At 65.3% G+C, this 55811-nt stretch carries 59 protein-coding genes and 3 pseudogenes (2 of these 62 cut by a window edge); 30 read left to right on the top strand and 32 right to left on the bottom strand.

Going from position 1 to position 55811, the window contains the following annotated elements; genetic code table 11:
* From K426_RS27290 to K426_RS27250, 10 genes and pseudogenes are all read right to left on the bottom strand, one after another.
* On the bottom strand, window positions 1–845 hold the start of the coding sequence (locus K426_RS27290; protein WP_014072616.1) for a VirB4 family type IV secretion/conjugal transfer ATPase. Its footprint begins 1567 nt before the window's first position; the window shows 845 of its 2412 coding nt (coding positions 1–845); the start codon lies at window positions 843–845; its stop codon lies beyond the left edge, outside the window.
* Entirely contained in the window at window positions 838–1188 is a 351-nt protein-coding gene (locus K426_RS27285; protein ID WP_007683398.1) for a type IV secretion system protein VirB3, read from the bottom strand. Before K426_RS27285 ends, K426_RS27290 begins: the two co-directional genes overlap by 8 nt.
* On the bottom strand, window positions 1185–1523 hold the full coding sequence (locus K426_RS27280) for a TrbC/VirB2 family protein (protein WP_007683396.1): 339 nt from the start codon (window positions 1521–1523) through the stop codon (window positions 1185–1187). Before K426_RS27280 ends, K426_RS27285 begins: the two co-directional genes overlap by 4 nt.
* Entirely contained in the window at window positions 1520–2185 is a 666-nt protein-coding gene (locus tag K426_RS27275) for a lytic transglycosylase domain-containing protein (protein WP_007683393.1), read from the bottom strand. Before K426_RS27275 ends, K426_RS27280 begins: the two co-directional genes overlap by 4 nt.
* The gene (locus K426_RS27270; RefSeq protein ID WP_009823965.1) at window positions 2182–2520 is read right to left on the bottom strand and encodes a hypothetical protein; all 339 of its coding nucleotides are present in this window, start codon (window positions 2518–2520) and stop codon (window positions 2182–2184) included. The genes K426_RS27275 and K426_RS27270 overlap by 4 nt, the downstream gene beginning before the upstream one ends.
* Before the next feature lie 63 nt (window positions 2521–2583).
* The gene (locus tag K426_RS27265; RefSeq protein ID WP_007683389.1) at window positions 2584–3516 is read right to left on the bottom strand and encodes a phytanoyl-CoA dioxygenase family protein; all 933 of its coding nucleotides are present in this window, start codon (window positions 3514–3516) and stop codon (window positions 2584–2586) included.
* An 11-nt stretch (window positions 3517–3527) separates the two neighbouring features.
* The gene (locus K426_RS27260; protein WP_007683387.1) at window positions 3528–4139 is read right to left on the bottom strand and encodes an acyl-homoserine-lactone synthase; all 612 of its coding nucleotides are present in this window, start codon (window positions 4137–4139) and stop codon (window positions 3528–3530) included.
* A gap of 74 nt (window positions 4140–4213) precedes the next feature.
* Entirely contained in the window at window positions 4214–4891 is a 678-nt protein-coding gene (locus K426_RS27255; RefSeq protein ID WP_229742691.1) for a LuxR family transcriptional regulator, read from the bottom strand.
* Between the two features lie 82 nt (window positions 4892–4973).
* Window positions 4974–5189 (bottom strand): annotated as a pseudogene (locus tag K426_RS30785) (LuxR C-terminal-related transcriptional regulator); the annotation flags it as partial.
* 55 nt (window positions 5190–5244) lie between these two features.
* Complete coding sequence (locus tag K426_RS27250) at window positions 5245–6009, bottom strand: IS6-like element IS6100 family transposase (RefSeq protein WP_001389365.1); 765 nt, start codon at window positions 6007–6009, stop codon at window positions 5245–5247.
* Window positions 6010–6037: 28 nt separating this feature from the next.
* Between K426_RS27250 and K426_RS27245 the strand changes: the two genes are divergently transcribed.
* Both K426_RS27245 and K426_RS27240 read left to right on the top strand, forming a co-directional pair.
* Window positions 6038–6592, top strand: a complete 555-nt coding sequence (locus K426_RS27245; RefSeq protein WP_082749217.1) for a recombinase family protein — start codon at window positions 6038–6040, stop codon at window positions 6590–6592.
* On the top strand, window positions 6589–7119 hold the full coding sequence (locus K426_RS27240; RefSeq protein ID WP_007686150.1) for a GNAT family N-acetyltransferase: 531 nt from the start codon (window positions 6589–6591) through the stop codon (window positions 7117–7119). The genes K426_RS27245 and K426_RS27240 overlap by 4 nt, the downstream gene beginning before the upstream one ends.
* 66 nt (window positions 7120–7185) lie before the next feature.
* On the opposite strand, the gene K426_RS27235 is transcribed toward K426_RS27240, so the two are convergent.
* From K426_RS27235 to K426_RS27205, 7 genes are all read right to left on the bottom strand, one after another.
* Complete coding sequence (locus K426_RS27235) at window positions 7186–8481, bottom strand: hypothetical protein (RefSeq protein ID WP_013039108.1); 1296 nt, start codon at window positions 8479–8481, stop codon at window positions 7186–7188.
* Window positions 8482–8729: 248 nt separating this feature from the next.
* Window positions 8730–9119, bottom strand: coding sequence for a copper-binding protein (locus K426_RS27230; RefSeq protein ID WP_007683329.1), 390 nt, complete (start codon window positions 9117–9119; stop codon window positions 8730–8732).
* Window positions 9120–9130: 11 nt separating this feature from the next.
* The gene (locus K426_RS27225; RefSeq protein WP_007406408.1) at window positions 9131–12274 is read right to left on the bottom strand and encodes an efflux RND transporter permease subunit; all 3144 of its coding nucleotides are present in this window, start codon (window positions 12272–12274) and stop codon (window positions 9131–9133) included.
* Window positions 12271–13761 carry an efflux RND transporter periplasmic adaptor subunit gene (locus K426_RS27220; protein ID WP_007406384.1) on the bottom strand — a complete coding sequence of 497 codons (1491 nt, stop codon included), beginning with the start codon at window positions 13759–13761 and terminating at the stop codon, window positions 12271–12273. The genes K426_RS27225 and K426_RS27220 overlap by 4 nt, the downstream gene beginning before the upstream one ends.
* Window positions 13758–15020: a TolC family protein gene (locus K426_RS27215; protein WP_013039107.1), complete on the bottom strand. Its 1263-nt coding sequence runs from the start codon at window positions 15018–15020 to the stop codon at window positions 13758–13760. Before K426_RS27215 ends, K426_RS27220 begins: the two co-directional genes overlap by 4 nt.
* Window positions 15021–15083: 63 nt before the next feature.
* A complete protein-coding gene (locus K426_RS27210) occupies window positions 15084–15341 on the bottom strand; it encodes a hypothetical protein (RefSeq protein ID WP_007683334.1) in 258 nt (85 codons plus the stop codon).
* Between the two features lie 77 nt (window positions 15342–15418).
* Complete coding sequence (locus K426_RS27205; protein ID WP_007406428.1) at window positions 15419–15781, bottom strand: hypothetical protein; 363 nt, start codon at window positions 15779–15781, stop codon at window positions 15419–15421.
* A 243-nt stretch (window positions 15782–16024) separates the two neighbouring features.
* On the opposite strand from K426_RS27205, the gene K426_RS27200 reads away from it, so the two are divergent.
* From K426_RS27200 to K426_RS27105, 20 genes and pseudogenes are all read left to right on the top strand, one after another.
* Window positions 16025–16381: a hypothetical protein gene (locus K426_RS27200; RefSeq protein ID WP_004212653.1), complete on the top strand. Its 357-nt coding sequence runs from the start codon at window positions 16025–16027 to the stop codon at window positions 16379–16381.
* A gap of 140 nt (window positions 16382–16521) precedes the next feature.
* Window positions 16522–17001, top strand: coding sequence for a heavy metal-responsive transcriptional regulator (locus K426_RS27195; protein ID WP_007406417.1), 480 nt, complete (start codon window positions 16522–16524; stop codon window positions 16999–17001).
* Window positions 16998–17219: a hypothetical protein gene (locus K426_RS27190; RefSeq protein ID WP_007406426.1), complete on the top strand. Its 222-nt coding sequence runs from the start codon at window positions 16998–17000 to the stop codon at window positions 17217–17219. The genes K426_RS27195 and K426_RS27190 overlap by 4 nt, the downstream gene beginning before the upstream one ends.
* 59 nt (window positions 17220–17278) lie before the next feature.
* Window positions 17279–17599, top strand: coding sequence for a hypothetical protein (locus K426_RS27185; protein ID WP_007406382.1), 321 nt, complete (start codon window positions 17279–17281; stop codon window positions 17597–17599).
* 23 nt (window positions 17600–17622) lie between these two features.
* Window positions 17623–19533 (top strand): 2Fe-2S iron-sulfur cluster-binding protein, encoded by a 1911-nt coding sequence (locus K426_RS27180; RefSeq protein ID WP_013039106.1) that lies wholly within the window; start codon window positions 17623–17625, stop codon window positions 19531–19533.
* On the top strand, window positions 19533–20261 hold the full coding sequence (locus K426_RS27175; protein WP_007406424.1) for a hypothetical protein: 729 nt from the start codon (window positions 19533–19535) through the stop codon (window positions 20259–20261). Before K426_RS27180 ends, K426_RS27175 begins: the two co-directional genes overlap by 1 nt.
* Window positions 20258–20980 carry a hypothetical protein gene (locus tag K426_RS27170; protein WP_007406380.1) on the top strand — a complete coding sequence of 241 codons (723 nt, stop codon included), beginning with the start codon at window positions 20258–20260 and terminating at the stop codon, window positions 20978–20980. The genes K426_RS27175 and K426_RS27170 overlap by 4 nt, the downstream gene beginning before the upstream one ends.
* Complete coding sequence (locus K426_RS27165) at window positions 20967–21410, top strand: DUF1622 domain-containing protein (protein ID WP_007683337.1); 444 nt, start codon at window positions 20967–20969, stop codon at window positions 21408–21410. Before K426_RS27170 ends, K426_RS27165 begins: the two co-directional genes overlap by 14 nt.
* A 14-nt stretch (window positions 21411–21424) precedes the next feature.
* Window positions 21425–21865 carry a four-helix bundle copper-binding protein gene (locus K426_RS27160; protein WP_007683338.1) on the top strand — a complete coding sequence of 147 codons (441 nt, stop codon included), beginning with the start codon at window positions 21425–21427 and terminating at the stop codon, window positions 21863–21865.
* Window positions 21866–21996: 131 nt separating this feature from the next.
* Window positions 21997–22287: a hypothetical protein gene (locus K426_RS27155; RefSeq protein WP_013039105.1), complete on the top strand. Its 291-nt coding sequence runs from the start codon at window positions 21997–21999 to the stop codon at window positions 22285–22287.
* A gap of 333 nt (window positions 22288–22620) precedes the next feature.
* A complete protein-coding gene (locus K426_RS32725; RefSeq protein WP_013849877.1) occupies window positions 22621–23022 on the top strand; it encodes a hypothetical protein in 402 nt (133 codons plus the stop codon).
* A gap of 442 nt (window positions 23023–23464) precedes the next feature.
* The gene (locus K426_RS27145) at window positions 23465–24985 is read left to right on the top strand and encodes an aldehyde dehydrogenase family protein (protein ID WP_007683341.1); all 1521 of its coding nucleotides are present in this window, start codon (window positions 23465–23467) and stop codon (window positions 24983–24985) included.
* 26 nt (window positions 24986–25011) lie between these two features.
* Window positions 25012–26037 carry an alcohol dehydrogenase AdhP gene (gene adhP / locus K426_RS27140; protein ID WP_007683342.1) on the top strand — a complete coding sequence of 342 codons (1026 nt, stop codon included), beginning with the start codon at window positions 25012–25014 and terminating at the stop codon, window positions 26035–26037.
* A 25-nt stretch (window positions 26038–26062) separates the two neighbouring features.
* Complete coding sequence (locus tag K426_RS27135; protein ID WP_007683343.1) at window positions 26063–27769, top strand: copper resistance system multicopper oxidase; 1707 nt, start codon at window positions 26063–26065, stop codon at window positions 27767–27769.
* Window positions 27766–28752: a copper resistance protein B gene (locus K426_RS27130; RefSeq protein ID WP_009823975.1), complete on the top strand. Its 987-nt coding sequence runs from the start codon at window positions 27766–27768 to the stop codon at window positions 28750–28752. Before K426_RS27135 ends, K426_RS27130 begins: the two co-directional genes overlap by 4 nt.
* The gene (locus K426_RS27125) at window positions 28746–29987 is read left to right on the top strand and encodes an MFS transporter (RefSeq protein WP_007683345.1); all 1242 of its coding nucleotides are present in this window, start codon (window positions 28746–28748) and stop codon (window positions 29985–29987) included. Before K426_RS27130 ends, K426_RS27125 begins: the two co-directional genes overlap by 7 nt.
* A gap of 79 nt (window positions 29988–30066) precedes the next feature.
* On the top strand, window positions 30067–30504 hold the full coding sequence (locus tag K426_RS27120; protein WP_007683347.1) for a DUF411 domain-containing protein: 438 nt from the start codon (window positions 30067–30069) through the stop codon (window positions 30502–30504).
* Window positions 30505–30888: 384 nt separating this feature from the next.
* Window positions 30889–31152 (top strand): type II toxin-antitoxin system RelB/DinJ family antitoxin, encoded by a 264-nt coding sequence (locus K426_RS27115; RefSeq protein ID WP_004212689.1) that lies wholly within the window; start codon window positions 30889–30891, stop codon window positions 31150–31152.
* Window positions 31139–31420, top strand: coding sequence for a type II toxin-antitoxin system YafQ family toxin (locus K426_RS27110; RefSeq protein WP_004212690.1), 282 nt, complete (start codon window positions 31139–31141; stop codon window positions 31418–31420). The genes K426_RS27115 and K426_RS27110 overlap by 14 nt, the downstream gene beginning before the upstream one ends.
* A gap of 401 nt (window positions 31421–31821) precedes the next feature.
* Window positions 31822–32136 (top strand): annotated as a pseudogene (locus K426_RS27105) (CorA family divalent cation transporter); the annotation flags it as partial.
* A 62-nt stretch (window positions 32137–32198) separates the two neighbouring features.
* On the opposite strand, the gene K426_RS27100 reads toward K426_RS27105, so the two are convergent.
* From K426_RS27100 to K426_RS27060, 9 genes are all read right to left on the bottom strand, one after another.
* Window positions 32199–32606: a response regulator gene (locus K426_RS27100; protein WP_007683354.1), complete on the bottom strand. Its 408-nt coding sequence runs from the start codon at window positions 32604–32606 to the stop codon at window positions 32199–32201.
* 81 nt (window positions 32607–32687) lie between these two features.
* Window positions 32688–33311 (bottom strand): response regulator transcription factor, encoded by a 624-nt coding sequence (locus tag K426_RS27095; protein ID WP_007683357.1) that lies wholly within the window; start codon window positions 33309–33311, stop codon window positions 32688–32690.
* On the bottom strand, window positions 33301–34836 hold the full coding sequence (locus K426_RS27090) for a two-component system sensor histidine kinase NtrB (protein WP_007683359.1): 1536 nt from the start codon (window positions 34834–34836) through the stop codon (window positions 33301–33303). The genes K426_RS27095 and K426_RS27090 overlap by 11 nt, the downstream gene beginning before the upstream one ends.
* A gap of 58 nt (window positions 34837–34894) precedes the next feature.
* Window positions 34895–35368, bottom strand: coding sequence for a DUF305 domain-containing protein (locus K426_RS27085; RefSeq protein WP_007683361.1), 474 nt, complete (start codon window positions 35366–35368; stop codon window positions 34895–34897).
* Window positions 35369–35458: 90 nt separating this feature from the next.
* Window positions 35459–36607: a copper resistance protein B gene (locus tag K426_RS27080; RefSeq protein WP_007683363.1), complete on the bottom strand. Its 1149-nt coding sequence runs from the start codon at window positions 36605–36607 to the stop codon at window positions 35459–35461.
* The gene (locus tag K426_RS27075; protein ID WP_007683365.1) at window positions 36607–38532 is read right to left on the bottom strand and encodes a copper resistance system multicopper oxidase; all 1926 of its coding nucleotides are present in this window, start codon (window positions 38530–38532) and stop codon (window positions 36607–36609) included. Before K426_RS27075 ends, K426_RS27080 begins: the two co-directional genes overlap by 1 nt.
* A gap of 66 nt (window positions 38533–38598) precedes the next feature.
* Window positions 38599–39165, bottom strand: coding sequence for an RNA polymerase sigma factor (locus K426_RS27070; protein ID WP_007683367.1), 567 nt, complete (start codon window positions 39163–39165; stop codon window positions 38599–38601).
* The gene (locus K426_RS27065; protein WP_007683368.1) at window positions 39162–39602 is read right to left on the bottom strand and encodes a periplasmic heavy metal sensor; all 441 of its coding nucleotides are present in this window, start codon (window positions 39600–39602) and stop codon (window positions 39162–39164) included. The genes K426_RS27070 and K426_RS27065 overlap by 4 nt, the downstream gene beginning before the upstream one ends.
* Entirely contained in the window at window positions 39602–39874 is a 273-nt protein-coding gene (locus K426_RS27060) for a hypothetical protein (RefSeq protein WP_007683370.1), read from the bottom strand. Before K426_RS27060 ends, K426_RS27065 begins: the two co-directional genes overlap by 1 nt.
* Window positions 39875–40007: 133 nt before the next feature.
* On the opposite strand from K426_RS27060, the gene copC reads away from it, so the two are divergent.
* From copC to cueR, 4 genes are all read left to right on the top strand, one after another.
* The gene (gene copC / locus K426_RS27055) at window positions 40008–40385 is read left to right on the top strand and encodes a copper homeostasis periplasmic binding protein CopC (protein ID WP_007683372.1); all 378 of its coding nucleotides are present in this window, start codon (window positions 40008–40010) and stop codon (window positions 40383–40385) included.
* Window positions 40386–40389: 4 nt separating this feature from the next.
* Window positions 40390–41334: a copper homeostasis membrane protein CopD gene (gene copD, locus K426_RS27050; RefSeq protein ID WP_007683373.1), complete on the top strand. Its 945-nt coding sequence runs from the start codon at window positions 40390–40392 to the stop codon at window positions 41332–41334.
* A 394-nt stretch (window positions 41335–41728) separates the two neighbouring features.
* The gene (locus K426_RS27045) at window positions 41729–44086 is read left to right on the top strand and encodes a heavy metal translocating P-type ATPase (RefSeq protein ID WP_007683374.1); all 2358 of its coding nucleotides are present in this window, start codon (window positions 41729–41731) and stop codon (window positions 44084–44086) included.
* A complete protein-coding gene (cueR, locus tag K426_RS27040) occupies window positions 44083–44481 on the top strand; it encodes a Cu(I)-responsive transcriptional regulator (protein ID WP_004212744.1) in 399 nt (132 codons plus the stop codon). Before K426_RS27045 ends, cueR begins: the two co-directional genes overlap by 4 nt.
* Window positions 44482–44507: 26 nt before the next feature.
* Here cueR and K426_RS27035 read toward each other — a convergent pair whose 3' ends face one another.
* The 6 genes from K426_RS27035 to K426_RS27015 all read right to left on the bottom strand — a co-directional run bounded on the left by K426_RS27035 (window position 44508) and on the right by K426_RS27015 (window position 52644).
* Complete coding sequence (locus K426_RS27035) at window positions 44508–45143, bottom strand: response regulator transcription factor (RefSeq protein ID WP_007683376.1); 636 nt, start codon at window positions 45141–45143, stop codon at window positions 44508–44510.
* A gap of 263 nt (window positions 45144–45406) precedes the next feature.
* Window positions 45407–45583 carry a hypothetical protein gene (locus tag K426_RS30760; protein ID WP_313443268.1) on the bottom strand — a complete coding sequence of 59 codons (177 nt, stop codon included), beginning with the start codon at window positions 45581–45583 and terminating at the stop codon, window positions 45407–45409.
* A gap of 122 nt (window positions 45584–45705) precedes the next feature.
* A complete protein-coding gene (locus tag K426_RS27030) occupies window positions 45706–46614 on the bottom strand; it encodes a ribose-phosphate pyrophosphokinase (RefSeq protein ID WP_007683377.1) in 909 nt (302 codons plus the stop codon).
* Window positions 46611–48149 (bottom strand): thymidine phosphorylase family protein, encoded by a 1539-nt coding sequence (locus K426_RS27025; protein ID WP_007683378.1) that lies wholly within the window; start codon window positions 48147–48149, stop codon window positions 46611–46613. The genes K426_RS27030 and K426_RS27025 overlap by 4 nt, the downstream gene beginning before the upstream one ends.
* Window positions 48146–49594, bottom strand: a complete 1449-nt coding sequence (locus K426_RS27020) for an MBL fold/beta-CASP domain-containing RNA metallo-hydrolase (RefSeq protein WP_013849921.1) — start codon at window positions 49592–49594, stop codon at window positions 48146–48148. The genes K426_RS27025 and K426_RS27020 overlap by 4 nt, the downstream gene beginning before the upstream one ends.
* A 98-nt stretch (window positions 49595–49692) precedes the next feature.
* Complete coding sequence (locus K426_RS27015; protein WP_021226799.1) at window positions 49693–52644, bottom strand: Tn3 family transposase; 2952 nt, start codon at window positions 52642–52644, stop codon at window positions 49693–49695.
* A 128-nt stretch (window positions 52645–52772) separates the two neighbouring features.
* Between K426_RS27015 and K426_RS27010 the strand changes: the two genes are divergently transcribed.
* The 4 genes and pseudogenes from K426_RS27010 to K426_RS26995 all read left to right on the top strand — a co-directional run.
* Window positions 52773–53378: a recombinase family protein gene (locus tag K426_RS27010; protein WP_021226800.1), complete on the top strand. Its 606-nt coding sequence runs from the start codon at window positions 52773–52775 to the stop codon at window positions 53376–53378.
* Window positions 53375–54736 (top strand): hypothetical protein, encoded by a 1362-nt coding sequence (locus K426_RS27005; protein WP_021226801.1) that lies wholly within the window; start codon window positions 53375–53377, stop codon window positions 54734–54736. The genes K426_RS27010 and K426_RS27005 overlap by 4 nt, the downstream gene beginning before the upstream one ends.
* A gap of 247 nt (window positions 54737–54983) precedes the next feature.
* A complete protein-coding gene (locus tag K426_RS27000) occupies window positions 54984–55247 on the top strand; it encodes a DUF2933 domain-containing protein (RefSeq protein ID WP_007683380.1) in 264 nt (87 codons plus the stop codon).
* Window positions 55244–55811, top strand: a pseudogene (locus K426_RS26995) (methyltransferase family protein); its annotated part runs 104 nt beyond the window's last position; the annotation flags it as partial. The gene K426_RS27000 and the pseudogene K426_RS26995, both read left to right, overlap by 4 nt.

Genomic DNA, 55811 nt, shown 5'->3' with positions numbered 1-55811 from the left:
TGCGAGACGACGAACGCGAAATCCTGGCCGAGCAGAGCGTTCATCTGACCGGGACGGGTGAGCGCGGGATATTCCCGGATGCCGAAAATGCCCAACCAGCGGCTCGCATCATGGGCGCGGATCTCGACCGTCTCGCGTCCGAAGATCACCCGCTCGCCGTAGAGGGCTGATCCAAGATGGCCTCGGACCAGCGGGACCTTGGCCTTTGCGCCCATCATGACTTGCTCGAGCACTTCGAGCGGCCTGGAGAATAGGAGGCCATTCTGCTCATAAAGAGCGAGCCGCGCGGGGCTGCACCGCCGAAGCAGCTTTTCGATATCGCGCGCCTTCTCCTCGAAGCGGGCCAACTCGTCGGGGTCGACTTCCTCATCGGCCGCCCTGGCCTTGGCGATGCGCTTGAGGAGAAGCCCGGTCCGATCGGCCGAGCCGACCGCCGGCCGCATGATCAGCGTCAGATAATGCTCGTTGACGAACATGCGCTTGGCAGTCACCCGCGCGCGATATTTTTCGTCCAGATCGGCCGCGAAGTCCGAGCGGAATTGGCCTTCGGGATAGTCATCGACCGGGCGGCGAACGATGTGCGTCCAGAGCGCGAGCCGATCGTCGGCAATGTTGCGCCAGGTGCCGTTGAGCTTCTCGTGCCAGTCATTGAGGTGGATCGGATCCGCGGTCTCGAACGCAAGCCCTTCAAGGCGGAACATCATCATGAGGTCGCCGCTATCGAGCGCGATCACCTCCGATGTCACGTGGCGCACGTAGGGCAGATAGCGACCCGGCTCGGCCTCTTGCCGCAATATGCGCCACGGCGTCTTGCGCGGCGGAAGCTGGGCAGCCGCGCTAGCCACGCGCAAAGCCCTTGCGTTTCAGCCCGGCAACCGGGAGCGGCGAATAGGAACTGCCGCCCCACCAGGCGCGGTTCCGGCTGCGCGCCTTGGTCATGGTCCACAGCCACAGCAGCCGGAAGGCATTGGCATCGTGCCGCACGATGAGCCGCGCCACGGCAAGACAGGCGCCTCCGATGGCGCCGGCATAGAGCGGGTTGCCGCTGACGATCAAAGTGAGACAGGCGGCAAGCGCGATCGGCAACGAGGCTTCGAGCGGCACGCCGAGCCACATCGTCGGCCGCGTGACCGCCAGGAACAGCGTCTCCTCGCGCAGCCGCTCGTCCAGGGCGGCGCTCTCCTTCACGCACCACCTGTGATGGTGTCGACGATCCACTGCGCACTGAAGACGATGAAGATGCCAACGATGACCGTCACCAGAAGGCCGAGGCTGGCGCGCCCGGTGAAAAACATGAACCCAACGATCACGACCGCGATCACCGCGATGGTCTTGGCGAAGGTCCCGGTGAGCCAGGTCTTGATGTTCTCCGCCATGGACGTGATGCCGTCGGCACCTTGCGCGTGTGCAGGATCGCTCAGCAGCATCGAGACAAGCAGCGCCAATGCCATCACGCCGATGACGCGCAGCAGAAGTCGCGCCCATTGGGGCCGTCCGCCCGGGTGGGCGGTGATTGCTGTCATGGATGCTGTCCTTTCTGAGATGCGGCCCCGTCGCCGAACACCATGAGCGAGGCCTGGCTCGCCCTCGCCGCTGTATTCCACCCAGCTGCGGCCGGTGGCGAAACAGGGGTGTCGGGTGGCGGAGCGAAGGTGGGCAGAGATTGAGGAATCGCTGGTGCGGCAGCCACCGGCGCCGTGCCACGGATCAGCGGAATGACGGCCGACGCGCTGGCATAGACCCTGGCGACATAGCCATTGCGAAAGCCGCGCTGCCGGTCGCCGGTATTGTACATCGACAGGGCGGTCGCGATCGCATGATCCCGGCTCGGGGCAAGGCGCGCGACCGCCTGGTAGTTGGTCGCGAGGACACGCGCGGCGGCGGCCAGATTGGAGCAGGGTTCGAACGCATTTTCGACCGAAAGCCCCAGCCAGCCGAGATTGGCGCTGTTAATCTGTCCCAGGCCGAGATCGATGTTGTAGCCTCGACCAATCAGGCTGCGCGCCGCAGCGATTGCCTGCGCCTTGGTCGCGGGCTTTGGCGCGCGCACGCCGGGACTATTGACCCCGATTGCGAGACTGTTGAACCGGCTCTCCGTGTGGACGATCGAAATGAGCGTCTCAGGCGCCACCGTCGGTGCGCAAGCTCCTGCAAGCGAAAGAAGGGTGGCGACATCGAGGATCATCGGCGGCCGCCGTCCAAACGCTCGATGCCGGCCAGCGAGAAGGTCTGGCTGCGGCCGTCGTTGAACGTGATGACCACCCGGCGGCGAGTTGTGGAATCGCGATCATAGACCTTCGTGCGGGCGACGCCGCCGCTACAGCCGGGAAAGGCGCCGCCGGTGGCCAAGCGTTGCCATAGCTTGGTCATCGGCGACACGCATTGCGCGTATTGGGTCGCGCCACCGGGATTGGAAAGACACAGGAGAACCTGGCAGCCCAGGTCATTCGCCGCTGCCGGTGCGCTTGGAAGGGCTGTGGCGAGGGCGAGCATCGCCATGCCGAATATTGCACGTTGCATCGGGTCTTCCCCCGCGAGAGACAGCTCCCGCGTCGGGAAATGCCGTCAGCTATCCGTTGGATTTCACCTCTCTTTTGTTCCGACCGCGCTCGATTTCGGCAATCCCCCTAGCCGGGGGGGGAGTTGATCGGTTTGCTGCCGCAGGAATTCGGACAGAGCGCCTTCCTGGTCGGGCCGGAGAGCATCGATTGCGGCGAGATGGTCTGGCGGATCGCCGCCGAGCAGGATGGACGGGCACTGCCCGTCATAATTGCCGAGATTGGGGCGGTGCTGCTGGTAGCCGACCAGCGCGGCAAGCTCGGGATAGAATGCGCTGGCCACCTCGGGCGGATAGGTCAGCCACTGGTTCTCATAGGGCTTCAGCCAGCCGAGGCAGTAGCTGACGATGATGCCTCGGCGCACCGCGTTTGAACGATTCGCGCCGGCGCCATGGAGGGTCGATCCCAGGAATATGATCGCCGATCCCGGATCCGCTTCGATGGCGACCGGCTCCGCGCCGTCGTCGCCCTGCCCGCCATTGTGGCTCCCCGGCCAGACCAGCGTCGCCCCATTTTCGGCCTTGAACGGCGAAATCGGCCACATGACGTTGACGAGATATTCGAGCTCGCCGGTCGGACCGCGCCACATGTCCTGATCCCGGTGCGGAAATTGCGCTGGCGCCCCCGGGTGCAGCTCGAGCGCTTGCGTGAGGTTGAGCTGGACCGTGTCGCACCAGGGCTCGAGGATAGCGTGGACGAGGCGCATGACGGCAGGGTTTTGGACAAGACTTTCAACCGTCGGCGCGCGCTTCAGCAGGCCACCGAAGCGTTTTGTCCGAGGGCCGTAGAATCCGCCCTGGCAGAAAGGCGTGGCGGCAAAACGCGGATGGAGGGATCGATTGATCTCCTCGATGCGTGACCGAGACTCGACATCCCGCAGGATGCAGAAGCCGTGCTGCCGCAGATTTTCGTCGGCTTTGGTCGCGGCGGAGACGCCGCGCCGTGCGATCGTGGCCATGATCGCCCTCCTCATGCTGCGGCGGGAAGATCGGCAAGGCCGACAGGGCGGAAAATGCCGCTCGCGCGCAGCTGCTCGCGCGTTCGGTCGTCCACATCGATTTGCAAGGCGACGAGACTTCGCCCTTGCTCGGACGTGGGAAGACCCAATGGTCGGCAAGTCCAGCCGAAACCCAGGATCTGCTGGAACCACGGCCACTCGGCGACCCCGGTGAAGCTGTGGATCTGGTTGGCGAGGGCATATTCGACGAGCGCGGTGACCAGCTGATTGCGCAGCTCGAGACGCTCCCGGGCGCGCAATTTTCGCGCAAGGCAAAAGCGGGTGATTTCCAGGATAGCACTGCCGCGCGGCGGCGCTTCCTCGCAAAGATCCGGGAAGATCGTGCCGAGAATATGCTCGTGCGTGGTCGGCAGAAGCCGTGCGGAGGCCCGGTGTTCCCCGTCGTCCCCGGTAACAACGATGTAGACGGCGCGATCATTGTCGAACTGATCGATCTCGTAGCGACCGGCGATGACCGGAACGTCCCAGCGAAGAAGATCGACGAAGACCCGCTTGCGCTCCTCGAACATGGAGCGAAACAGGCGGTGTTCCATGGCTTGCGAAAAGCCGGTCCCGATGTGCATGACAGCCTCCTTTTGGTGAGGCCTGTCAGTCGATCAGAGGCGGCTTTTTTGCGTTATCCCCAGTTCTGGGGAGATCATCGGCCGAACACATCGGCAAAGCTGATTTGCCCTTCGAACAAGGCGCGAATGGCGAGGAGGGTGCGCTTGGTGACGCCATAGCGGTCGCGCGCATCCTTCACATGCTGGATCACCGTTTCCTGGCCGATGCCGAGGATCTGGCTGATCTCCCAATCGGTCTTGCCCCGCGCGACCAGCGCCACGCATTCGGCCTGCCTTTCGGTCAGGCTCGGGCATTCGGATTGCGGCGCGTGGATCCGGGAAATCTTGCGTGCCGCTTCGAACGCGAAGCTGCCGACGAGCTGCACGAACGGCAGCTGCCGATGGTCGAGCATCTCGCCCGCCGCCATCGCGAAGGAACAGGATCCATTGAGCTCGCCAGGAATATGGGCCGGAACGGTGAAGCCGTCGCCCAGCCCGGCCTCGTAGGCTTCTGCCAGGATCGAGCGATCGGCGGCCGTCAGAGAGATGATCGACTGAACCGCCGACCAGGCAAAGCCCACATTGGTGCGATGGCTGGCGCGGTGGATCGGGTCGCTCGCATAGAGGCGTCTCGCCTGGAAGCGCTCCACCCAGTCTTGCGGATAGTCGACGATGTGGACCGAGCGAACCGCAGGCTTCAGGTCGACATGATGGACCAGGGCATAGTGCCGAAAGCCCATGGCCTTCGTGATTTCGGCCATCAGGTCAGACAAGGCCGTAGCGTCCTTGATCGCGCCAGCGACAGCGCAGAAATCCTGAACTTGCCCAAGCCCGATCATCATATGGCCGGCGAGATCAGAGCAGCGCTTCCATGTTGAGATGACCATCGCGAACCGCGCGCAGCACCAGCTGCGTGCGTCGTCGCACGCCATAACGCCTGCGGGCCGATTCAACATATTCGTGCACGGTATCGCGGCTGAGGCCGAGGATCTGGCCGATCTCCCAGTCGCTTTTGCCTTGCGCGACGAGCGCGATGCATTCGACCTGGCGAGGACTGAGAGGGACGCAGGCCGGCTCTGTTGCAAAGATTGGCGGCAGTCAGAGGTAGGCTGTCGCTCTGCGCCGATCAGGCGGCTGCTGCGAAATGGTGGTTGAGCATGCCCATGGCCTCCGTCAGCGCCGAGGGCCCAATGCCAAAAGCTCTCTCCACAAGGCGCACCTCGCCCCTGATGCCGGGCTGCAGGCACCAGGGGCGAGCCTGTCCTTTGCGCAGGGCTCGCATGACTTCGAATCCCTTGATCGTGGCATAGGCCGTGGGGATCGATTTGAAACCGCGCACCGGCTTGATCAGTATCTTGAGCTTTCCGTGATCGGCCTCGATCACGTTATTGAGATACTTCACCTGCCGGTGGGCCGTCTCCCGGTCCAGCTTTCCTTCGCGCTTCAATTCGGTGATCGCTGCACCATAGCTCGGCGCTTTGTCGGTATTGAGCGTGGCAGGCTTTTCCCAGTGCTTCAGGCCTCGCAGGGCCTTGCCCAGGAACCGCTTCGCTGCCTTGGCGCTGCGGGTCGGCGACAGGTAGAAATCGATCGTGTCGCCCCGCTTGTCGACTGCCCGGTACAGGTAGGTCCACTTGCCCCGCACCTTGACGTAGGTTTCATCCAGGCGCCAGCTCGGATCAAAGCCACGCCGCCAGAACCAGCGCAGCCGCTTCTCCATCTCCGGGGCGTAGCACTGGACCCAGCGATAGATCGTCGTATGGTCGACCGAAATGCCGCGTTCCGCCAGCATTTCCTCAAGGTCGCGATAGCTGATCGGATAGCGACAATACCAGCGCACCGCCCACAGGATCACATCACCCTGGAAATGGCGCCACTTGAAATCCGTCATCGTTCCGTCCGTCCAATCTCCGCCAAGCATGCTCAAGCTTCACGATTTTTGCAACAGAGCCATCTATGATGATCGTGCATCCGGTAGCCGTGATGATCGCCCCGGTCTTGCCGCCTGCCTGAAATCGTTGCGCGACGGCGATGTCCTCATCGTTTGGAAGCTCGACCGGCTCGGCCGAACGCTCACCCACCTGGTCAGCACGGTGCAGAATCTGTCGGATCGCGGTATCGGTCTGCGGGTGCTCACCGGCAAGGGCGCGCAGATCGACACCACGACGCCATCGGGCCGGATGGTGTTCGGCATTTTTGCCACACTGGCGGAGTTTGAGCGGGATATGATCCGCGAGCGCACCATGGCTGGCCTGGCCGCTGCCCGCGCGCGGGGACGCAAGGGTGGCCGCAAGTTCGCCCTCTCCAAGGCCCAGGTGCGGCTCGCTCAGGCTGCTATGGCCCAACGCGACACGTCCGTTTCCGACCTCTGCAAGGAACTCGGGATCGAGCGCGTCACTCTCTACCGCTATGTCGGTCCCAACGGGGAACTCCGGGATTACGGTCAGCGCGTGCTTGCTGCCAAAACGCGATGATGATGACGGGAGCCCCGATCAAACTTACCCAAGCGGACGCCGCAGACGTTGCAGACCTGTACAACCGTTGCAGCGACTATTTCCTGTTGCAGGACGGGGCCGCGCCCACGCTGGACGATGCTCGCGAGCTTTTCTCCGATGTGCCGCCCGAAAAGAGCGCCCACAATCAAGCTGTCCTGGGATGGAAGGGGCCTGGCGGCCTATATGCAATCGCGGCCATCCTCCGCGATTATCCGCGTGATGGCACATGGTATCTCGGCTTCATGATCGTAGATGCCGCACAGCGTGGTCGTGGCGTCGGACGCTCAATTTACTCGACGGTCGAAAGCTGGGCCGCTGCGAGAGGTGCCACAGAGATTCGGTTGGCCGTGCTGGAAGCGAATGAAGCGGCAGAGCGATTTTGGCGTTCTCTCGGCTTCATTGAGTATCGGCGCGTTGGGCCAGACACCTTCAAAATGCGTAGCCATCGCCGGATAGAACTGAGCCGTCGCCTTTCTGGCGCGACCGTAGAAGGCAGCAACAAGTAAGATCTCGCGCCGGCTATCTGGGCGAGCTTGGCGTAGGATTCCGCCCCCTCCCGCAAACGCCCCCTTTCAGGGAAGGGGGCTTGAGATCGCCTTGATGGCCTTCAATCCCGTTCCAAAACGAGCGATCGCGTCCCTGTTTCTCTCCAGCTCGCCATAGGGCAGATAGGCGAAGTCGAGATCGGCAATACGGCTGAAAGCCGGGCGACGGAGTTGCGCGCGAACGTCCTGCTCGCGCGCATTCGGTGCGACCAGGAATAGCCCGGCGGCAGCGTGCAGATCGCTCCCCGACAGCGCCAGATCGAGCATGCGCACGATCCCCGAGTAGATCGAGGTCGAATGTTCAACCTCGAACGCGGCGGCGACGCCGTCGCCACCCTTCGCCAGCCACAACACGTCGATGAGGCGGATCGAGTCCGCTCCGGGAGAGGTCGCAATGGCGTCTGGAAGGCGCTCGAGGCATCCCTGTCCAAGCGGGCAGCCAGCGTGAAGTCGACCGCGGTCATTGGCGGCGATCCACACATCGTAACCGAGGGCATGGCCGAGGTCGCGCAGCCAGGCCTGGATTTCGGCGTGCGTGCGATCGGTTTCGCCCTGCGCGGCGGCTGTCTTGTCGAGCCGGCTTGCCTCCGCTCTGGCATGTTCCAATCTGCCGAGCCAGTCGTCGGCCGCCGTTGCGTCATCCTCCAGCGGTGGCGCGGGATAGCGGCCCGAGCCAATGTCGAACAACAGTCCGCCGATCGCGCCGAGATCGTTGGAGAGCAACTCGCGGTAACGGTCGTTGAGGTCGAGGATGCCGGCGCGCATGGCGAGAAAATGATCCCATGACCCGAGCTTCACCTTGGCGCCGGTGACGGCATTGTAGCCCTTGACGATCGCGGTATTGAAGGGCGGCACCAGCGTCGGGTGAAGGAAATAGAGCAGGTTGGCCGCCGCCGGCCCCAGCCCCTTGATCTTGAGCGCGTCTATGCTGCGGATGTGGCTGATGATCTCCTCGGCGGTATCGCAGCACGAGCAATTGTCGAGCAGGCGACCGAACGCCCGCTGGTTGTCCGGGCTTTCGTAGATGTCTGGAATGCGCAGCTTGGGCTTCCACAGCCAGGCATGGTCGGCGCCCTTGAAGATCTGCCGCTGTTCGGCGATCGAGTGGACAACCGTTTCCAGTGACGAGCCGCGATAGGCGACGCCGAACCGCCCACTTTCGATTTCTGCGACCACCTGCTGCAGCCCGCGACGGATGGAGCGGAAGTTTTTCAGCCGTTCGTCCCACAGAAACCAGGAGCGATAGGTGGCGCCGGGATCGTCTCGCCAACGACGGACAAGCTCGCTCACGAGATCATGATGTGTCGCGGGTAACAAGGTCATACTGGCTGGGTCATCTAAACTGGGCTCCTTGCCGTTCAGGCTATCGCGAGCAAGGGCGGCTTGCACGTTCAATGTGCGATCCGCGAAGCGTGCTCAAATTGTCGGTGATCGCGCAGGGAAACGCCGCTGGCATTGGGCGTTGCCGGTCGCAACCGTCGACCGGGCGCACAGCCAGGCAGACGGCCGGCACGGGCGTCGCCGCCCGGGAGCGGCGCCGCAACCAGCTTTTTCCGGTCGAACTTAGCGGATCACTGCTTTGCGATCGCGGTGACCTCGCCATCGCTGCCCTTGAGCGAGAGGTCGAAATCGACCTTGTCGCCGACCTTGACCGCATCGGTGATCGACGGCGCGGCCTTGAACGCCATCGTCATCGCGGGCCACTTGGCCTCCGGGATCGGACCATGATCGAGCGTGATCGTGCCTGCCGCCTTGTCGATCGCGGTGACGGTGCCATGGCCCTTGGCCTTGATCGCGGCGTTCGCGTCAGGCGCCATCGACATGTTGCCCATGTCGCCGCTCATGGTCGCGGCGGGCGCCGCCTCGTTGGTCTCAGTCGCAACGGGGGCCTCCGCCTTCTTGCCGCACGCGGCAGTCAGGGCGGCGAGGCCGAGGGCAATGGTCAGTCGTGCATGGTTCATCGTCTTCTCCTTCATGATGAAACGGGTTGAGGGATGGGATCGGTCTTGGGCCGGCGCAACAGCAGGTAGGCGGCGGGCAGGACGAACATTGAGAGCAAGGGCGCGGTCAGCATGCCGCCGATCATCGGCGCGGCAATCCGGCTCATGACCTCCGAACCCGCGCCTGATCCCAGCAGGATCGGCAGCAGGCCGGCCAGGATCACCGCCACCGTCATCGCCTTGGGACGGACGCGCAGCAGCGCGCCTTCGCGCACGGCGGCCTCGACCTCGGCAGCGTCCGGATGTGCGCCGCGCTCGGCCAGCGCGTTCTTGAGATAGATCAGCATCACCACCCCGAACTCGGCGGAGACGCCGGCGAGCGCGATGAACCCGACCCCGGTGGCGATCGACTGGTTGAACCCCAGCAGATAAAGCGTCCAGATGCCGCCGGTCAGCGCAAACGGCAGCGTCCCCATGATCAGCGCCGCCTCGTCGAAGCGGCCGAAGATGAGGTAGAGCAGCACGAAGATGATCAGCAGCGTCGCGGGCACGACCAGCTTCAAGCGGTCGACCGCGCGCTCGAGATATTCGAACTGGCCAGAGTAAGCGATGCTGACCCCAGGCGAGAGCCTGACCTGTTTCGCCACCGCACGCTGCAGATCGCCGACCACCGAGGCAAGATCGCGCCCGCGCACATCGACGTAGACCCAGGTCGAAGGCCGGGCATTCTCGGTCTTGAGCATCGGCGGTCCCTCGGCGATCGAGACGTTTGCCACGGTGCCCAAGGTGATCTGCTGGCCCGCGGGCGTCAGGATCGGTAGCGCCCGCAGCCTTTCGAGGCTGTCGCGCAATTCGCGCGGATAGCGCACGCTGATCGGATAGCGGGCGAGGCCCTCGACCGTCTCGCCGATCGTCTCGCCGCCGATCGCGCCGGAGACGATGGCCTGGACGTCGGCGATGTTGAGCCCGAACCGCGCGGCGGCGGCGCGGTCTATGTCGACATCGACATAGCGTCCGCCGGTCAGCCGCTCGGCGAGCGCCGAGCTGACGCCGGGCACGCTCCTGGCCACGGTCTCGACATCATGCGCGATGCGGTCGAGCTCGGCGAGGTCACTGCCCGACACCTTGACCCCGATCGGGCTCTTGATGCCCGTCGCGAGCATGTCGATGCGGTTGCGGATCGGCGGCACCCAGATATTGGCGAGACCCGGAAGCTTCACCCGGCGATCGAGCTCGTCGACAAGGCGTTCGGGCGTCATGCCCGACCGCCACTGGTCGCGGGGCTTGAATTGGATCGTCGTCTCGAACATTTCGAGCGGCGCGGGATCGGTCGCGGTCTCGGCGCGGCCGGCCTTGCCGAACACGCTTTCGACTTCGGGCACGGTCTTGATCAGGCGGTCGGTCTGCTGGAGCAGCTCACTCGCCTTGGCGGCCGAGAGGCCCGGCAGCGCCGAGGGCATGTAGAGCAGGTCGCCCTCGTCGAGATTGGGCATGAACTCGCCGCCGAGCCGGCTGAGCGGCCAGGCCGTGGTGGCGAACACCAGAGCCGCGATCAGCAGCACTGCCTTGGGCCGCTTCATCGTCCAGTCGATCGCGGGCCGGTAGATATTGGTGAGCCAGCGATTGACCGGATTGGCCTGCTCGGCCGGAATGCGGCCCCGGATCAGCCAGCCCATCAGGATCGGCACCAGGGTCACCGACAGGATCGCGGCCGCGCCCATCGCATAGGTCTTGGTGAAGGCGAGCGGCGCGAACAGCCGGCCTTCCTGCGCCTCCAGGGTGAAGACCGGAATGAACGACAGCGTGATGATCAGCAGGCTGAAGAACAGCGCCGGCCCGACCTCGGCCGCCGCCTCGGTGACGACGATCCAGCGCATCTCGCCATCGAGATGTCTGTCCGGGTGATCCTGCTCCCAGCGTTCGATCCTCTTGTGGGCGTTCTCGATCATGACGACCGCCGCATCCACCATCGCGCCGATGGCGATGGCGATGCCGCCCAGCGACATGATGTTGGCGTTCACCCCCTGGAACCGCATTACGACGAACGCGGCCAGCACACCGAGCGGCAAGGTCAGGATCGCGACCAGCGCCGAGCGGACGTGCCAGAGGAACAGGGCGCAGACCAATGCGACGACGATGAACTCCTCGACCAGCTTGCGGGTGAGGTTCTCGACCGCGCGATCGATCAGCTGCGAGCGGTCATAGACCGTGACCACCTCGACGCCCGGCGGCAGGCTTTTCCTGAGATCGGCGAGCTTGTCCTTGACCGCCGCGATGGTCTCACGGGCGTTCTTGCCTGACCGAAGAATAACGACGCCGCCGGCGACCTCGCCTTCGCCGTTCAGTTCGGCGATGCCGCGCCGCATCTCGGGGCCGACCTGGATCGTGGCGACATCGCCGAGCCGGACGGGCACGCCGCCCGCCGCAGTCTTGAGCGGGATTGCCCGGAAATCGTCGAGCGTTTTCAGATAGCCCGAGGCGCGGACCATATATTCGGCCTCGGCCATTTCCAGCACCGAGCCGCCGGCTTCCTGATTGGCTTGGCTGATCGCCTGCACTGCCTGGGCGTGGGTTACGCCGTAGGCCGCGAGCTTCACCGGATCGAGCAGCACCTGGTACTGCTTGACCATGCCGCCGATGCTGGCGACTTCGGCCACGCCGGTCACGGTCTTCAGCTCGTAGCGCAGGAACCAGTCCTGCAACCCGCGAAGCTGCGAGAGATCGTGCCGGCCGGTGCGGTCGACCAGCGCATATTCATAGACCCAGCCGACCCCGGTCGCGTCCGGCCCGAGCGCGCTGCGGGCGCTGGCCGGCAACCGACCCTGGACCTGGTTGAGATATTCGAGCACGCGGCTGCGCGCCCAGTAGAGATCGGTGCCGTCCTCGAAGATCACATAGACGAAGCTGTCGCCGAAGAAGCTATAGCCGCGCACCGTCTTGGCGCCGGGCACCGACAGCATGGTGGTGGTGAGCGGATAGGTGATCTGGTTCTCGACGATCTGCGGCGCCTGACCCGGATAGGAAGTGCGGATCACGACCTGCACGTCGGAAAGATCGGGCAGCGCGTCGATCGGGGTCGAGCGCACCGCCCACAGGCCCGCGCCGACCAGCGCGAGCATGCCGAGCACGACGAAGAAGCGGTTCCTCACCGACCAGCGGATGAGATGGGCGATCACTGGCCCGCCACCTTCGCCATATGCCGCAGCGTCGGTCCCGCCGGGGGCCGGTCGAACCCGAACCGGACCCGGTCACCCGCCTTGAAGCCGCGCGCGATGCCCGGATTGGCGAGCGCGAAGGTCATCGTCATCGCCGGCCAGTCGAGCGCGGGAACGGGCTCGTGGCTGAGCGTCACCGAATTGGCCGTGATCCGCTCGATCTTGCCCGTCGTCTCGTACAGCGTGGCTTTCGACGCCGGCGCGGCGATGGTCGCCGATGCCGCACCGCCGCCGATCGGCCGCGCCTCGATTCCCGACAGGCTCGCCTCGGAATCGATCAGGAACTGCCCCGAGACGACGACGTTCTCGCCGGGCGACAGGCCGGCAAGGATCTCGGTCTCGCCGCCTGCCTCGCGGCCGATGCGGACCTCGGCGGGATGATAGCGCCCGTCGCCTGCGGCCAGCATGACGAGCGTGCGCCTGCCCGTGCGGATCACCGCTTCGCTCGGCACCAGCAGCGCCGGCTTGGCATCGCCGCCAAGCGCGACGCTGGCGAACATGCCCGGCCGCAACCGGCCGTCCCGGTTGGGCAGCTCGATCCGCACGGTGAGCGTGCGGCTGTCGGCCTGCGTGGTCGGCAGGATCGCGATCACCCGGCCGGCGAAGCGCTCGCCGGGGAAGCCCGCCAGCGTGGTGCTGGCATTCTGGCCGACCCGGACATCGCCCGCGCGCGCTTCGGGCACCGCGGCATTGAGCCAGACGGTGCCGAGCCCGCTTACCTGGGCGAGCGTCTGGCCCATGGCGAGCGTCACGCCGGCACGGGCGTCGAGCGTCTGGATCGTGCCCGAGATCGGCGTCGTGATCGTCACCACGCCGTTCGGGCGTCCGCTCCGCTCGACGCTGGCGATGAGGCCGTCGGACATGCCCATCAGCCGCAGTCGCTGGCGCGCGGCCGCGGTGAGGTCGGGCTTGCCGAGCCGCCTGACGCTCAGATATTCGGTCTGCGCGCCGCCCCATTCGGGCAGGAGCAGGTCCGCGATCGGCGCGCCGGCGCGGACCACGTCCCCGGGCGCTCGCGCATAGACGCGGCTCACGAACCCGCCCGAACGCGCCTGGATGACGGCGACGTCGCGCTGGTTGAAGTCGATCGTGCCGGTGACCTCGAGGGCCGAGGCAAGGCTGCCCATCTTCGCCGCGACGACCCGCAATCCCAGGCTCTGCCGCGCGGCGGGATCGACGGCGACCGTGGGGGCCGCGCCGGCGCTTCCTCCGTCCGCGTATCGCGGCACGAGCTGCATATCCATGAAGGGCGACTTGCCGGGCTTGTCGAACTTCTGGTTGGGGAACATCGGATCGTACCAGTAAAGGACTTTGCCTGCCCCGGCGGGCGTGGTCGCCTCCGATTGCGGTGCCTGGCGATGGCCAGCCCAATAGCCTGTGCCGCCGGCCAGCAGCGCGACAGCCAGGATCGATGCGCCCCAGCGCAGCGCGGATTTATCGAGCGTCATGGCCGCTCCTCCCCATAGGTGATAGTGATGCGGACCGCGTCGCGCGCGACGTCGGCTTCGCGGTTGAGCGCCTCGACCTCGGCCTCCGCGAGCCCGAGCGTCGTGAGCAGCGCGGCGCCAAGGTCGAGCTTGCCGGCGCCATAGCTGTCGCGGTCGAGCTCGGCGCGGTGCCTGGCGAGTGGCACCAGCGTCTCGCGGGCATTGCGCAACCGGGAGAGATGCATGGCATGGTCTGCGAGATCGGCGTCGAGCTGCGCCACCAGCTCGCGGCGGATCGCCTCGCGGTCGAACCGACCCCCTTGCGCAAGGCTCTCGCTTGCAGCGATCCTGGGGTTCTGGCGCTTGCCGGCGAACAGCGGCAGGTCGATCGACACGCCGACCGAGGCCATGTCGCCGTACATGGGATCGCGCCGGCCATAGGTGACGCCGACCTTCCAGTCGGGGCGCTTGTCGGCGCGCGCGAGACGCACGTCCGCTTCGGCGACTGCGATCCGCGCGTCCTGCGCGCGCAGGGCGGGAAGCGCATCGATCCCGGCCCGCAGCCGGATCGGATCGACATCGAGCATCGGCGGGTCGCCCGTCGCCTGCGGGTCGGGGTCGCCGGTATAGCGCGCGAGCCGGGCCCGCGCCTGCGCCACCACCGCAGCCATCTCGGCGCGGCGATCGGCGATGGCGGCGCGGAGCTGGTCGGGCTCGAGCGCCTGGCTCGGGCGCGCGCTGCCCGACGCCAGGCGTGCGGTCACGGTCTTCTGCAGGTCGTCGAGGCTGGCATCGAGCAGGTCGAGCTGCCGGAGCCGGCGTTCTCCATAATAGAGATCGACCCAGGCGAGGGCGGTCTCGAGCCGCACGTTGCGGCCTTCGACCAGCTCGCCCGCCTCGGCGATACCGATATCGGCCGCGGCGCGCGCGGCGCGTGCATGGCGCTTGGCGAGATTGGGGAAGGTCTGGCTGAACCCGATCGTCGCCATAGTGAAATCGTCGCGCGTGAAGCTGCCGGCATTGGGGCCGCTCACCGGGAAGTTCTGCAGGCCCAGGTCGAGCGTCGGATCGGGCAGGCGATCGGCCGCGACCGCCGAAGAGCGGGCGCCGGCTGTCGCCGCCGCGCGCGCCTTGAGGCTTGGCGCGTTGGCGGCAGCGAGCCTCACTGCCTGCTCGTAGGTGAGCGGGCCGGCCGACACCGGCACGGCCCAGGCGCTCGCAAGCGTCGCACCGATAGAGAGCAACAGGCGTCGCACAGCGCGCCTCGGCATCATGATCATGGATATCATCCCCTCATGACAGAGGCGGCGCGCCAAGATGTGACGCGCCGCTCCGGAGCGGGTTTAGCCCTTGTCCGACCTGACTGCGCCGCGCATGCAGTCGGCGGCGCTTGCCTGCATCATCGCGCAATCGCAGCTGGCCATGTCCCGGCTGTCGGGCACCCATATGCGGACACGCGCAGGGCCAGTCGCCCGCGGACCATATTGCGGCGCCGACCGCCATTCCCAATGGCCTTGCGGCGTGCGGCTCGCGTCGGTTGCAAGCGCAGGCGCGGCGAGACTGAGGGCCGCCACAAGGGCGGCCGGAAGCAGTTTGATCATCACGAAAACCTTTGACTGAAAAGAAGGAAACCGGGCGCGCACGCATCGATCGATGCGCGCAGCCCGTGCTCGTTCAATCAGGCAAGGCTGGTGGGAGGATCCGGCTCGGGCGCAACCGCCTTGCCGGTCAATATCGTGTCGGTCGTCCAGAAGCTGGGCGCGTCGTAGAGACGCGCAGGCGCAACGCCGCCTGCCAGGTCCGCTGCGACCAGCGGGATCACGCACCCCATCGCGGCGATGCAATCGAGCGTCAGGCCCTTGCAGGGCTTTTCGCTGGGCGCAGGCTGCTGCTTGGCCATCATCGCCATGCAGTCCGCATCCATGCCCTTGGCCAGCGGCGCGCCTGCCGCCTGCGGCACGCTGTGCGCGGCCGCCATCTGGGCTCCGAAGAGACCGGACAGCGCTCCGATGACGAGCAGGAGGGCGAGCAGGCGTTTCACGGGCCTCGATATCTAGCGGGTTTCGCGGGCGCAGCCAACCAAAGTCTCGCGCCGCGCGGATTTTGAAGTGCTGACGGCTGATTCCGTCAACTCCGCGTCAATAAAGATCCGGCCCGGGGAAGAAGATCGGCTGCGGCCTCTACGTATATCGAGGCTGGACCCGGGACCGTAGTCCCAAGCCTGAAGAGACGCTCTTCCCCTCGGCAAAGTCCGGGCGGTGGCTTACCATCCAAGGAGGTGAATATGGTCAGAAAAACTCTCATGGTCGCGCTTGCCGGCATTTCGATGCTTGCTGCCGTCCCCGCTATGGCCCAGGGCATCGGGCACAGCCTGTTCATGCGCGGCTCGATCGTCGACACGGGCAGCAACGGCACGGTCGTCTGCATCGGCAAGGCCGATGGCGCCGAGGTCGGCCAGAAGCTCGAGGTCTATCGCGTCGTGACCCATCCGGGTCCGTCCAAGGGCGTGGCGCCGACCTATCACCGCCAGCTCGTCGGCCATGTGACGATCGACCATATCTTTGACGATCACTTCGCGCACGTGTCCGTCGCCGACGGCACGCCTGCCAGGCACGACATCGTCGAGCTTCGCAAGAACTGACAAGCCGGTGGCCCGGCGGCACGGGCTGCCCTGCGACGCGTCGGGGCAGCGGGCCGCCGGCGACGAGGAGACCGTTCGGGGTCAAAGCGAAACCGCTTGACCCTGGACCATGGTCCAACCGGCATGATCGAGCGGATGACATGGGCAATTTCAAGATCGGCGAACTGGCCGCGGCCGCAGGCGTGGGGCGGGATACGATCCGCTATTATGAGCGGATGGGCCTGCTGCGCGAGCCCGCGCGCACGGCAGCGGGCTACAGGCTCTACGACGCGACCGACCTCGAGCGCGTCAATTTCATCCGCTCGGCGCAGGAGCTTGGTTTCACACTCGAACAGGCCCGGCAGCTGCTGGCACTCAGGGCGTCGGACACCGCGCATGCCCAGGCCGTGCTCGATATCACGCTTGCCAAGATCGCGGACGCCGAAGCCCGGCTCGAGCGCCTGTCGGATATCCGCGACATGCTGCGGATGCTCGCCGACGAATGCCCGGGCGAAGTGCCGGTCTCCGATTGCCCGATCCTCGCCTTCCTGACGGCGCGGCGGAAAGACCAGCAGCATAACAAGAAACATCAGGCAGCGCAGGACGAACGATCACCACGAGCGAAAGGGGTTTTGTCATGAAGAAAATGCGTTTGATCGCCGTCCTCACGCCGGCGCTGCTTCTAGGCGCCTGTGTGACCACGCGGCCGACCTCGGCGCAGGTCGAGAGTTGCCGGGCGATGGAGGGCAATATGGGTCTCCAGACGCCGCATGATCATGGCGAGATGAAGGGGCAGGGGCGCAACCCGATGAACCTCTCGCACGACCGGTGTCTCCGGATTCTGCGCAGCGCGCAATGAGCCGGTCCGGACGCCAGGGATGGCGCCCGGACACAGTTTTCAAGCCAAGGAGCAAAGCCATGATCGACCATGCGAAGAAAGCCCTTCCACTTGTCGGCGGAAGCCTGTTGCTGGCGCTCGCGCTTTCGGGCTGCGACCGCCAGGCCGACCAGACGGTGCCGCCCGCGGCGAACAGCGTCGCCGCCACCCCGGTCCTGACCGACAGCGGCAACGCTGCAGACGCGGCGCCGATGGACGCGATGAGCAACCAGGCCGAGATGGAGCGGCATCACCGTCAGGCGATGGACCATGACGCGATGCGCGCCGGGGCCGGCAACCAGACCGCGCCGGCACCCGATCCCGCGCCGGGCAATGCGGCGATGCCGATGAAGGATATGTAGGCTCGCACACTAAGGGGATGAGGATGTCCAGGCGGATCAGCCTTCGACGCTTGAGCCTCGGCTGCGCAATCGCTCTCAGCCTGTCCGCGAGCGCGGGCGCGCAGGAGGGCGAGGATCATGCCGCGCATCATGGCGCAGGCATGCCGGCCGGCGGGGGCATGTCCGCACCGGCAGAGCCGGGGTCGTCGGACATGGCGAAGATGATGAACCCCATGATGGATCGCATGATCAATGGGGAAGGGGAGAATGAGCACGGCCACGAATCGCGCCGGACCGGCTTCATCTCGCAGCTGCTCGCCTTTCCCGCGCTTGACGAAGCGGCAAGGCAGCGGGTCGCTGCGCAGGCCGGCGAACGGGTAAGCACGGGTCTGGCGATGATCAACGCCGCCTCGGCCGACGGCGCGCGTGCGACCACGGTCTCGGCCCGGCTCGATGCGGCGCGGCGCCTGCGCGAGGGAACCGACCTGTTCCGCTCCGGCACCGCCGCGCAGGGCGCGATCGGGGGCTTGCAGCCGCCCCGGGAGGTCGGGCTTGCCTGGCTGCGCGATCAGCTCGACATCGACCAGGCCGCGCCCGGCCATGCCGATCACTGGTTCGGCATCTCGCCCTCGCACCTCCTTCTCATGCTGTTCCTGGGGCTGGTGAGCGCCACGCTTATCGCGCTGCAGATCTTCCGCCTGCGGCGGATCGGGGCGATCGCCGGCGGTGTCGCCACCGCCAAGGTTCCAGCAAAGCCGGAGCCGAAGGCTGCCCCTCCCGCTACCAGGGTTGCGCCCGCGCCTGCACCCGTTGCCGACAGCGCCGGGCTCGCGCCGAGCAATGCGGCCGCACCCGCTGGGGCGTCGCTGCGCAAGCCCAAAAGCTGGGCGGGGCAGCTGCGCGTGGTCCAGATCGTGCGAGAGACGCCGAGCGTGCTGACCTTCCGGCTCGCGGACCCGACCGCCGACCGGCTGCCGTTCGACTTCCTGCCGGGCCAGTTCCTGCAGGTCGAGGTAGAGCCCGAAGCGGGCAAGACCGCGCGCCGTTCCTACACGATCGCCTCTTCGCCGACCCAGCGGGCCTATGTCGAACTGACGGTCAAGCGCGAGGAGCAGGGCGTGGTCTCGCGATACCTGCACGACAAGGTCGTCGCCGACGATCTGCTGAAGGTCAGCGGACCGTTCGGCGCCTTCACCTTCACGGGAACGGATGCCCAGAGCATCGTGCTGATCGCGGGCGGGGTCGGCATCACCCCGATGATGTCGGTGCTGCGCTATCTCACCGACACCGCGTGGAAGGGTGATATCTTCTTCTTCTACGGCGCACGGTCGACCGAGGAATTCGTGTTCCGCGACGAGCTCGAGCGGCTCGAACGCCGTTTTCCCAACCTCCATGTCGTCGCCGCGATGCAGCGCGCGCCCGGCACCGTCTGGATGGGCCCCGAAGGGCCGATCACGCGCGAGATGATCCTGGCCGCGGTGCCGGAGATCGCGAGCCGGCGCATCCATATGTGCGGCCCGCCGGCGATGATGGGCGCGATGCGCGGCGTGCTGGCGGAACTCGGCGTCCCCGACGCGCAGCTGCACACCGAGGCGTTCGGTCCGGCCTCGCTGCCGGCCGACCACGAGGATCTCGAGGTCAAGCCCGCGCCCCCGCCAGCGGATAAGCCGGCCCCGAGCGCCGAGGTGGCGCCGAGCACGGTGACCTTCTCCGTGTCGGGGGTGTCGGCGGCCTTGCCCGCGGACGAGACCGTGCTGGAGGCGGCCGAGGGCGCGGGCGTCGAGATCCCCTATGCATGCCGTGCGGGCACATGCGGCGCCTGCGTGGTCAAGCTGCTGCAGGGCGAAGTGACGATGGAGGTCGAATCCGGCCTTGCGCCCGCCGACAAGGCGCAAGGCTATGTGCTCGCGTGCCAGGCGAAGGGGACGGGCACGCCGCTCGTGGTCGAAGCCTGATGCGCGAACGCAGCGACATTGCCGTGGGCCTGCTGGTCGCGTTCCTGCTGCTGTTCCCGTTCGGCTATCTCGTGCATGTGTCGCCCCGCTTTCCGGGTAGCCTGGCCGGCGGGATCATCGGGATCGCAGCGCTCGTGCTGATGCTGCTGACGCTTCCTTATGTCGCGGCCAAGCACATCGCCTGGGTCGACAAGGCGCTCTCCCGGGTCGTCAGCAAGCCAACCCTGCTCGCCATCCACATCTATGCCGGCGTGCTGGCGCCGATCCTGGGTCTGGTCCACGCCGCGCACAAGCTCGAAAGCCCGGTCGGCCTGCTTCTGACCGTCCTCCTGCTGATGACGGTCATCACCGGCTTCATCGGCCGCTACCTGCTTGCCCAGCTTGGTCGGGCGCTGCGCGGACGCAGGTCAGAACTGGCCTCGCTTCGCGCCGCCTTCCTCGAGGAGCCGGCGGCGCCGACGCAGGCCGATACCGCAGCCCCGCCGCTGTCGGGCTGGAAGCGCTATCTGTTCGTCGCCGGGGATGCGTCCGCGGGCCAGCGCCCCCAGGACAAGGCGGGGATCGCCGCAGCGCTGGCCGATACCGAATTCGCGATCCGTGCCGAAGAGGCAACCAACACCCTGTTCGCGCGGTGGCGGTTCCTGCACATCCTGCTGGGCTGTCTCATCTTCGCGCTGCTCGCGCTCCACGTCGGCGCGGCGATCTATTACGGGCTGCGCTGGCTATGAGCTGGCAGCGTCTTTCCTACGCCGTCTTCATCGCAGCCCTGCTGGTGATGGTCGCCGCGGTCGCGATCCGGATGCGATCGGACGCGCCGAGGGATGCCGGCCTGGTGGCGCAGCTCGTCTCGCCCGGCCCGCTCTCGAGCGCGCACCAGTCCTTTGCCGGCCAATGCACGGCCTGCCACACGCCGGGCAAGGGCGTCGAAACCCGGACCTGTCTCACCTGCCATGCGGGCACCGATTTCGGGACGAAGCAGTCGACGCAGTTCCACGCGAAAGCGACGCAGTGCACCTCCTGCCACGTCGAACATGAGGGAGAGCGCGGCATCATCCGCATGGATCACGCCGCGTTGCTCGACATGGCGAAGTGGCGGCAGCCTTTGGCGGGCATGTCGACAAACACTCGAAGCCTGACCCCCGAGACCGCGCTCAATTGCGCGAGCTGCCATGCGTTCCGCGATCCGCACCAGGGCCTGTTCGGCACCGACTGCGCGAGCTGCCACAAGACCGACAGCTGGAAGATCGCCAATTACCGCCATCCATCGGTCAATTCGACGCAGTGCGCCGAGTGCCATAAGGCGCCGCCCAGTCACTTCATGGAGCATTTCAGCATGGTCTCGCAGCGCGCAGCCGGATCGAAGGCGCGCGTCGACCAATGCTATGCCTGTCACGCCACCGACAGCTTCAACAATATCCGCAAGCGAGGCTGGTATGATCACCATTGAGGCCGACTGGCTGAGCGCCTTCTTCCGGCTCGCCGTGATCGGCCTGGAACTGGCGGGCACGCTGACCATCCTGGTCGGCGCGGGGCTCGCAACCTTTCTGTTTGCGCGGCGGGCGAGGGCGGGCGACCGAACCGAGGCCTATAGCACGTTCCGCTCGGCGCTCGGCCGCAGCATCCTGCTCGGCCTGGAATTTCTGGTCGCCGGCGACATCGTCAAGTCGCTGGTGATCAACCCGACGCTCGACGATCTCATCGTGCTGGCCGGGCTTGTGCTGGTGCGGACCTTCCTGAGCATCTCGCTCGGGGTCGAGATCAACGGTCACTGGCCCTGGGAGGAAACCCGGATGGCGCGGGAGAAGGCGCGTGCGGCGTCGGATGGGTCGCCGGCGACGGCTGAGGCCGCCGGATGCGGCACACCGCGCAAGGGATAGCCGATGGAGGGTGCATGATGATCGAGAGACGCGAATTGCTGATGGCGGGCGCCGGCCTTGCCGCCGCCGGAACGCTGGCTGCGCCGGCGGCGGGGCAGCAGCATCGAATGGAAGGGATGGCGATGTCGATGACGGACTGCATCGACGATTGCCTGGCTTCACACCGCATGTGCCTCGAAACCGCCGCCTGGCTGACGAAGCAAAGCAGCGCGCTGGCGAGCGCGTCGTTGATCGCCATGCTGAACGACTGTGCGGAACTGTGCCAGGCGACAGCCAACTCGATGCTGCGGGAATCGGCTCTGCACCGCATCCTGTGCCGCGCCTGCGCCGATGCTTGCGAGCGCTGCGCCGAGGAATGCGGGCGTCATAGCGAGGACCAGCGGATCGCGCGTTGCTCGGCCACCTGCAAGAAATGCGCGGCGAGCTGCCGAATGATGGCGGACATGACCGGCTGACCACCCGCTTCGCATATTACGTATACTGCCGGGTCAGGACCGATACCATCTCAAGGGCAAGCTCCCGGAGGAGCGAGAAACGACCGGATCTGAAGCCGGTCGAACGGAAACCAGACTTGAAGGAATCGATAGTGCGCAAGAAAACGGTAGTTATCACTTCGCTCGCAGCCCTCGGCCTCCTTGCCCTCGGTGCCGGGCCTGTTCTCGCCGATGGCATGCCGTCGGACATGCCGGATCTCGAGGAGACGCTCAAGGCCAAGCCTGCGCCGGCTCAGTCCGGCACGGCCCATATGGAGGGCATGCGGCACGGCAAGGACCAGATGCACGGTGAGATGATGCGAGGCCACCGGATGGCCATGCGGGAATCGGGGAGCCAGGAGGGGGCTTCTGACATGTCGCATCGGTCGGGCGGGGGGTGCTGAACCAAAAGCCCATCAGAGGTCGGTTGATCAAAGCCTCACCATACAAGGCGTTGGTATCGTTTGACCGGGCCGCAACGTTGGTCCGCCGTTTCCCCGGCGGGCCAATTGCGTTTCAGAATAAAGGTCTGCACGAGCTTTAATGCGATGCAGTCATGAATCCGCTGGACCCTTGGACCATGGTTTCGCCCGCAAGATCGCGGGCCTGCCAGTCCTGATCCAGTGCGGATTCGTAACTTACGTATTCAGACCAAAGGGCCAAGCCCGCATGAGGGGTCGGTATGGTCGCGGTCGCAAACGGCGATCGGGCAAGGACTCATCATGCGGAGAACCACAATGCGAAAGACGAAACTTCTAGTCGGCGCGATCGGCTGCCTGGCGACCCTGAACTTCGCTGGCGCGGGTCTGGCGCAATCGGCACCCGCCGCGCCCCAGCACGCCCCTGCGCAGCCGAAGCCATCCACCGCCCATGCCCATCAGCAGGGGATGGATCATGGAGGGCAGCAGATGCACGACCAAATGATGCAGGATCACCAAGCCGGCATGCAGAAGCCGCAAGGCCAGCAGGGCGCTGCGGGCATGGCCGGAATGTCTGGTGGCTCGTCGCAGGGGAGCGGTTCGAGCAAGGCTGGCAAGCCCAAGAGCGGTTGCTGCAAGATGCCGATGAAAAAGGCAAAGCCGGCCGCCAAGAAGAAACCGGCCACGCCTATGGCCGACAAGCCGATGAGCGACATGTGAGGTTTCCAGCCCCGAGAACAGACCCCTGGGGCTGAGGGCCCGCCGCTGCCCCCGCGGCGGGCCTGTTCTTCAAGAGGTGTTCCAAGTTTCTAGGATTTCATAACGAGAAGCAGGCGTCCACCGCGAGAGAGAGGAGCCCGCGATGCGTAAAGCTCCAGGAGTTGGCACCGAGCTGCGGGTCCGCGCTTACGATTAAGAGGTCCGACCAAGCATGGCCGGATCAACTTCAGTGACCTCTGCGCCGCGATTGAATGGCGAGAGCCATTGCCTGCTTAGGCGACGAGATAATCTATGAGCTGATGAGAAAATCATCGGCTTCTTTTGCGTGTCCAGCCTGGCGCTTCGTAAAAACTCTGCCTGATTTTTGTCTGCGGAACTTACTTATAGGCCGTCTCATCAGAAGGCCTACTTCATCAGGCATCGGTAAAGATGGAGACAGGCGATGTTCGAGAAGGCGATCGGGACCATCAATGCTGCGGCGTCCTTCCGACACCGCTATGATAATTTCATCGGTGGTCGATGGAGCGCTCCAGCGAGCGGCGAGTATTTCGCGGACACGAGCCCGATCAATGGCGCCCAGATCGCCGAGTTTGCGCTGTCGACGCCGGAAGATGTCGAGCGCGCGCTCGATGCGGCGCACGCCGCCAAGGATCAATGGGCAAGGATCTCGCCCGCCGACCGCGCCAGGATTCTCAATCGCGTCGCCGACCGGCTCGAGGATAATATGGAGTTGCTGGCGCTTGCCGAGACGATCGACAACGGCAAGCCGATCCGCGAGACGCGCGCTGCCGACGTTCCGCTCGCGATCGACCATTTCCGCTATTTCGCCGGCTGCATCCGGGCCGAGGAAGGCGGGATCTCGACGATCGATGCCGACACCATCGCCTATCATTTTCGCGAGCCGCTTGGCGTCGTCGGCCAGATCATCCCGTGGAACTTCCCGCTGCTGATGGCGGCGTGGAAGATCGCCCCGGCGCTGGCGGCGGGCAACTGCACCGTCATCAAGCCCGCATCCCAGACGCCGCTCACCTTGCTGATGTTCGCCGAGCTCACCGCCGACATCCTGCCGCCCGGCGTGCTCAATGTCGTCACCGGCCCGGGACGGACCGTCGGCCAGGCGATCGCCGCCAATCCGCGCATCGCCAAGGTCTCGTTCACCGGCGAGACCGTCACCGGCAAGCAGATCATGCATGCGGCCGCCGACCATCTGATCCCCCAGACGATGGAGCTTGGCGGCAAGTCGCCCAACATCTTCATGGCGGACGTGCTCGACGAGGACGATGCCTTCTTCGACAAGGCGCTCGAAGGCTTCACGCTGTTCGCGTTCAACAAGGGCGAGGTCTGCACCTGCCCGTCGCGCGCGCTGATCCATGAGTCGATCTTCGATCGCTTCATCGAGCGCGCCGTGGCGCGCGTCGCCGCGATCCGCCAGGGCGATCCGCTCGACCCCTCGGTCCAGGTCGGCGCGCAGGCGTCGGAGGACCAGCTCCACAAGATCCTGGGCTATATCGATATCGGCAAGGCCGAGGGCGCGCAGTGTCTGGTCGGTGGCGCCAAGGCGCTGCCGGGCGGTGCGCTCGACCAGGGCTATTTCGTACAGCCGACCGTGTTCGTGGGTCAGAACCACATGCGCATCTTCCAGGAGGAGATCTTCGGTCCCGTCCTGGCGGTCACCACCTTCAAGACGGTCGAGGAGGCGATCGCACTTGCCAACGACACCGCCTACGGTCTTGGCGCGGGCGTCTGGACCCGGAGCGGCAACACCGCCTACCGTCTGGGCCGCGCGATCGAGGCCGGGCGGGTCTGGACCAACTGCTATCACCAGTACCCCGCCCATGCCGCCTTCGGCGGATACAAGGCGTCGGGCTTCGGGCGTGAAAATCACCGGATGATGCTCGACCATTATCAGCAGACCAAGAACCTGCTCGTCTCCTATGACGAGCACGCGCTCGGCCTGTTCTGACCCCTCGCTCAAAAGGAGAAACGGACATGGCGAAAACCATGAAGGCGGCGGTCGTCCGCGAATTCGGCAAGCCCCTGGTCATCGAGGACGCGCCGATCCCGACGGTCGGCCCCGGGCAGATCCTGGTCAAGATTGCGGCAACCGGCGTGTGCCATACCGACCTGCACGCGGCAGAAGGGGACTGGCCGGTCAAACCCAACCCGCCCTTCATTCCTGGCCATGAAGGCGTCGGGCATGTCGCCGCCGTCGGTGCGGGCGTCACCCATGTGAAGGAAGGCGACCGGGTCGGCGTGCCCTGGCTCTACACCGCCTGCGGGCATTGCGTGCATTGCCTGGGTGGCTGGGAGACGCTTTGCCACGAACAGCAGAACACCGGCTATTCGGTCAATGGCAGCTTTGCCGAATATGTCCTCGCCGATCCCAACTATGTTGGTCACCTTCCCGACAATGTCGACTTCCTCGACATTGCGCCGATCCTCTGCGCGGGCGTCACCGTCTACAAGGGATTGAAGGCCACCGAGGCCCGACCCGGCGAGTGGGTGGTCGTCTCAGGGATCGGCGGGCTCGGCCACATGGCGGTGCAATATGCCCGTGCCATGGGTCTCAATGTGGCCGCGGTCGACATCGACGATAGCAAGCTCGACCTCGCTACACGCCTTGGCGCCACACTGACGGTCAACGCGCACAGCGAGGACCCTTCGGCAGCGCTCAAGAAGGCGATAGGCGGCGCGCACGGAGCGCTCGTCACCGCCGTTTCGCCCAAGGCGTTCCAGCAGGCGCTCGGCATGGTCCGGCGCGGCGGCACGGTCGCGCTCAATGGTCTGCCGCCGGGCGACTTCCCGCTGTCGATCTTCGACACCGTGCTGAACGGCATTACCGTGCGAGGCTCGATCGTCGGCACGCGGCTCGATCTGCTCGAGGCACTGGCGTTCGCCGGCGACGGCAAGGTCAAGGCCACGGTCCATGCAGACAAGCTGGAGAACATCAACGACGTCTTCTCCCGCATGCACCATGGCGACATCGAGGGCCGGATCGTCCTCGACCTCGCCTGAACCCGACTTCGCGAAAGTACAGTTCATGTCTCCCTTACATATCCGGCCGATCGCACGGCGCCGTTTCGTCCAGGGGCTGGCGATCGGCGGCGCGGTTGCCGGCTTCGCCCCGGCGCTTCTCGCGCGATCCGCCCCAGTCTCGCCCGCCGAGCTTAGCGGGACCGAGTTCGACCTCGAGATCGCCGAGCTGCCAGTCAACTTCACCGGCAAACGCCGTATCGCGACCGCCGTGAACGGCAGCGTGCCCGCGCCGGTCCTGCGCCTGCGCGAAGGCGACACGGTCACGCTCCGTGTGCGCAACGGCCTCAAGGAGATGTCGAGCATCCATTGGCACGGCATCATCGTGCCGGCGGAGATGGACGGCGTGCCCGGCATCAGCTTTGCCGGCATCGCGCCGGGCGAGACCTTCACCTATCGCTTCGAGGTCCGCCAGAGCGGAACCTACTGGTATCACGCTCACACGCTCGCCGAGCAGACGGGACTCTATGGAGCGATCATCGTGGAGCCGAAACAGGCGCCGGCGGCGCGGGCGCCCGATCGCGACTATTGCATCGTGCTCAGCGACTGGTCGGACGAGCCGCCGCTGCAGATCTTCCTCAATCTCAAGAAGCAGAGCAGCTACTATAATTTTGCGCAGCCGACAGCCGGCGACTTCCTCAAGGATGTCGGCGCCATGGGCCTTGGGAAGGCGCTCGAGCGGCGGCGGATGTGGAACAGCTCGCGGATGAACCCGACCGACTACAGCGATGTCTCTGCCGCGACCTACACCTATCTGATGAACGGCGCGCCGCCCGCCGGCAACTGGACCGGTATCGCCGCGCCCGGCGAACGCGTGCGCCTGCGCTTCGTCGGCGCGGGGACGGCGACGTTCTTCGACGTGCGGATCCCGGGGGTCGAGCTGACGGTCGTATCGGCCGACGGGCAGCCGGTCGAGCCGGTCACGGTCGAGGAATTCCGGATCGGCCCGGGCGAGACCTATGACGTCGAGTTCACCATGCCCGAGGGCGGCGCCCGCACCATCTTCGCGCAGGCGATCGATCGGAGCGGCTATGCCCGCGGCACGATCGCACCGGCTCCGGGCATGGCGGCAGCCGTGCCGCCGCTCGATGCCCGGACCTGGCTCGAGCCGGTCGACATGATGGGCGCGATGGCGACGATGGGCGCAATGGGAGGCGACGCGCATGCCGGGCACGGCATGACCGAGATGCCGGCCAGGGCACAGCACGCCCGCACCGAATATGGCGCCAATACCGACATGCGCGTCGACTATCCCCGCACCAATCTGGACGATCCCGGCGCCGGGCTGCGCGGGCGCGGCTGGCGCGTGCTGACGCTGGCCGATCTGCGCACGCCGGGCGGCGATCCCGACCCGCGCGAGCCCGAGCGCGACATCGAGCTGCATCTGACGGGCAATATGGAACGGTTCATCTGGTCGCTCGACGGCATCAAGCTCAACGATTCCCGGCCGCTGCATTTCAAGCCGAACGAGCGGCTGCGCGTCACCTTCGTCAACGACACGATGATGGCGCATCCGATGCATCTGCACGGCATGTGGAGCGATGTCGAAGGCCCGGACGGCGCCTTCCAGGTCCGCAAGCATACGGTCGTGGTCCAGCCCGCCCAGCGGGTGAGCTTCCGCGTCACCGCCGACGCCATGGGCCGATGGGCCTTCCACTGCCATCTGCTCTATCACATGGCGGCCGGCATGTTCCGGGAGGTGGTGGTCGCATGATCCGGATTATCCCCTCGCGCGGCATTGCTCTTGGCGTTGCCCTCTTCCTGGCGCCGGCGATCACGGCTCCCGCCCTCGCGCAGGATGCCTTGCCCCCGTCGCCCGCCGCCACCCCTGCCCAAACGGCCACTCCCGATCCAAACTCACCTTCCGCGCAAGGCTCTCAGGAGCATGCGGGCATGGACATGCCGGGCATGGATATGACCGACACGAAGGCGTCCGGTAACGGCGCCACGATGGACATGGGCTCGATGCAGGGTGGCAAGGCCCCGCCGGACGCGCGCAACTCGGACGATTATGCCGACGGCTATCGCAACTCGACGCTGCCGGGCTATGAGATGGCCGACAAGCTCTCGATCCCCAAGATACTTGTGGATGAGCTCGAGTTCACCAGCGGCAACGAGGGTCAGGGCGTGGGCTGGACCGTGCTCGTCACCAAGGGTCAGGACAATGACAAGCTCTGGCTGCGCAGCCAGGGGCTCAAGAACTCCCGCGACCAACGTCTCGATCCGGAGAGCAGCGTCGAGGCGCTGTGGTGGCACAGCAAGAACCCGTTCTGGGGCACGCTGCTCGGGGTCAGGCAGGATCTCGGCAAGGGTGCGACCACCTGGCTCGCCGCCGGCGTCGAGGGACTGGCGCCCTATTGGTTCGACGTCCAGCTCACCGGCTATGTAGGAACCGATGGGCGTCTCGCGGCGCGCGCCAAGGCCTCCTATGAGGTCCTGTTCACCAATCGGTTGATCCTTACGCCGCAGGTGGAAACCAATATCTATTCGAAGCGGTCGAGCGATCGGCAGCTCGGCAGCGGCTTCAGCAATGTCGAGCTGAGCGGACGGTTGCGCTACGAGGTGTCGCGCAAGTTCGCGCCCTATATCGGCTTCGTCTGGGAGCGCGCATTTGACGGCACGGCCGATTTCCGTCGCCTGCGCAGGGAAGGGCCTTCCGAACACAGGCTGGTGATCGGCTTGCGCGCCTGGTGGTGATCCGCGGATGGCCACTCGAGGGATCGACCGCGAACGCGCCGCGTGACAAGGCTGGATCGCAAGCCAACGGTCGCTGGCCGGCCTCCTTTTTCGTCTTGTTGCTCGCGGCGGCTGCGGCGTCGGCGGGACAGACGGCCATTCTCGCCTTCCTTCCGGCACTGGTCGACCCGGCTCGTGGCGCGCTATCGTCAAGCGCTCATGATTTTCACGTCGCGAGCCTGACTGCGGTCCATCCCCTGGCAGCCTTGCTGGCGGCGCCGCTCTGGGGCTGGATCGCGGACCGGGTCGACTATCGGGCGATGTTGCGCGCAGCGCTGGTCATCCTCGCGCTGGTGACCGCGCCGATCGGCCTCGTCGGGTTGCCTGAGCTTTATGCATTGCGTCTGGTGGCGGGGATGGCGTCGGCCGCCATCATACCGTTGGGCTTGCTCTGCGCGAGCTTTGCCGCAAGCGGGCGCGCGGACCAGGCGCGCCGCTTCACCTGGCTGACCGCCTTCGTGTTTCTGGGCGATCTCGCCGGTCCGCTGGTGGCGGAGGTCTCGGCCGCGATCCTGCCCCGCGCTCCCCTCATGATCCTCGCTCTCGGCATCGGTGCCGTCGGGGCGGCGCTTTGCGCCGTGCGTCTGCCGCGCTGGTGTGCACCTTGCATCGATGGCGGAGACCTGCCCGCGCCTACGCTCGGCGCGACGTTGATCCTGCTTTTTATCACGATCGTCGCGGGCGGCGGGCTGGCGGCGATGCATGTCAATCTCCTGGTGACGCGGAGCGCCATTTCGCTGAGCCGCGAAGAGATCGCCTGGATGCTCAGTCTCTGCGGATTGGGCATGCTGGCGGCACAGATCTTCCATGCAAAGCTGGATTGGCTGGTCACTGTGCCGAGGCGGCTTGCCGGATTGACGCTGGGCCTGCTGGCTGTGGCACTTTTCATGTTTCCTGTCGCCGCGAGTATGGCCGAGCTCAGTGGGATCATCGTTGCTGCCGGCTGGAGCTCGGCAACCCTTCGATTGGTCACCAGCTTCTGGATCAGCGGCGGCGGGGCCCCTTCAGGCGTGAAGCTCGGTTTCCAGCATTCCGCCGCCAGCATCGGGCAGGCGCTCGCGCCGCTGGCGATAGCCATCGTCGCTCCCGGGGCGCAGCCGCTCGTTCTGTGGGGGATTGGTGGTCTATCGCTAGCGCTGCTTGTGTCCCTGCCGCTAGCCTGGAGGCCGCCCGCCATCGTAAAATCATCTGCGTGATGAGGGGAGGGGCGCATTGATGCGTATAGAAAAGAAGGGGCCTCTGCCCCATGCTTATCGTTCTTCCGGGAGTCATTTCATGAAGACCCGCCTATTCGTCGCCTTGCTGTTCCTCGCCATGCCCGGCGTAGCGCTTGCGGCCAGTGATATCGTCGTCCACCGGGATCCGGGATGTGGATGTTGCGAGAAGTGGGCGCAGGCCGTGCGCGCGAAGCTGGGACGCAAGGTCGTCATGCGTGACGATGCGTCGCGCAGCGAGCTTCAGCGCAAGGCCGGCATGCCCCGGACGCTGGCATCTTGCCACAGCGCGATCGTCGATGGCTATATGATCGAGGGCCATGTCCCGATATCCGACGTCAAGCGCTTGCTGGCGACCCGTCCTGCGGGCGTCAAAGGCATTGCGGTTGCGGGGATGCCGATCGGTTCGGAGGGCATGGAAGTGGCAGGCGCTGCCCGCCAACCCTATACGGTGGTGGCCTTCGGCAGCGCCGGTCAGCGAATTTTCGCCCGCCATTGATATCGCGCGGTTTGCAGCATCCTGCAGAATTGCCCGGTGGTAGAGGACCCCGCTGTCGAGTGTAGAACCTTGTGTCAAGCGAGCTGATGGCGTCCCTACCCCTACCTACACTGAAAAAGCAACGATTTGTCTTGTAAGTTGTTCGCGGTCGTCTCCCTGATTTGCCTGAATTTGGCCCAAAATGTGGGAACGATTGTGGGACCGTTTGCCCACCGAAAGTGTGAGAACGGCCCCAACATTCCCGATCAGGGCCCCGAACCGATGGCACTCACAGCATTGAAGGTGAAAAACGCGAAGCCCGGTCGCCATGTCGATAGCCGGGGCTTTGCCTGATTGCACTTTGCGTTCGCTTGCATTACATCGTCATGCAGAAAGGAAATCGACATGGCCGCAAACGCTCTTGTGCAGACCCGGATCGACGGAGCGGTGAAGGAGGAAGCCGCGACCGTGCTGGCTGCTATGGGGCTGACCGTCTCCGATGCCGTGCGCCTGATGCTGACCCGCGTTGCCCGCGACAAGGCCTTGCCGTTTGAACCGCTGGTGCCCAATGCCGAGACGATCGAGGCCATGAAGGAAGCGCGCGAGGGAAAGGGCAAGCGGTTCGCCACGGTGGTCGACCTGATGGCCGACCTCAATGCGGACGATTGAACGCTTCGGGCGGTTCAAGCGCGACTACAAGCGGGAGAAGAAGGGGCAGCACGCCAAGACGCTGGACGCTGACCTGATCCCGATCATCGAGGCGCTGGCATCCGACGAGCCGCTTGAACCGCGCCACCGCGACCATGCGCTGACCGGCGACTGGCGCGACCATCGCGATTGCCACATAAAGCCCGACCTCGTGCTGATTTACCGCAAGCCCGATGACGACACCTTGCAGCTTGTGCGCTTGGGATCGCACGCGGAATTGGGTTGGTGACGCCCGCGCATGGCGAGCTTATACGTTTGTCGGGTATGTCAGCCAGAGGCACGATTACGGGTTAGGTGTGATCAGCGAGCATCCGATGCCAACAAGCTTTTGCAGAAGACATCAATCGCAGAGATGCATTCGGCAGGCGCTGCTTGAAACAAAAATGAGGGCCATAAATCACTTTCACCCTCAAATTCTGACAAATTTGCCGTTAGTTCACGACTGGTGAGCGAGAAATGAGCCGATCGCGTTGGGCTTGAAGAGCCGACCGCTCGCTCCACCGTCGTGACCCCTACGTTGATGACCGGCGGATGCTGGCCCGGTAGACGATGCTGCCGAGAGCGACGACGACGCCCATGATGGCAAAAGATTCCATGCTCGAATGGCTCAAAAGCCAGATCGTGAGAAGGAAACCCTATTTCCGTGATTTGCTCGATCACATGCTCAGGGTTGAGAGCGCCATCACCGGCATCCGCGACATCCTGATCTCGGTGTTCGAGGCGAGTCACCTGCTCGAACAGCAGCGCCAGGGTGCGATCACGCGTCAGCTTGCCGCCTGGGCCGCGATCCTCGCGGTGCCTACCGCGATTGCCGGAATCTACGGCATGAATTTCGAGAATATGCCCGAACTGAAGACGCAATGGGGATATTTCGTCATCCTCGGCGTCATCGCTGCGGTCTGCATTGGGCTCTACATCCGGTTCAAACGTAGCCACTGGCTTTGACGGCGCAGATCGGCTTTCCACATCGCGCCGGGCTGAGGCTGCCGGGGGCCGGCCGCCATAACTCAATGCTTTCGCAGAACCTCGGCGCGGTGCCGGTCCAACGCATCGAGCAAAGCCCTGCCGATCAAAGGCTTTGCGAGAACGTGATCGAAGCCCGCCTCGGCGGCCCGCCAGGCCAGCAGCGTGTCGTGAAAGCCTGAGATCATGATGGCGCGTCCCGACCATCCGATCTCGCGAAGGTGACGCAGCATCGCGAATCCGTCGATGTCGGGCATGCGATAGTCGAGGATGACGCAGTCTGCCTCCTTCGCGCGGGGGTCGGCCAACAGCGCGTGGCCGGTCGTATATCCCCACACGGCATAGCCGCGCGATCTCAGCAGCAGCTGGAGGCCACGCCGCACGCCGGGATCGTCGTCGGAGACGAGGATGGTGTATCTGCCATCATGCTGAGTGGAACGGACCGATGGCATTGCGAGAAGCGGACACCCGTGTGACGATTGCACCATCGATCGCATATCGCGCCTCGTCCCGTCGCTACGTAGAGGTCGCAGTCACTTCGGCTTGCGGCCCATGCCCGCGGCAAAGGCGATCCGCAGGGCTTCGGACAAATTGCGGACCTCGAGCTTGGCCATCAGGCTCGCGCGATGGACCTCGACCGTTCGCGATGAACAGCCCAGGTCATAGGCGATCGTCTTATTGGGCAGGCCGTTCGCCAGCCCTTCCAGCACTTCACGCTCCCGGGGCGTCAGTGCAGCGACCCGCACGCCGGCTTCAGAGGTTTCCAGAGTGCGAAAGTCGACATCGTCGAGACGCGCGAACGCGCGGCTGACGGCGCCGAGCAGGGCCGCTTTCTCGAAGGGCTTCTCGAGAAAGTCGACCGCGCCGCCTTTCATGGCCTGCACCGCAACCGACACGTCGCCATGGCCGGTCAGGACGATGACCGGCATGTTGACCCCGCGTGCTGCCATGGCGGCCTGAACCTCGAGACCGTCCATCTCGGGCATGCGCACGTCAAGGATGACGCAGCCGACGGCCGCCGACTTCGCCTCCTTGAGAAACTCCACGCCCGAGGCATAGGTCACGACGTCGTAGCCCGCGGTCTTGAGCGCAAAGCTCGCCGCCTTGCGGATGCTCTCCTCGTCGTCGACCAGATGGATGACGCGTCTATCCCCCATGTTCCTCCTCCGCCCGCGCATGGATCAAGGTAAAATGAAAGCGGGTGCCGCCGCGGTCGGGGCGCTCCATCCAGATACGGCCGCCATGCGCTTCGATGATGGTCCGGCAGATCGAGAGGCCGAGGCCCATGCCGTCGGCCTTTGTCGAGTTGAACGCCGTGAAGAGCTGCTCGCGGATTCCGTCCGCGATGCCGGGACCGGTATCCTCCACGGTCACCTCGATCAGCCCGTCAGGGCGCAACCTGGTCGCCACCTTGAGGTCGCGAACCGGACACTCCGCCATCGCCTCGATGGCATTGCGCATCAGGTTGACCAGCACCTGCTGGATCTGCACCCTGTCGACGAGGACCAGCGTCGCGGCGGGATCGACCGCAAAGAAGCTGCGGATGCCGCGCTCGCGTGCACCGACCAGCGCGAGCTGGCTCGCCTCGGCGATGACCTGCGGCAGCTCGTGGAGGCTCTTGTCGACCTCGCCGCGGGCGACGAAATCGCGCAGGCGCCGGACGATATGGCCGGCCCGCAGCGTTTCCTGTGCCGCATCATCCATCACCGACCGTAGCGACACGAAGGGTTCGTCGTCCCGCTCGTCGAGCATGTCGCGGATCGTCTCGAGATAGAGCGCGACCGCGGCAAGCGGCTGGTTGAGCTCATGCGCGAGCGTCGAGGCCATCGTGCCCATCGCGCTCAGCCGAGAGACATGGACCAGCTCTGCCTGCAGTTCCTTGAGCCTGAGCTCATCCTGCTCCTTGGCGGTGAGATCCCGGATAAAGCCGGTGAACAACCGCTGCCCGTCTTCACCGGCCTCGCCGACCGACAGCTGCATCGGGAAGGTTGAGCCGTCGCGGCGCTGGCCGACCACGACGCGACCGAGGCCGATGATCCGGCGCTCGCCGGTCTGCAGATAATGCGCGAGATATTCGTCGTGACGGTCGCGATCGGGCTGGGGCATAAGGCAGGAGACGTTGCGGCCGACGAGCTCGGCTTCGCTGTAGCCGAACAGGCGTTGTGCCGCTGCGCTGAACGACGTGATGGCGCCGGTCTCGTCGATGATGATCATCGCATCCGGCACCGTCGCCAGAATCGATTGCAGATGCTGCTCGCGGGTCTCGATCGATGCGCGGACCGCCGCCTCGTCGGTGACATCGCGGCTGATGCAGGCGAAGCCGCGATGTGTGTCGCCTTCGAACAGTGCGGTGATCGTCAGGCGCGCCAGATATTCCGCGCCGTTCTCGCAGACCCGCCACGCTTCGCGCTCCAGCGTGCCCTCGTGAAGGGCGGCCGCCAGGTCTGCGCCTGGACGCCCCGCCGCAATCTCGTCGGGCGGGTAGAACAGGTCGTGGGGCTGTCCCAGGACGCGATCGAGCGGCCAGCATTCGGCACGCTCGCCTTCTTCATTATAGCTCAGCACCATCCCGGAAGGATCGAGCAGCGTCAGGACGTGGCCGCCAGCCTGTCGCAGGAACAGCGGCGCAAGCCGCGCCACCTCCCTGGCAATCTCGTCGGGCCCGCGCCTCGTGTAGACCATCGGCCGGCTCACACGCCCGGCCGGGCGCACGTATCCGGGCGTAGCCGGACCGTGCCACTCAGCGCCGCGCGAGTATGGCCTTCATCTCGTCGATTTCCTGCCGCTGCGAGCGCTTGATCGATTCGCAAAGCCGGATGACTTCGGGATCGCTCAGCTTTGCTTCCTGGCACATCAGGATCGCGCCGGAGTGGTGTGGGATCATCGAGCGCAGAAAGGCCGTGTCGCCGATCGTGGTCTGCGTGCGGATGAACGCGAAGCTGCCCAAGAAGGCGACCAGCGACGCGGCGATCAGCGCGATGTTGGCGGCCTTCGACGGGAACATGTGCCGCATGGCGAGGATCATGAGCACCACCATCGGTGAGACCATCATCAGCGTCATGTAGAGCATGTTGAGGTTGTTGTAGAAGCTGTCGAGCCCGTCGATCATGACGAACATCACCAGATACATGATGACGCCGCTGATGACGGTCTGGAAGGCCAGGCTCCAATAGGCGCCCATCTTCCGTGTGCTCATGTGGGACGAATGATCCATGGCGTATCTCCTTCGTTCGGCGCAGGCCGACCTGGGTCTCAGTGTAACGCCCCGCTCTCCTGTTCGCCCCCGCCATCAGCCGTCCCGATGCTAGAACCAGAAGCGGATGCCGGCGACGAAGCTGGTGGCATGGACGTCCTCGCCGGCAAGCCTCGACAGCCGCGCCGTGTCGCCGGCTTTGCGCAGATAAGAGACGCCGATATAGGGTGCGAACTGGCGGCTGAACTCATAGCGCAGGCGCGCGCCGAGCTCTATGTTGACCAGCCCCGAACCGATGTCGTTCTCCGGAATATCCTGCGCGGCGAAATTGACCTCGGCGCGCGGCTGCAAGATCAGGCGCTGGGTAATGCGCTGGTCGTAATAGCCCTCGACCCGGCCCAGAACATCGCCCTTGGTCGAGAGGAACAGCGCGCCTTCGACTTCGAACATGCCGGGAGCCAGGCCCTCGACGCCGACCGTCGCGTAAGTGCGGTCGGGCCCGCGGCCGAAGTCCTGGCGGATACCGCCCTGAAGATTGAAATAGGGGTCGATGGCCCGGCTATAGAGCACCTGCACCTCCGCGCTGTCGATGCCGCGGCCGAACTCGCCTTCGCCCTCGCTCTTGAGCCAGAGCCGGTTGATATCGCCGCCGTAAAAGCCTTCGCCATCCCAGCGATAGCCATCGCGACCGCTATGCGCTTGATACTCGAACAGGTTGAGCAGCACCTGCCCGAAATTGTTGCCGCCGCTGTCCTTCATCATGATGTCGCGTGAGCGCGCCATCTCGGCGCCGGGAAAATCACGATCGGCGAAGTGGTCGCTGGGGGGAGGCGGCGGGGGCGCATTGCCGGCCGGAAGCGCCGTGCCGGTCATTTGCATGCCGGGCATGGCGGTCTGGCCATGCTGCGAATGGTCCATCCCGGGCATGTCCGGCATCGCGCCGTCCTGATGCTGGGAGTGGTCCATGCCCGGCATGTCCGGCATCGCGGGAGACGCGGGTTGCGGCTGACCGGCCGCATCTCCCTGCGGCGCAGGACTGGCCTGGTGCTGCGAATGGTCCATCGCCGAGGTGGCGTCTGGCGCTGGTGTCTGAGCGCGCGGCCTGGCGGCGGCCTTGTCCTTCTTCTTCTCCTGCGCCGGCGGCACCTCGCCCGGCGGCGCCATGCCGGGCATGCCGTGCATTGAATGATCCTGGGCAAAGGCGGGCGCGGCAGCGAAAAGGGCGATCGCGCTCACCAGCGGCGTGAGGATGCGGGTCATTACGCGTCTCCCTTCGGACGGACGCTCACGACCCGCATCATCCCGGCATGCATGTGGTAGAGGAGATGACAGTGGAAGGCCCAGTCGCCGACCGCGTCGGCGGTGAAGTCCCAGGTCACCTTGCCGCCGGGCTGGACGATTACCGTATGCTTGCGTGGCGCATGATCGCCATGCCCCGTCACCAGCTCGAAAAAATGCCCGTGAATATGGATCGGATGCCCCATCATCGTGTCGTTGATGAGATTGACGCGCACCCGCTCGCCTTCGATGAAGGGGATCGGCTCGTGATGGTCCGACATTTTTTCGCCGTCGAACGACCACATGAACCGCTCCATGTTGCCGGTGAGGTGAATGTCGATGCTGCGGCTCGGCGCGCGCACGTCCGGATTGCGATCGAGCGCCATCAGGTCCCTGTAGACAAGCACCTTGTGGCCGACGTCGGCGAGGCCCTGGCCGGGCTCGCCGGTGCGGTCGACGGGCATCGGCGAGATGGTCTGGACGCTCGGGTCGCGCTTCACCTGCGGCGCGTTCGAGAAGTCTCGCATCTTCATCGACCCCATCGCGTGCCCGCCATGGTCCATGCCCGCCATCTGGCCATCGGCGCCCATCGCGCCGTGGTCCATCCCGCTCATCGCGGAATGATCCATCCCCGAATGATCCATGCCTGCCATGGCGCTATTGTCCATGGTCGCCATCGCTGCCGCCGCGCCGGTCGCGAGGCGCGCGGACGCGTTCTTCTCGGCCGTCGGATCGACGCCCCGCATAGCGCCGCCCGACATGTCCATGCCTTCCATGCCCGGCATCGAGGACATGTCCATGCCCATGTCCTTCATGTCGGCGAGCGGCCGTTTGCGTAAGGGGGGAACCTCGCCGGCCATGCCGGCGCGCGGCGCGAGCGTGGCACGCGCCATGCCCGAGCGGTCGATCGCCTCGCCGACAAGGGTGTAGGCCTTGTCATCGCCTGGGCTGACAACGACGTCGTAGGTCTCGGCAACACCAACCTGGAACTCGTCGACGGTGACCGGCACCACATTCTGCCCGTCGGCCTGGACGATGGTCAGCGGCAGGCCGGGGATGCGGACGTTGAAGGTGGTCATCGCCGACGCATTGATGACCCGCAGCCGCACCCGTTCGCCCGGGGTGAAGAGCGCGGTCCAGTTGTCCATCGGACCATGGCCGTTGACGAGATAGGTGTAGGTGGATCCGGTCACATCGGAGATGTCGGCCGGGTCCATCCGCATCTGGCCCCAGTCGAGCCGGTCCTTGAGCGGCTGATCCTTGCCCGACAGGAGCCCGGCCAGGGTCTGGCGCTGGAAATTGAAATGGCCGGGGTTGACCTTGAGGCGCCGGAAGATCGCCTGCGGCGAGAGCGCGCTGTGATCGGCGAGCACGATGACATGCTCGCGGTCATAGGCGACCGGATCGGCACCGGCGGGATCGATGATGATCGGGCCGTAATGGCCTTCCTGTTCCTGCAGGCCTGAATGGCTGTGGTACCAGTAGGTGCCGCTTTGCACGACGGAGAACTGGTAGAGGTAGTTCGAGCCCGGCTTGATGCCCGGAAAAGACACGCCCGGCACACCGTCCATATTGGCCGGCAGGATCAGCCCGTGCCAGTGGATCGAGCTGTCCTCCTCCAGCTGATTGATGACGTTGAGCCGCACGCGCTGGCCCTCGCGCAGCCGGATCAGCGGGGCGGGGACCGTGCCGTTGAGGCCGATTGCCCGGAACTTGCGCCCGTCGATGGTCATCGACTGCCGGGCGATGGTGAGCGTAATGTCTTCGCCCGACACGGTCGGCAGCGTCGGTCGCATCCCCGGCGAGATCGTCTGCGCCCAGGCCGGCAGCCAGGCTGACAATGCTGCGCCGCCGCCGGCGAGGGCCGCGCCGCGGAGGAACTGGCGGCGGTCGAGAGCAGAAATCATTCGGTTGTCTCAGCTTTAAGAAAGAGGGCGTACCTATTGGGAATACGCAGCATGGCCTCATCCCCCTCAAACTTTCTTTAATATTTCCGAAAGGCGTGCCCTAGCTCGATAGAGGCGCGTTTCGACCGCCTTCTGGCTGATCCCGAGAATTTCGGCGGTTTCAGCTTCCGATTTCTCGTCGATCGTACGCAAAATAAGCGTGTCCTTGAGGGAAGACGGCAGGGCAGCAATCGCTTTCATTGCTTGCGCGAGCTGCTGTTCGGCCCCGATCGCCTGATCGGGCAGCGGTGCGTCGTCGGCGACGCCGTCCGCCTCGCCGAGCGGTAGGGCTAGGGCAAAGAAATTTCGAACCGCTCGCCGACGCCGCCAGTCATGGCATTTGTTGATGACAATCCGGGACATCCAGACCTGGAAGGGTCGGGTTACGTCATAGCGGTTGAGTGCGGCAAAGGCCGCGACGAAGCTCGCCTGGGTGACATCCAATGCCTCATCCATAGATCCGACATGGCTGCGCACGAGCCGGTGAACCCAACCTTGATGCCGGCGGACCAGCTCGCCATAGGCCGCTTGCCGGCCTCCAAGCGCCAGAGCCGCGAGCTCCCCGTCCGAGCAGTCGGGGAGGCACGCGGTCATTCGGATTTGGCCGTCAGCGCTTTCACCACGGCGTCGTCGAATTTGTCCGTCTGATCCGGGCGCAGCACGGCCCGCATCGCGAAGATATGCTCAAGTGTTTCTTTCTGCAGCGCGCCCATGGCCTGGTGCGAGCGATCCACCGCAGTTGCGACTTGCGGGCCATAGCCATGCTCCGCTTCGATCGCTTCCGCGAGACGCGCATTGTCGGCGCGCAATTCGGCCTCCAGCGCTTGACGCCGGATCGCGTAGTTCTTCTCGATTGTCTCGAGTCGGCTGTGTTGCGCTGAATTCAGCTTCAGATCGCGATGGAGCAGCTCGTGCAGCTCATTTTCGACCGGGCGCACTGGAACCACATAGACGCGGCCAATGACAACGCCAGCGATCGCCGCGGCGAAGGTCACCAGGACGAGGAGCAGGAGCCGGCGGCGGTCGCGCATCACTGCGAGCTCAGCAGCGTCGAGGGCGCAAGCGCGAGCCGAGCATCGAAGGGCGATAGCGGTTTGGCATCAGCAGACCGTGTCGAAACTGCCGAGCCGGCAATTCCGATGAACAGCGCGGTTGCGGCCGCGATGCCGAACGTCATAGCGCCAAGGCTTGGTATGGCCCGGATGCGCGCTATTTCCGCCATGACCCGGCTTTCCAGGCCGCCGAGCCTGGGATCGAGAGGCGCATCGCGCAACCGCGAGAGCAGGTGGTCAAGTTCATCCATGGTGCTTCTCCGTCTTCATCCATCAATACGCACGATGGTCCAGGAACCCTTGCTGTAGATTGAAAAGAATAATTGCGAGGGGTGGGGGCTCGGGCTGCGTATTGTCTCATGGGATCTACAGGAGAATGTTCCAATGCGTTTCTTTTCGCCTCTCGCAGTTATCGCCGCCGTCGGCCTGAGTGTTTCTGCTCCGGCCTACGCGCATCCCAAGCTTGTGTCCTCGACGCCCGCCGCGAACGCCAGCGTCTCGGCGCCGTCGCGTATAACGCTCACCTTCAGTGAAGGTCTGATGCCGAAGCTGTCGGGCGCCGAGATCGTGATGACCGGCATGCCCGGCATGCCCAACCACCGCATGGCGGTAACCGGCTTCAAGACGTCCGTCGAAGGCGACAAGACGCTCGTGCTGACGCTCGCCAAGCCGCTCATGGCGGGCAGCTATCAGGTCGCCTGGCACGTCGTCTCGACCGACACGCACCGCATCCAGGGCAATCTCGCCTTTACCGTCAAGTGACGCCATGAACGACGTGGCACTCGTCGCCGTCCGCTGGGCGCTCTACGTCGATCTCGGCCTGTTGTTCGGCCTGCCGCTGTTCGCGCTCTATGCGCCCGGCGGCGGCCGGATGGTACAGCGGCATCTGCCGATGGTAGCAATGGTGGCCGGTCTCGCCTGTCTCGCCCTCCTGCTGTCGGCGCTGGGGTTCGCGTTGCAGGCAGCGGCCATGACCGGGCTGCCGCTCACCCAGCCTGATCTTTCCATGGTCGCAGAGCTGTTCAACGGCACGTCCATGGGAACGGCGCTGAAGGCGCGCCTCGTCGCGCTCCTCGTTCTTCTGCTCTCCATCCCCTTCTATCGCCGGCAATCCCGTCCTGCCTTCATCGCCTCCACTCTGGCAGGCGCGGTCGCACTCGCGACCCTCGCCTGGAGCGGGCATGGCGCGGCCGGCGAAGGCGAGGCGGGCTGGCTGCAACTGGGGGCCGATCTCATCCATCTGCTCGCCGCGGGCGCCTGGGTCGGCGCGCTTGCCGCATTCCTTGCGCTGGTTCTTACCAGGCTCGCAACCGATGATCTCGCCACTGAAGACATGGACCGGGTCATGCTCGCCGAGGAAGCGCTGCGGGGCTTCTCCTTCGTCGGCACGATCATCGTCGCCCTGCTGATCCTGACCGGGACGGTGAACGGCTGGTTCCTGGTCGGCCCGGGCAACATCGCGTCTCTCGGGCAGTCGACCTACGGCCTGCTGCTCATCGCCAAGCTGCTGCTCTTCGCCGGCATGCTGGGCCTGGCCGCGCTCAACCGTTATCGCCTGACCCCGGCACTTGCGCAGGCGATCGAGGAAGAGGACGCGCCACGGGCGCAGGCGCTGCTGCGCGCGAGCCTCGTCGTCGAAGGCGGTCTTGCGATCGTCATTCTCGGGCTGGTCGCCTGGCTGGGGACACTGTCGCCACCCATGTCGATGTAGTTTATCGTTTCGAACGCCTCGCGTTGGGAGAAGCCAATGCAATCGTACACCCCGCCGCGCGGGACTGGATCGACGAAAGACTATGATCGCGCGATCCGCCTGTGGGCGCGGGAGAAGCGGTGGCGTGCCGCCATGCTTGCCATGCTGCGCCCGGATTGGCGCCTGGTAATCGCCGATTATGGCCGCCAGCACGGGTCTCATGCGGCTCGCCTTCCGCCTGACCGTGCAGCGGCTCGATGGCATCGACGATACCCAGCCCAATGCCGACGGCGTGCTCCCCGGCCTGATGGCGGCCAAGCGAACGGGCCCGCCGATTTGGCCACTTAGGCGATTACGTATTGACCCTGACACGGTGTCAGACCCTAGATCGTCAGGCGTCGAAAGGAGCGAGGCGATGAACGAGACACATGGAGCGGCGCATGGCGGCGGTTGCTGCGGCGGCCACGGCACCGCTAAAGCGGCGACCGGCGTCAAGGACCCGGTCTGCGGCATGACCGTCGACCCGGCGACCACGGCGCATCACGCCGAGCATAGCGGTGAAAGCTATCATTTCTGCAGCGCGGGCTGCCGGACCAAATTCATCGCCGATCCCGAGCGCTATCTCGGCCCGCCGACGCCGCCGGTCGCGGCGCCCGAAGGCACGATCTGGACCTGCCCGATGCATCCCGAGATCCGCCAGGACCATCCCGGGTCCTGTCCGATCTGCGGCATGGCGCTCGAACCCGCGACCGTGACCGCCGACAGCGGCCCCAGCCACGAGCTAGTCGATTTCACGCGGCGCTTCTGGGTCGGCCTCGTGCTGGCTCTCCCGGTGCTGATCCTCGAGATGGGCGCGCATGTCTTTCCCGCGATCCATCGCCTCGTGCCGATGTCTATCTCGGTATGGATCCAGTTCGTGCTGGCGACACCCGTCGTGCTGTGGGCGGGCTGGCCGTTCTTCGAGCGTGGCTGGGCCTCGCTCAAGACCCGCAACTTCAACATGTTCACCCTGATCGCGATGGGGACCGGGGTCGCCTGGATCTACAGCGTCATCGCGACGCTCGCGCCTCAGCTGTTCCCGCCGGCCTTCCGCGGCGAGGACGGCATGGTTGCCGTCTATTTCGAGGCGGCCGCGGTGATCACCGTCCTCGTGCTGCTCGGCCAGATGCTCGAACTGCGCGCGCGGGAACGCACCTCGGGCGCGATCAAGGCGCTGCTCAACCTTGCACCAAAGACCGCGCGCCGGATCGGTTCTGATGGGAACGAAGAGGAAATCAGCCTTGATCTGGTTGCGGTGGGCGACCGCCTGCGGGTGCGGCCGGGCGAGAAGGTGCCGGTCGACGGCGTAGTCGAGGACGGCCGCTCCTCGCTCGACGAGTCGATGGTCACCGGCGAATCCATGCCCGTCACCAAGGCAAAGGCCGACACAGTGATCGGCGGCACGCTCAACCAGACCGGTGCGCTGGTGATCGTCGCCGACAAGGTCGGCCGCGATACCATGCTCGCACGCATCGTCCAGATGGTCGCTGAGGCGCAGCGCTCGCGCGCGCCGATCCAGCGCATGGCCGATCAGGTGTCGGGCTGGTTTGTGCCCGTGGTCATCGCGGTCGCGGCCGTCGCGTTCATCGCCTGGGGCATCTGGGGTCCCGAGCCGCGCTTCGCCTATGGGCTGGTGGCGGCGGTCGCCGTGCTGATCATCGCCTGTCCCTGCGCACTGGGGCTGGCAACGCCGATGTCGATCATGGTCGGGGTCGGCCGCGGCGCCGGGCTCGGTGTCCTCATCAAAAATGCCGAAGCACTCGAGCATATGGAGAAGGTCGACACTCTCGTCGTCGACAAGACAGGCACGCTGACCGAAGGCCGGCCTGCCGTCACCCAGGTCGTGCCGGCGCCCGGCTTCGACGAAGCCGAGCTGCTGCGTCTTGCCGCCTCGGTCGAGCGGGCGTCCGAGCATCCGCTCGCGTTGGCAATCGTCGAGGCCGCGAAGGATCGCGGCATCGTCACGAGCGACGTCATCGACTTCGACTCGCCGACCGGGCGCGGCGCGCTCGGCACGGTCGAAGGGCGGCGCATCGTCCTCGGCAATGCGCAGTTCCTTGCCGACGAAGGGGTTGCGACCGATGCGCTCGCCAGCCAGGCCGACGCGCTGCGCCGGGATGGCGCCACCGCGATCTTCATCGGGGTCGACGGCACAGTCGGCGGCGCCTTCGCGATCGCCGATCCGGTGAAGGCCACGACACCAGAAGCGCTCGCCGCGCTCAAGGCGGAGGGCATTCGCGTGGTCATGCTGACCGGCGACAACCGCACGACCGCGGAAGCGGTCGCCCGACGCCTGGGCATCGACGAGGTCGAAGCCGAGGTGCTGCCCGATCAGAAGAGCGCCGTGGTCGCCAGGTTCAAGCGCGAGGGGCGGGTCGTCGCCATGGCCGGCGACGGTGTCAACGACGCCCCCGCGTTGGCCGCCGCCGACGTCGGCATCGCCATGGGTTCCGGCACCGACGTCGCGATCGAGAGCGCTGGCGTCACGCTGCTCAAGGGCGACCTGACTGGCATCGTCCGGGCGCGGCGGCTCAGCCAAGCGACCATGTCGAACATCCGCCAGAATCTCGTCTTCGCCTTCATCTACAATGTCGCGGGCGTGCCCGTAGCGGCGGGTGCGCTCTATCCGCTGTTCGGTATTCTGCTCTCGCCCATTATCGCGGCGGCGGCGATGGCGCTCTCTTCGGTGAGCGTGGTCACCAACGCGCTGCGCCTCAACCGGAAAGCACTGTGAACATCGGCGAGACGTCACGGCAGAGCGGCGTCTCTGAGCGGATGATCCGCCATTATGAAAAGATCGGCCTCATCCCGGCGCCGGCGCGTCGGGGTGCTGGCTATCGTGACTATGGCGAGCGCGACCTCCATCGCCTCCGGTTTATCGCCAATGCCCGCGATCTCGGCTTCCCGATCGAGGAGATCCGCACGTTGCTCAGCCTTTGGGCCAATACCGGCCGTGCCAGCGCGGAGGTGAAGCGGCTTGCCCTTGCCCGCGCCGATGAGTTTCAGCGCAAAGCCGAGGCGTTGACGGCGCTGCGCGACACGCTAATCGACCTGGCTGAGCGCTGCCAAGGCGACGAGCGGCCGGATTGTCCGATCATCGCCGAACTGGCCGCGGCCCGATCCGCATAGCATCCGGCATCGCACGGCCGAGAATTTTAGGGGTGCCCGTTTTCGGTCGATTCGTGCAGGTCGACGGCGAAAGCGATCCGCAACAGGTCGGGCAGGCTTTGCGCGTTGAGTTTGATCATCAGACTGGCCCGATGCAGCTCGACCGTGCGCGACGTGACGCCGAGTTCATCTGCGATAAGGCTATTTGGATAGCCTCGCGAAATTCCTCTCAGAACGGCCCGTTCGCGCTGCGTCAGTCTCGCGGCTTTCGAAAGAGCGTCGGCCTGTTCGGAGGCACGACGGGCTATACTCTCAAGCCAGCTGAAGCCGCGGTCGATCGCGCCGAGCAATGCGGCCTTCTCGACCGGTTTGGCGAGAAAGTCGGCAGCGCCCGCCTTCATCGCCTGTACGGCGAGCGTAGGATCGCCATTGCCCGTCAGCACCACGACGGGCATGTCGATACCGCGTCGCGTCAGCTCCGCCTGAACCTGCAGGCCGTCCATGTCGGGCATGTGCATGTCGAGAACCACGCAGCCTTTCTCGGCGTCCTCTGCGCTCAACAGAAACTCCGGCCCCGAAGCGTAGGCTTCTACGGCAAACCCTGCGGTCCGCAACGTGAAACTTAGTGCTTTTCGTATTGTCTCTTCGTCATCGACGATATGCACGACGCGCTTGTTCCCCATAGCCCCCGAGATCGATCAATACGCAGTGCCGCGAGGGCAGCGCTTCAAGGGATACTTCTCTGCACGTTGGACTATGGTCCCAGGTCAAGAGTAAAAATTTGGCGAGGCAAAACGGCGAAGGACAGCGAAACTGTGAGGGTTCGGCTACTCCGCTCACACCAATGCCGCGGTCGCTGCGGCTCATTGCCGGGTCTCTGCTCCGGACGATGCATGCGAGTTGCCCGCGCCGCCCTCGGCGCGATCGAGCCATCGCTACGCTTCCATCACATCGTCGACCGGCAGCGGGTTACTGGCGCCCGGCGGGCGAGGGGGGCGGGTTGGCCCTTGACGGCTGCGCGATCGGACGCCCAGGATAGCAGGGTGGCGCGCTTTACTTCGGGCTCAAGCTTCAGGTGCCCAGCAACGTCGAGGGGATCGATGAACGAGCGTGTGTGCGACACGACATATCCTCCTTCCCTGCCGCGATTTTCTCCGAAAGGGAGATCTCAGGAGATTGGTTCGGACTCGTTTAGGGTCAATGGATGAGGACGCGCACAGCGTTTGCCGGGCGTTCATTTCCGTCTTAGAACTGACGCGCAGCACGCCATTCAATCCGGTGGCGAACGGCCTCCGCGATCGCTGGCATGACGTCTATATCATTCGACGCATGTGCAACCGCGTTCGTGCTGACGATCCTTTCGACAAGCCCACCCAGAACCTGCTCTGCATCGCCGGCAAAAAGCGGATGCACGACCACGCAATCCGGTCGCGCGAACCCCATGCCGACCAGTTGGCGCGCCGCCTCGGTGAGGGTCCGACCGGATGAGGCGATATCGTCGACCAGCACCGGCTGGCGATCGAGAAACGCTGGGGCATTCGGAATCGAGATGGTGACGTGACGGTCGCCGGATCGGATTTTCTCGCACACGAGAAACGGAGCATCGGCATCGGCCGCCACCTGCGAGACCCACTGTTCGCTTTCCAGGTCCGGACCGATGATCAGCGGGCGAGCGACATTGCGCTTGATCCACGAGGCCAAAAACGGCGCGGCATGAACAACCTGGGTTGGGATGCGGTAGATTTCCGACAATTCATGGTAGCGATGGAGATGCGGATCGACCGTCACCAGCCAGTCGAGATGGCGAGACAGGATCGCAGCAAAGGTTCGCGACGTCACCGCCTCGCCGGCATGGAAGCGTATGTCCTGGCGCATGTAAGCGAGGTAAGGGGCGACGAGCCCGATCCTGCGAGCGCCAAGATCGCGCGCGGTGTCGGCTGCGAACAGCAGCGGCAACAGCTTGGCGTCCGGATGATCGAGACTGGACAGCAGGATGACCTCGCGGTCGCTGACGTCGTTTCCGACCCTGAGATAGGTTTCCCCGTCAGGAAACTGACGATGCTCGATCGTGCCGACCTCTGCATCGAGCGCGGCGGATAGCGGCTGTGCCAGGGCCTCGCTGCCAGACAGCGCGAACAGCACGGGACGGTTCATAGCGCTTCAATCCCGAAGATCGGCCCGTCGCTCACCGCATAGGCCGCCGCATAGTCGAGCTCGCCCGGGCTCTCGGCATGAATGCTACACAAGGGAGCCCCGGCATCCACCATCTGGTTCAGCCGACACTGCAGCGCGACGCCGGCGGCCTTGGCCATCGGCGCGCCGGCAAGCTTCGCGACCGTCGCGAGCTTGCGATTGTCGATACTCACCAGGCGGCCGCTATAGGGAGCGATCATATCCTGTTGGAACCGGGCGACCGGTGGAGCCCGCATGCCGCCCTGCGCTTCGCAGATACGTTGGAACTTGGCCCAGGCCCGGCCGCTTTCGAGGCACGCCCGCGCACGCGCATAACCTTCGCGGGCCGGGGCTGCGTCCGCGAGCTCAAGCAGTCCTCCCGCCAGCTCGCAGGCCCGGTGGGCGAGATCCTCGGCGCCCGGCTGCCCCTGGAGCACGGCAAGGATATCCTGCGCCTCGAGCGCCGGACCGATGCCCCGTCCGATCGGCTCGGCGCCGGGGCCGCGCATCACGCGCGTGCGAAGCCCGAAGGCTTGGGCGACAGAGCTCAGCGCCCGCTCGAGCGTGTCGGCGGCATCGGCGCCGCGTACCTTGGCGGTCGGCCCGACCGGGATGTCGATGACCAGATGGGTCGCACCGGCCGCGATTTTCTTGGACAGCACCGAGGCGACCATCTGCCCGACGGCATCGATATCGAGCACCCGTTCCACGCCGATGATCACATCGTCGGCAGGGCTGAGGTTGACGGCGCCGCCCCAGGCGATGCAGCCGCCTTCGCGCTCGACCACCTTGCGGATTGCGGAAACGTCGAGGTCGACAGGTGCCAGCACCTCCATCGTGTCCGCCGTGCCGGCCGGTGAGGTGATCGCCCGCGACGATGTCTTGGGCATGATCAGGCCCTCCGCGGCCATGATCGAGACGATGATCGGCGTGGTGCGATTGCCCGGCAAGCCACCGACGCTATGCTTGTCGACGATGACCGTTCCGGGCCACTGCAATCGCTCGCCGACATCGACCATCGCCCTGGTCAGGCTGATCGTTTCGTCCGTATCGAGCGGGACCGCTGAGCAGGCCGTGACGAACGCCGAGAGATGGACATCGCTATAGCGTCGCTCGGCGATGTCGGTGATGATCGCTGAAAAAGCCCCGTCACTGAGACGATTGCCATAGATGCGCCGACGCACTTCGGCGAGCGAGGCGAGAGGCTGGGCGTGCGCGATCTCGACCGGATCGCCATCGCTGACGCCGAGCCGCTGCCATGCGGATTCGGAGAGGCCGATCTCGCCGGGCGCTGGAGTCTCCGCGGAGCTGTGCAGCAGCGAGACGACGATTTCCCGCCCGCCGGCGCGCAGCGCGACCTGCGCGCGGGACGCAAGACCTTCCGAGCGGCAGACGGGACAGTCGTGGCGCATGACCGCGATCAGATCGCTTCCGGCAGCCGACAGGCCGATGCGGCGTGCCCGCAGCGTCGTCGCGACAGGCTCTGCTTCGGCGTCCTCGATGATCCCGGGCTTCACGCGAGCATGCCCCAGCTACCCAGCGCCGGTACGCTGCATGCCCAACCCAGTTCCTCCGAGACACGCTTCGCCAGGACCTGGGCGCCGGTCGGCTCGCCATGGGTGACATAGACGTGGCGCGGGGCCTCGTGCAGCGACCCGAGCCAGCGCATGAGTTCGTCGCTGTCGGCATGCGCCGAGAGCATCGTCAGGTTGGCGACCTCGGCTTCGACCGGGATATACTCGCCGTGGATCTTGATCGTCCGGGCGCCGCCGATCATGGCGGCGCCGCGGGTGCCCGCCGCCTGGAAGCCCGAGAAGAGGATGAGGTTCTTCCCATCCGGCGCGAAGCGCTTGAGATGGTGGAGCACGCGGCCGCCCGTTGCCATTCCACTGGCCGAGATGATGACCTTGGGGGTGGGGTTGGCGGTGAGTTCCTTGGATTCCTCCACTTCGCGCACATAGTGCGCGACGCTGCACGCCGCTTCGCACTCGGCGCGAGCCAGGCGATGCTCGTCCATGAAATCGCACATCAGCCCGCTCGCGTTGATCGCCATCGGGCTGTCGAGGAAGATCGGGATGTCGCGGAGGCGTCCCTGCGCGCGCAGACGCGAGAAATGATAGAGAAGCGACTGAACCCGTCCCACGGCGAAGGCCGGGATCACCACCGTCCCGCCTCTCTCGACGCATCGCTCGACATGATCTCCAAGCGTCTTTGTCGGATCGACCTGCTCGTGGCGCCGATCGCCATAGGTCGATTCCACCAGGACATAGTCGGCGCGCGCGGGCGGCTCGGGATCCTTCATCACCGCATCGCCGTAACGGCCGATATCGCCTGAGAAGAGGATTGTCCGCCCCTTCCAGTCGATCTCGATCGACGCCGCGCCGAGGATGTGGCCGGCGCGATGGTAGCGCACCCTGATGCCGTCCGTGACTGCATGCCACGCTCCGAACTCGATCGGGCGGAAGAGCTGCAATGCCAGACGCGCGTCGGCCTGGGTGTAGAGGGGCAGCGCCGGCTGGTGCCTGGAGAAGCCGTGCTGGTTGGCGAACTCCGCATCCTTTTCCTGCAGATGGCCGCTGTCGGGAAGAAGGAGCTCGCACAGGGCCGCGGTCGCCCGCGTGGCAAGGACGGTCCCGTCCCAGCCCAGGCGCGCCATGCGCGGTAGTGCGCCCGAGTGATCGAGATGGGCGTGGGTCAGCAGCACCTGGCCGACATCCGCGACTTCGGGTGGGATCGATGCCCAATTAAGGCGGCGCAGATCCCTGGGTCCCTGAAACAGGCCGGAATCGACCACGATCTGAGTTTCACCATCGTCCACCAGATAACGCGACCCTGTGACCGTTCCCGATGCGCCGAGAAAGGCAACGCCGAGACCATCGGCCGGGCGCTTGGCCAGATCGATCCTTGCTTCACGCTCGAAGATGGTCACGCGGGAATGGTGCCGTTTCTTTCTCTTTTGCATGGACGCGGGCCTGCCTCTCACGATTATGTTCGTGAGCGCAGCATTGGTTCGCGGACGCCGCACGCCTATAGGCCCCTGTGCATTATGCGGACACAGATTCACGGTAGCGGTTTGATGAGCAGCGGCATGAGGCCATTGGCGTCGAGATCGAGGTGATCGGACCAGACATAATCGCCGGTGAGATTGATGCGATCCCAACCCAATGGTGAGAGCCGAGACAGCATAGCCGGATCGATCTGGCTTCCGCGGCGGCGCATTTCTTCGACGGCGTGCCCAAGATAGCGACAGTTGAACAGGATGATCGCTGCGGTGACGAGGTTGAGGGCAGCCGCGCGGGTTTGCTGGTTCTCCAAGCCACGGTCGCGAAAGCGACCGAGCCGATGGAAGGCGACCGCTCGCGCCAGGCTGTTGCGCGCCTCGCCCTTGTTCAACTCGGCGGTGACCGTGCGGCGTAGCGCCGGATCGTCGAACCAGCGCAACGTGAACAGCGTGCGCTCGATCCGTCCTACCTCGCGGAGCGCCGCGGCGAGGCTGTTCTGCTGGCGGTAGGCGGATAGCTTTTTGAGGATCAGCGAGGGCGTAACGGTGCGATCACGCATCGCGCCGATGACGCGTTCGATATCCGGCCAGTGGCTGACGATCAGATCCCGGTTGAGCCTGTGACCGAACAGTGGCGCAAGCCTGCCATAGCGCTTCGAAGGTTCGAATGCGTAGAGGCGCCGGTCGGACAGGCGAGGAATGCGCGGCTCGAAATCGAGCCCGAGGAGATGCATCGTTGCGAACACGATGTCGGAAACGCCGCCTCCATCGACGTGCAGCGCGGTCAGATCGGCGTTGCTGTCATGGCCGAGGAGCCCATCGAGCGCATGGATGGCTTCTCCTGCCGTGCCGGCGATCACCGTCTGGTGCAGCGGCGCGTAGCGGTCGGTGATGGTGGTGTAGATCTTGACCACTGGGTCGCGACCATAATGGGCGTTGACCGCTCCGCCGGCTTCGCCCGGCCCGCCCAGGTAGAAGGCCTGGCCATCCGCGGAAGCCCGGTGTCCTTGCCCAAACCAGGCGGCGATCGGCTCGGCGTGGATGGCGTCGGTCAGACAGGCGAGCGCCGCCCGAAAGGTTTCCTCGCGCATGTGCCATGTCTGCATGCGCAGCAGCGCGCGGCGTGACCCTGCGCCGCATACCTCGGCCATGCGCGACAGCCCAAGATTGGTCGCTTCGGCAATCAGAGTGGCGAGGAAGGCCTGCTCATCGCCAGGCGGCAACCCGGTCGAGACGTGCCCGAAGTGCTGGGTGAAGCCGGTCCATCGTTCGACCTGCGACAGCACGTCGGTGATACGCGTGGCAGGCAGCATACCGTAGCAGGCAAGCGTCAGATGCCGTCCTTCGTCGTGCCCGGCATCATCGTCCTTCAGTTCCTTGGGGAAGCGCAATCGCTCGCCAGCGAACAGGGCAGCATCACGTCCGGCCAGATTCTGGGCGACGTCGCACAAGGCTTTGTCGAGTTGCGCGGCGCGCTGATCGAGCCATGCGTGTGGATCACCGAGCGAGAACACCGGTTGCAGCGCTGCGCCACTTGATGGCGCGAGCAGCACCTCCAGCGACCTGTGCAGCCGTGACCTCGGCACCCAGATATCACCCGATGCCAGTGCATTGGCGAGCGCCCCGTAGGTGGCCATCTCCCAATGCGTCCGGTCGATCTTGCCGGCGACCACGACATGGCGGTGCCAGCGCCGCTCGACATGACCGAGCGGAACGTCGGCAGGGAGCGGCTTGCGCCAGTCGCCATCAAGATCCGACAGGACCGTCATCGCATTGCGCAACGCCGCGGTGCCGGCCCGGCCGTGGAAATCGAGCGTTTGCAGGAATAGAGGTCCTATTCGTTTGAAGGTCCGGTATTCGGCTGCGATCTCGCTCAACACATCGTCCCTGTGAGGTGCCGCGGTACGACGGATGATCGCGGCATCGGCATCGAGCATGTCGAGAGGCACGATATCCCTGAGGGCCGCGCCGATATCTTCACCGGTGCGTGCTACCCGGCTAACTGTTTCCAGCACGGTGGCGATGCGCATCAGTCGGTCACGGCCTTCGCGTCCCGAAATCGCGATTCCCTGTTCCAGGCGTTTGCGGGCACGAAGGTGAGCGCGTCCCATCAAGGCGCCGAACATGGCGATCGCCGCGTCGGTAAGCGTGGCTTCCATCTCGCGCAGCGTAGCAAGCAGGATGACCCGCCTGCGGGAGGCGCGCATCTGTTGGAAGGCCTGGGCGGTATAGCGCACGCCTTCGCGGGCGAACTGCGTCATGCGTGGCTCGTGCAGGGGATCGACCGGAACACAGGAAATTCCGGTCCTGCGGATCAGAGCGACCTTCTCAAGGATTTCGGCGAGCGAGGCTGACGCGACGCGGGGCTGTGGTTCGCGCAGCCACGACAAGCGGCTCTGTCGATCATGCACCTTCTCATCGACCAGCGTATCGAGGCGCTGACGCATATCCGCATCGAGTTTATCATGGATTGCAGCGACCAGATCGGTTTCCACCCGCAGCATCGCCTCGGCCGCCATCCGCTCGACTACGCTGATGCCGGGGATAACGATGCGCCGCGTGCGCAGCTCGTCGAGCAGTCGATCGAGCAGAATACGCCCGTCCACGATGGGCATGGCTTCGATTTCCAGCCAGGTCATCATGATACCGCGCGCTGGCCGGCTCAGATCGGTGAAGCCGAAGCGCGCCTTGATGGCGGCAAGCTGATCGTAGCGGGTCGGCGCTCGCCGCGCGAAGTCGGCGATGGCGCCTGCATCCACCCCGACCTGCTCGGCGATATGGTCGAGCATGATCGCAGGCAACAGCTCGCCTGCGCGCAGATGCCGCCCCGGAAAGCGGAGGCAACAGAGTTGCAGGGCGTAGCTCAACCGGGTTGCCGGAGTGCGCGCGGTGCCGATTGCAGCAAGGTCCTCGGCATCGAGGCCATAGTGTCGCACCACCGCCGCCTCGCTGTCGGGCAAAGCAAGCAATGCGGCGCGCTGCCGCTGGGTCATCGGAATACGTGCGGGCATGTTTCATCCTTCAAAAACCTCTTGCCTTTTGCCCGCTTAATGAAAGAGGATTGTGAAAGGCCCAAGGCTGCGGAAATTGGTGCATCCTGTTTCCACCTCCGGATACGGCCGTTTGTGAAAGAAGCTGGATGACGCGCGAATCCTATCTGATCGGCTATGCCCGCGTGTCGAAGGGCGACGACCAGTCGAACGCCACGCAGCGGCGCGCGCTCGACGCGCTCGGCTGCAAACGTGTATTCGAGGAGACCGCTAGCGGCGGGCGATGGGACCGACCCAAGCTCCTGGAGATGATCGGGCAGTTGCGCGAGGGAGATGTCGTCGTCGTCTGGAAGCTCGACCGGCTGTCGCGCAGCCTGAAGGACATGCTGCACATCATGGAGCGGATCGAGCTCGCGGGAGCGGGCTTTCGTTCGTTGACCGAAGCGATCGACACCACCACCGCGGCAGGGCGGATGATGATGCAAATGGTGGGAAGCTTCGCCGAGTTCGAGCGGGCCATGATCCGCGAACGCACCAGCGCCGGCCTTGCCCAGGCACGTGCCGAAGGGCGGATCGGCGGACGACGGCGCAAGCTCGGCGACAAGCAGCGTCGCGAAATCGCCGAATCCGTCACCTCCGGTCGCAAGTCCGGTGCCGAGATGGCACGGTTGTACGGCGTCAGCGAACCCACGGTCTCGCGCATCGTCGCCGCGCACCGCCAGCAATTCAGTCAGCAGCAGAGGGAACAGGCATGAAGCGTGGTCACGATCTGTCCGGCGTCATGAAGTTCGCCACCTCGCCGGCCTGGGGCGAGCATCTGGGCGAGGCGCTCGGCGATCATCTCGGTCTGGCGATGGAGGAGTTCGACTTCGAAGCGGACGAGCTGGCAGACATCGTCGGCGATCATTGGGCCGGCGTGTTGTGGGGATGCGCGTTCGAGGATCTGCTCACGCGCACCATCGAACCCGGGGACCGGAACATTGTTGATGACTATATTCGGCGCCGGGGTTGGAACGAGAGCGGCTCGACCAAAATCTACCTGCGTGCCCTTCGATCGTCGGTGATGAGCCTCTACGAAGTCAGCGAGGTCGAGCCCGGGAGCGGCTTCCTTGTGCGCGACCTGATCCAGGGCGACGAGCCACTTCGAGTATCCGAGCGCAGCGCCTCGCAGACGCTGAAGCAATGGGACAGGATCGGTGCCCGCGTCGTGCAGGTCGGAGGCAAGCACCTCCTGTCGGGCGGCGTGCTGTCGTTCACGATGGAGGCGGCCGAGGCGCTCGTCGCCGATCTGCGGCGCTCGAAGGGCAAGCGCAGCCCGCGCACCGCGTTGAACCTAGACGCCGACGATCTTGCTGCGCTTCCAGCCCTCATCAGCACGGCATGGCTGTTCGATGTCGTTCCCAAGACCATGGGACCGGCGTCGATCCCTACGCTGCACAACAGTGATGGCGAGGAAGTGGTGTTCCACCGCGTGCGCTTTCCCTTCGCACGCGGCGTGACCCAGGCGCTGGTCGGTGAGCGGCTCGATACTATCCCTGCGCTTCAGCGGGAAACCACGCACTTCTGGAACTGGCTGGGCGAGGAACCGAACGGAATAGCGAAGAGCACCGGGCGTATGGCGTGGGGTGTGACGATGGCGGACGGCACCCCGGTGCTCGGCAATGTCGAATTGAAAGGCCGCGCCCTGATTCTCGCCGTCACCTCGGCCGAGCGGGCGAAACGCGGCACCGCGCTCATGACCGATGCGCTAGCCGGGTTGGTCGGCTCGCCGCTGACCACGATCGAGACGGTCGAACAGGCCATGGCGGCGCGGGCCGAGGGACTGACAATGTCCGAACCGGCACCCGCCATTGCGCCAGAGGTGGCAACCCCGCTCATCCATGCCATGCTCGACCGTCAGTACCGCGCGACGCTCGATGAACCCATCGGCATACTCGGCGACATCACCCCGCGCGCAGCCGTTCAAACGGCCGCAGGCCGGCACCGAGTAGCCGGGTGGCTCAAGCATCTCGAAAACCGCAGCAGCAGCCAACTCGACGCGAACGACCCGATGGCCACCTACGACTTCACCTGGATGTGGCGCGAACTTGGCATCGAGAACCTGCGCAAATAGTTGGCTACCCCTGACGTCGATGCCTACCGTGAATCTGTGTCCCTACAATGCACAGGGGCCCTATACGCAAAATCCGCAGCACGACTGCTGCTCCCCGACAGCTGCGTCGCCCGAACGCCGATGGCCGATCCCATCGATCGCCTTACCCATGCCTGCGCGATGCCCGGGGGACTTCGGTCTCTACTTATACCTTGCTCCTTGGACTCGAGCCTATGCTGCCCGGACGTTGACCAGAAGAGGACGGCATATGGGCGAACATGACCATCGCATGCGCAAGCGCGGCAAGATCGTTCTGATCGGCTTCCTGCTCGTCGCTAGCTTCTTCCTCCTCACCGAGCATACCGCGCACTTCCTGGGTGTGCTGCCCTATCTCATCCTGCTCGCCTGCCCGCTCATGCACCTGTTCATGCACCGCGGCCATGGTGGGCATCAGCATGGCCATGAGCCCGGTCAGGCACCCGCCGGCTTACCGGCCAATCCCAACGGCCGCATCGAAGGAGAGTCGCGATGACGCACGCCGACTATGGCTATGGTCTGTGGGGGCTCGCGCTGGTTAACGCCGCCGTTTTCATCCTCTTTGCGTTCAGCTTCTTCAAGCCGGCAACTAAACGAGACTGGCGCAGTTTGGGGGCGTTCAGCGCTTTCATCATAGCGCTCTTCGCGGAAATGTATGGCTTCCCGCTCACGATCTTCGTGCTTTCGGGGTGGCTCCAGTCGTATTTCCCCGCTGTCGACTGGTGGAGCCACGATGCTGGACATCTCCTGGAGATGATGTTCGGCTGGCGAGTTAATCCCCATTACGGTCCATTCCACATCGCCAGCTTTGTGCTGATCGGCGTGGGTTACTGGCTGATCTCGGTTGCATGGACGGCCCTTCACTTGAGTCAGCGCAAACACCAATTGGCCCTTACTGGGATTTATGCCCGGATCCGGCACCCGCAATATGTCGGCTTCATTCTCGTCATGCTCGGCTTTTTGCTACAATGGCCGACCCTTTTGACCCTTGCTATGTTTCCGGTGCTCGTCGTGATGTATATTCGGCTGGCTCGGCATGAGGAAAAGGAGGCGCTAGCCA

Origin of the sequence: Sphingobium sp. TKS (assembly GCF_001563265.1) — a bacterium.
Taxonomy (GTDB): domain Bacteria; phylum Pseudomonadota; class Alphaproteobacteria; order Sphingomonadales; family Sphingomonadaceae; genus Sphingobium.
This window is presented reverse-complemented; position numbering and strand designations above follow the sequence as displayed.

Bases quoted from the DNA above. Each gene is read 5' to 3' on its own strand.
- K426_RS27280 (WP_007683396.1), bottom strand. From the start codon at position 1,523: ATGACAGCAATCACCGCCCACCCGGGCGGACGGCCCCAATGGGCGCGA.
- K426_RS27275 (WP_007683393.1), bottom strand. From the start codon at position 2,185: ATGATCCTCGATGTCGCCACCCTTCTTTCGCTTGCAGGAGCTTGCGCA.
- K426_RS27270 (WP_009823965.1), bottom strand. From the start codon at position 2,520: ATGCAACGTGCAATATTCGGCATGGCGATGCTCGCCCTCGCCACAGCC.
- K426_RS27265 (WP_007683389.1), bottom strand. From the start codon at position 3,516: ATGGCCACGATCGCACGGCGCGGCGTCTCCGCCGCGACCAAAGCCGAC.
- K426_RS27260 (WP_007683387.1), bottom strand. From the start codon at position 4,139: ATGCACATCGGGACCGGCTTTTCGCAAGCCATGGAACACCGCCTGTTT.
- K426_RS27250 (WP_001389365.1), bottom strand. From the start codon at position 6,009: ATGACGGATTTCAAGTGGCGCCATTTCCAGGGTGATGTGATCCTGTGG.
- K426_RS27245 (WP_082749217.1), top strand. From the start codon at position 6,038: ATGCTCAAGCTTCACGATTTTTGCAACAGAGCCATCTATGATGATCGT.
- K426_RS27240 (WP_007686150.1), top strand. From the start codon at position 6,589: ATGATGATGACGGGAGCCCCGATCAAACTTACCCAAGCGGACGCCGCA.
- K426_RS27235 (WP_013039108.1), bottom strand. From the start codon at position 8,481: ATGACCTTGTTACCCGCGACACATCATGATCTCGTGAGCGAGCTTGTC.
- K426_RS27230 (WP_007683329.1), bottom strand. From the start codon at position 9,119: ATGAACCATGCACGACTGACCATTGCCCTCGGCCTCGCCGCCCTGACT.
- K426_RS27220 (WP_007406384.1), bottom strand. From the start codon at position 13,761: ATGACGCTCGATAAATCCGCGCTGCGCTGGGGCGCATCGATCCTGGCT.
- K426_RS27215 (WP_013039107.1), bottom strand. From the start codon at position 15,020: ATGATCATGATGCCGAGGCGCGCTGTGCGACGCCTGTTGCTCTCTATC.
- K426_RS27210 (WP_007683334.1), bottom strand. From the start codon at position 15,341: ATGATCAAACTGCTTCCGGCCGCCCTTGTGGCGGCCCTCAGTCTCGCC.
- K426_RS27200 (WP_004212653.1), top strand. From the start codon at position 16,025: ATGGTCAGAAAAACTCTCATGGTCGCGCTTGCCGGCATTTCGATGCTT.
- K426_RS27195 (WP_007406417.1), top strand. From the start codon at position 16,522: ATGGGCAATTTCAAGATCGGCGAACTGGCCGCGGCCGCAGGCGTGGGG.
- K426_RS27190 (WP_007406426.1), top strand. From the start codon at position 16,998: ATGAAGAAAATGCGTTTGATCGCCGTCCTCACGCCGGCGCTGCTTCTA.
- K426_RS27185 (WP_007406382.1), top strand. From the start codon at position 17,279: ATGATCGACCATGCGAAGAAAGCCCTTCCACTTGTCGGCGGAAGCCTG.
- K426_RS27180 (WP_013039106.1), top strand. From the start codon at position 17,623: ATGTCCAGGCGGATCAGCCTTCGACGCTTGAGCCTCGGCTGCGCAATC.
- K426_RS27175 (WP_007406424.1), top strand. From the start codon at position 19,533: ATGCGCGAACGCAGCGACATTGCCGTGGGCCTGCTGGTCGCGTTCCTG.
- K426_RS27170 (WP_007406380.1), top strand. From the start codon at position 20,258: ATGAGCTGGCAGCGTCTTTCCTACGCCGTCTTCATCGCAGCCCTGCTG.
- K426_RS27165 (WP_007683337.1), top strand. From the start codon at position 20,967: ATGATCACCATTGAGGCCGACTGGCTGAGCGCCTTCTTCCGGCTCGCC.
- K426_RS27160 (WP_007683338.1), top strand. From the start codon at position 21,425: ATGATGATCGAGAGACGCGAATTGCTGATGGCGGGCGCCGGCCTTGCC.
- K426_RS32725 (WP_013849877.1), top strand. From the start codon at position 22,621: ATGCGAAAGACGAAACTTCTAGTCGGCGCGATCGGCTGCCTGGCGACC.
- K426_RS27145 (WP_007683341.1), top strand. From the start codon at position 23,465: ATGTTCGAGAAGGCGATCGGGACCATCAATGCTGCGGCGTCCTTCCGA.
- adhP (WP_007683342.1), top strand. From the start codon at position 25,012: ATGGCGAAAACCATGAAGGCGGCGGTCGTCCGCGAATTCGGCAAGCCC.
- K426_RS27135 (WP_007683343.1), top strand. From the start codon at position 26,063: ATGTCTCCCTTACATATCCGGCCGATCGCACGGCGCCGTTTCGTCCAG.
- K426_RS27130 (WP_009823975.1), top strand. From the start codon at position 27,766: ATGATCCGGATTATCCCCTCGCGCGGCATTGCTCTTGGCGTTGCCCTC.
- K426_RS27120 (WP_007683347.1), top strand. From the start codon at position 30,067: ATGAAGACCCGCCTATTCGTCGCCTTGCTGTTCCTCGCCATGCCCGGC.
- K426_RS27115 (WP_004212689.1), top strand. From the start codon at position 30,889: ATGGCCGCAAACGCTCTTGTGCAGACCCGGATCGACGGAGCGGTGAAG.
- K426_RS27110 (WP_004212690.1), top strand. From the start codon at position 31,139: ATGCGGACGATTGAACGCTTCGGGCGGTTCAAGCGCGACTACAAGCGG.
- K426_RS27100 (WP_007683354.1), bottom strand. From the start codon at position 32,606: ATGCCATCGGTCCGTTCCACTCAGCATGATGGCAGATACACCATCCTC.
- K426_RS27095 (WP_007683357.1), bottom strand. From the start codon at position 33,311: ATGGGGGATAGACGCGTCATCCATCTGGTCGACGACGAGGAGAGCATC.
- K426_RS27090 (WP_007683359.1), bottom strand. From the start codon at position 34,836: ATGGTCTACACGAGGCGCGGGCCCGACGAGATTGCCAGGGAGGTGGCG.
- K426_RS27085 (WP_007683361.1), bottom strand. From the start codon at position 35,368: ATGGATCATTCGTCCCACATGAGCACACGGAAGATGGGCGCCTATTGG.
- K426_RS27080 (WP_007683363.1), bottom strand. From the start codon at position 36,607: ATGACCCGCATCCTCACGCCGCTGGTGAGCGCGATCGCCCTTTTCGCT.
- K426_RS27075 (WP_007683365.1), bottom strand. From the start codon at position 38,532: ATGATTTCTGCTCTCGACCGCCGCCAGTTCCTCCGCGGCGCGGCCCTC.
- K426_RS27070 (WP_007683367.1), bottom strand. From the start codon at position 39,165: ATGACCGCGTGCCTCCCCGACTGCTCGGACGGGGAGCTCGCGGCTCTG.
- K426_RS27065 (WP_007683368.1), bottom strand. From the start codon at position 39,602: ATGCGCGACCGCCGCCGGCTCCTGCTCCTCGTCCTGGTGACCTTCGCC.
- K426_RS27060 (WP_007683370.1), bottom strand. From the start codon at position 39,874: ATGGATGAACTTGACCACCTGCTCTCGCGGTTGCGCGATGCGCCTCTC.
- copC (WP_007683372.1), top strand. From the start codon at position 40,008: ATGCGTTTCTTTTCGCCTCTCGCAGTTATCGCCGCCGTCGGCCTGAGT.
- copD (WP_007683373.1), top strand. From the start codon at position 40,390: ATGAACGACGTGGCACTCGTCGCCGTCCGCTGGGCGCTCTACGTCGAT.
- K426_RS27045 (WP_007683374.1), top strand. From the start codon at position 41,729: ATGAACGAGACACATGGAGCGGCGCATGGCGGCGGTTGCTGCGGCGGC.
- K426_RS27035 (WP_007683376.1), bottom strand. From the start codon at position 45,143: ATGGGGAACAAGCGCGTCGTGCATATCGTCGATGACGAAGAGACAATA.
- K426_RS27030 (WP_007683377.1), bottom strand. From the start codon at position 46,614: ATGAACCGTCCCGTGCTGTTCGCGCTGTCTGGCAGCGAGGCCCTGGCA.
- K426_RS27020 (WP_013849921.1), bottom strand. From the start codon at position 49,594: ATGCAAAAGAGAAAGAAACGGCACCATTCCCGCGTGACCATCTTCGAG.
- K426_RS27015 (WP_021226799.1), bottom strand. From the start codon at position 52,644: ATGCCCGCACGTATTCCGATGACCCAGCGGCAGCGCGCCGCATTGCTT.
- K426_RS27010 (WP_021226800.1), top strand. From the start codon at position 52,773: ATGACGCGCGAATCCTATCTGATCGGCTATGCCCGCGTGTCGAAGGGC.
- K426_RS27005 (WP_021226801.1), top strand. From the start codon at position 53,375: ATGAAGCGTGGTCACGATCTGTCCGGCGTCATGAAGTTCGCCACCTCG.
- K426_RS27000 (WP_007683380.1), top strand. From the start codon at position 54,984: ATGGGCGAACATGACCATCGCATGCGCAAGCGCGGCAAGATCGTTCTG.